The sequence below is a fragment of the Kitasatospora sp. NPDC086009 genome, from assembly GCF_044540385.1.
Taxonomy (GTDB): Bacteria; Actinomycetota; Actinomycetes; order Streptomycetales; family Streptomycetaceae; genus Kitasatospora.
In genome coordinates, this window is sequence record NZ_JBITSA010000012.1 from 57,049 (window position 1) to 114,719 (window position 57,671).

Genomic DNA, 57,671 nt, shown 5'->3' on the forward strand with positions numbered 1-57,671 from the left:
GAAGACATTACACGGCCGACGGCCCGGAAGGGAAATCGGCTCCGACCACCCGATCGAGGACATCCGACCCCCTCGCCGACCCCCCGCCCGAGGGCGCCGCGACGGCGCCGTACAGCCGGTCAGGCGTCGGTGTGAGCCCCGTCGAACACCTCGCGCGCGGCGAGCATCTCCGCGGTCCGCTCCTCCGTCCAGCGACCGACCGGCGCCAGCAGCGCGGACAGCTCCCGGCCGAGCGACAGCAGGTCGTAGACCACCCGCGGCGGCGTCTCGGGGTACACCGTGCGCCGCACCAGGCCGTTGCGCTCCAGGGTGCGCAACGACTGGGTGAGCATCTTGCGGCTGACCCCGTCCACCGCGCGCTGCAGCTCGGAGAACCGCTGCGGACCGAACTCGCCGAGGCTCATCAGGATCAGCATCGTCCACTTGTCCGCCAGGTCCGCGAGCATGGCGCGGCTCGGACAGAGCTGGGCGAAGACATCGAGGTCCTGGGCCTGCTCCGGCCCGGCCGGGGACCACTCCTGCGTCGTCATGCCCTCCAGGGTAGCCCTTCGGTCTCCAATCCATTCTTGGTAACTTCTGGAGACCTGGTCTACATTAGAGACCATTGGACGGGGCGGCGCCGAGCCGCCGTCCCCGGCCTCCCCTGCCGTCCCCTTTCACGCGTCCCACCGAGGAGCACCCAGCCATGACCGCCATCCGCCCCACCGTCGCCATCGCCTACCACTCCGGCTACGGCCACACCGCCGTCATCGCCGAGGCCGTGGCCCGCGGCGCCGCCGCGAGCGGTGCCGAGGTCGTCACCGTCGCCGTCGACACCATCACCGAGGAGCAGTGGGCCCGGCTGGACGCCGCGGACGCGATCGTCTTCGGCTCGCCCACCTACATGGGCACCGCCTCCGGCGCCTTCCACGTCTTCGCCGAGGCCAGCAGCAAGCGCTGGTTCGGCGACGCCTGGCTGGACAAGGTCGCCGCCGGCTTCACCAACTCCGCCTCCAAGAGCGGCGACAAGTCCGGCACCCTCGGCTTCTTCCAGACCCTCGCCGCCCAGCACGGCATGAACTGGGTCAACCTGGGCCTCAAGCCGGGCTGGAACTCCTCGACCGGCACCGAGCACGACCTCAACCGCCTCGGCTTCTTCGCCGGCGCCGCCGCCTCCACCCCGTCCGACGGCGGCACCGACGCCGTCCACCTGGCCGACATCGCCACCGCCGAGCACCTCGGTGACCGCGTCGCCAAGCACACCGCGATCCTGCTGGCCGGCCGGGCCGCCCTGACCCCCGTCGCCGCCTGACAGTGAGCCACCCGGGGTGCCGAGCCGGGCACCAGGCGCGGCACCACCACCGCGCGCTACGCCGCCGGGTCCGCCCCCAGGACGGGCGCCCGGCGGCGTCCGCCGTCGGCCCCGGCCGGCGCGAGGTCCGTCCCGCTGGTCTCCGGCAGCAGCCGCAGGCAGCAGAGCGACACCAGCCCCAGCGCCGCCAGGTACCAGCCGACCGGCTCCGCCGTCCCGTAGGCGTCGGTCAGCCTGGTCGCGATCAGCGGCGTCGTCGCACCGCCCACCACCCCGCCCAGGTTGTACGTCAGCGCGGCGCCGGTGTACCGCACCCGGGTCGGGAACAGCTCCGGCAGGTACGCCGCCAGCGGCCCGAGCAGGCACCCCAGCACCACCATCGACCCGGCCAGGGCCAGGAACATCAGCGGCCGGCTCACCGTCTCCAGCAGCGGGAACAGCAGCAGCGACCAGAACACCGCGAGCCCCGTCGCCCCCTGCAGCATCCGCCGGCGCCCCCACCGGTCACTGCGCCGGGCACTCACCCAGACCGTCACGGCCTGACCCGCGACGCCCGTCAGCAGTATCGACAGCACCACCGTGCCGGGCACCCCGAGCCCGGTCGTCGCGTACGCCAGGGCGTACGTGGTGGTCAGGTAGAACAGCGCGTACCCGACGGTGATCGCCCCGCAGCCGATCAGCACCGTCCGCCAGTGCCCGCGCAGGACCTCCAGCACCGGCGGCCGCGTCCGCACCTCACCGACCCGGAACAGCGGCGTCTCCTCGATCCGCAGCCGCACGAACATCCCCATCGCCACCAGCGCCAGCGACGCCAGGAACGGCACCCGCCAGCCCCAGCCGTGGAACGACCGCTCGCTCAGCGTCAGTTGGAGCACCAGGAAGATGCCGTTGGCGAGCGCGAAGCCGATGGTCGGCCCCAGTTGCAGGAACGCCCCGTACCGCCCGCGCCGCCCGGCCGGCGCGTTCTCCGCGATCAGCAACGCGGCCCCGCCCCACTCCCCGCCGAGCCCGACGCCCTGGCAGACCCGCAGCAGCACCAGCGCGGCCGGCGCCCACCACCCCCACGCCCCGTACCCCGGCAGCACACCGACCACCGCCGTCGACAGGCCCATCAGCAGCAGCGACACCACCAGGGTGGCCCGTCGCCCCAGCCGGTCCCCGAAGTGCCCGAACACCACCGCCCCCAGCGGCCGGGCCAGGAACGCCACCGCGTACACCGAGAACGCCGCCAGCAGCGCTCCCACCGTGCCCAGGCCCGGGAAGAACACCCCGCCGAAGACCAGCGCGGCCGCCGTCCCGTAGATGAAGAAGTCGTAGAACTCGATCGCCGTACCGATCAGCGCCGCCGCCGCGGCCCTGCGCAACTGCGCCGACCGGCGGGCTTCCTGCGTATCCATACCGCCACCCTGGCGACCCCCGCACCCCCGCGACAGCGCCCACCCGGGTGACGACGGCGCACAACCGGCACCTCACGCCCGCCCCGCACCACGGCCACCACCGACGACGACTGCCCGGCCACCGGGGCTCACCCCAGCGGCCGGGCAGTCGGACCGTCTCCCCTAGCGGGCGTACGGATTGTCGCTCGGCGGAGCCGGCGGCCCGTACGACGGCGGCCCCGGCGGCACCCCGGGCCCGGCCTGCGGCGGAGCCTGCGGGTACCCCACCGGAGCGGGCGGCGCCTCGACGGCCGGCGCGGCGGTGGCCGCCCCGCGCCGGCGCAGCACCAGGAACACCACGCCCGCCACGAGCACCAGCCCGACCACCACGGCGACGACGATCGGCAGCGCACTGCCGGAGTCGGACGCCTCGGCGGCGGGCGGCTGCGCGGCCGGCGGGGCCGCCACGGGGGCACTGTTCGCGGTCTGCGGCGCGCTCGCCGCCGCCGAAGCACCGGTGGACGCGCTCGCCGAGGGCGACGGGGCGGCCGACGGCGAAGCCGGGGGGGCCTCGACGGCCTTCTCGGGGATCGGGGACACGTCCGCCGGCCCCGGGTCCCCCGGCGTGGTCAGCGCGATCCGGGGCCGGACCGCGCCGTAGCCGACGTTGTCGGCCCGGGCGGCGCCGTCACTCGGCTTCCCCGCGGTGTTGATGAGCACCCGCAGCACCTGGTTGGCGGTCCAGTCGGGGTGCACCGCCCAGACCAGCGCAGCCGACGCGGAGACCAGCGCGGTCGCGTCGGAGGTGCCGTGGCTCTTGCAGTACCCGGTCTGGCCCGTGCAGGCGTCGACCATATCCATACCGGGCGCGACAAGATCGACCTGCGGCCCCTGCTCCGACTCCGACGTCACCACACCGTTCCGGTCGACCGCACCCACCCCCACGACACCGGGCAGACCGCCGGGGTACTCGACCAGGTTCCCGCTCTGAGCGGAGTTCCCGACGCTGGCGACCACCAGCGAGCCCTTCGCGTTCGCACCGGCGATCACCCGGTTCAGTTTGGCCACGTCGTCCGGAGAGGTACTGGGGGCGGCCATGCCCTGCGAGATGTTGATGACCTTGGCGCCCTGCTCGACGGCGAAGGTGATGGCCTGACCGATCTGGTCGAGGAAGTCCGCCGAGGTGACGGCACCCTCGTTGCCGTTCCGGATCTTCAGCGGAAGGATCTTGGCCCCGGGCGCCAGACCGTAGGCCCCGTTGCCCCCCATGCCCTTCCCGGATCCCGCGATGAGACTGGCCATCTGCGTGCCGTGGCCGGTGGCCGAGGCACCCACTCCGCCCGGAAGGCCGCTGAAGTCCTTACCCGGTAGCAACTGCCCCACCAGGTCCGGGTGATCCAGCTTGAACCCGCCCTCGATCACCGCGACCGTGACGCCCTGCCCCTTCGAGGTCTGCCACATCTCCGGCGCACGCATGGCATCCAGGTGCCACTGGTCGTTCCGGATCGAACCCTCCGCAGCGGCCGGAACCACGGCTGGGCCCACTACAACGCCTGAGGCCAGCAGCGCCACGGCGAACATTCGCCCACCGACCCGTACATCCGTTCGCCGCATCACGACTCCTCGTTGTCTCCCCGTCACCGAGGACCATGCCCCGGACAGGTCTGCCCGGCCACCGGGGGAGCCCAGTGGCCGGGCAGTCGTCACAGTCCTACTCAATCACGCCCGGATTGCTCTGCGGCGTACCGCTCGTCCAGGTCTCCTCGTCCTCGTGCAGGTAGTCCGCACGCTTGCGGCGGTCGCGCTCGCTCTTGCCCGCGTGACCCGACATGCCGGGACCGCCCGCCATGCCGTTCTGGCCCGAGCGCGGCCCGTTCTCCCCGCCCGCACCGCCCGTGGCACCCGCCCGGCTCCGCAGGCCCGTGCCACCGGGAGTGAACGCACCCCCCGCGGCCGGACCCTTGGTCCCGCCGACCGTGCCACCAGTGGTCGAGGTCAGGCCCCGACCGCGCGAGCTGCCACCGGAGGCTCCGCCACCGTGACCGCCGCCCATGCCCGGGTGCATACCACCGCCCGAACCGCCCATGCCGTTGCCGGCCGCGGACCGACCGCTGCCGCCCTGGGCCTCACGCGATCCGAAGGGCTGTCCGCCGCCGGGCAGCCCGGACGGGGTTCCCTTCGGGGGGACCGATCCGCCACCGCCACCGAACGGGTTCGTCCGGCCCGAGGTCGGAATGGTCGGGCTGCTCCCCTTCGGGGGGAGCGAACCGCCACCGGGGCCGAAGGGGTTGAACGGCAGGGGCCCGCCGGGCTGACCGCCGGGGCCGACCGGAAGCCCGTGCGTACCTCCCGGGCCGTTCGGCGGGAAACCGCCGGGCCCGGTCGGCGCCACCGGACCGGTGGGAGAGGTGGGCAGGGTGGGCACGCTGTCGATGCCGGTCCCCGGTCGGTGGATCACCGGAGACGACGGGTCGGGCGTCGGCCCCGGGATGCCCGGGTCACCCGGCAGCGGCACCGGCGTCGGGCCGGGGCGCGGCGGGACCGGGTCGATGTGCCCGGGCCCGGTCGGGACCGGCGCGGGCGGACGGGGGGTCACCGAGCCGCCGCCTCCGCCCCCGGGCGGCGGGCTGTAGCTCCCACCACCGCCGCCGCCCCCGTTGGGGTTGGGGGCGTAGTGGCTGGAGCCCGTCCCGCCGCCACCACCACCGGGCACATAGTCCGACGAACTGTCGCGGTCACCCCCCTGGCCCGGAGTCCCCGGCAGGGGCGGCAGCTCCAGCGAGTTCAGCTTCGTGGTCGCCGCCTCGTAGGCCTGCCCCAGCTTCACCATCTGGTTGATGGCTTCCTGGTGCTCCTGGTCGACCTTCTTCTTCGCCGCCGCGGCCTCGGTCGCGGTGACCCAGTTGGAGTCGACCTTCTTCATGATCTGGTCGGCGGAACTGCCCACACCGCCGTACTTGATCTCCAGCAGCGGGGTGATGGTGGGGCACGGCTGGCTGTTGTGCTTGTTGACCGTCTCGACCTCGGCCTTGGGGACGTCGGGCACCGCGGTCTTGGCCGTGCTGAGCGCCTCGCCCGCCTGGTGCATGGCATCGCCCGCGCCGGTGGAGTAGTCCCCGATCAGCGCCGCCGACTTGTGGAAGTTCCCGGCCCAGGTCTTGAAGCTCTCGGCGGCCGGCCCCTCCCAGGAGATCTGGTCGACATGCGCCTTGAGTGCCTGGCTGAGCTCCTTCAGGACCTTGCCGGCCGCCTGCAGCTGGGTACCCCGGCTGAGGACCTTGCCGGGGTCGGTGCCGGCGACCATGGCCTTGAGCTCTTCGTGCTTCTTGCCTTCGAAGTCTGTTCCGCCTGCCATTACTTACTCCCCGTCCTACCGAAACTCCTGCCCCTGACCGGCATCAGAAGGCCACCTTCGGGCCCGGCCCGTTCGGCCCCGCCGCCGGGTTGACCACACCGGCGTTCTTCGCGACCGCCTGCTGGGCGGCCGTGGTGTTCTCCTCGTTGCCGGCGTAGTTGCCCGCCGTCTGCGCGACCGCCGTCTTCATCGCCTCGATCTGGGAGACGAAGTCCTTGTGCAGCTTGACCAGGGCGTCGTGGGTCTTCCCGTACGCGGCCGTCAGGTCGGTGGACTGCGTGAAGCCCTTGCCGAAGTTGTCCGCGTGCAGCCGCTGTTCCTGGAGCTTGTAGGGCGCGGCCTCCGAGCCCTCCATCGCCTGGAGCAGCGCCTCGATCTTCTTCGCGAAGGCGGTCAGCGTGTCCAGCTCGATCTTGACGTTCTTGCTTCCGAAGGCGGACACCAGCGCCGAGGCGCTGACGTTCGTCTCCACGGCCCGGACGACGTTGTCGACCACGCCGAACATGCCGCCGAACCAGCCGCCGCCATGGGTCCCGAGCGTGAACGGCTTGTCGTCCGGAGGCGCCGTCACGCCGTTCGTCCCGGCTTCTCCGCCTACAGGTGCGTCAGCCACCGCAAATCCACCTCTCCCCCGCGTGCGGGGCGGCCCGTGGGCCGCCGCACCGCAACACACCGTCAACTTCTCGGTCTTACAGTCGTACTCGGCGTACCGCCCGCCGTCCGGACAGCAGTCGCCTGAGCCATCGTAGCCACCTGCTCCGTCAGGTCGGCAGGGCCGGTGCCCCAGGGGCGTGCGATCGGTACGAACTTGACACGTACAGGCCCCGGCGGCCCCGCCCGGCCGACCGCTAGACTGGCCGGGTCCGGTTCGGCCGGGTACGACCTCATCTGCCGCGCAATGTCGCACAGCAGCGACCCTCCGCCCCGCCCACCCGCGTGCGAGGCGGCCCGCAGCGGAATGGATGTGATCACGTGCCGTCCCGGTCGTCCGGTCCCGTTCGGCGGAGCACCCCCTGGTGGGCGCGGGCCGCCCGTCCGGCCCGGCCCCCGCTGCCGCTCGCGCCGACGGTGCGCGCGGCGGTCGGCATGGCGGTGCCGCTCGCGCTCGGGCTGCTCTCCCACCACCTGGACCTCGGCGTCTTCGCGGGTCTCGGCGCGATGCACGCCACCATGAACGACCGCGTCGAGCCCACCCGGCTGCGCGCTCCGCGGATCGCCTCGGCGGTGTCCGCCTCCGCGCTCGGCATGCTGATCGGCACCGCCCTGCAGGAGTTCCACCCCCGGGGGCTCCTGTCGACCGCCCTGGCCATCGGTGCGGCGCTCACCGCCACGGCGTTCGTGTCCGGGGCGCTGAGCGCCACCGGGCCGCGCGGGTCCGCGGCGGGGATGCTGCTGCTGGTCTCCGCCGCGCTGGGGAGCGGGATGCCGCTCGCCCGGCCGTGGTGGGCGGCCGCGCCGATGATGCTGGCCGGGGCCGCCTTCGTGGTCCTGCTCGGCCTGCCGGGCCGCAGCCACCGCCGCCCGCGCGCCGACCCGCGGACCCGGGCGCTCGCCGCCGCGTACGACGCGCTCGGCGCCACCCTGGCCGACCTGGGCACCCCGCGGGGCGCCGCGTCGCGCCAGGTCCTGACGGCCCGTCTGAACCAGCTCCAGGACCTCTTCCCGCCGCCTCGCCCCGGGGTGCCCGAGGCCCCCCGCACCGTCCGGCTCCGCCGGATGTACGAGGCGGCGCTCGCGGCCACCGAGGCGGCGAGCGGACTGCTCTGGGCCTGGCGGCCCGTCCCGCCGGAGGCCGCCGCCGTCCCCGGGCTCCTCGCCCGGGCCGTGGAGCGCGGCGGCGGCGAGGTGGCGGTGCCCGACTGGCAGCCCGACACGCCGTCCCGGCAGGCGCTGGACGCGGCCCTGCGGGCGGCCGCCGAGACCGTCGCCGGGCGCGAGGCCGCCCTGGGGACGGCGCCACCGCCGCCCCCGGACCCGTGGCGGCTGCGCGTGCGGCTGCTCTCCCGGGAGTCGGTCCGGTACGGCCTGCGGGTGGCGCTCTGCATCGCGGTCGGCTCGGCCGCCACCGCCTCGTTGCCGCTCAGCAAGAGCTACTGGGTGCCGATGACGATCGCCTTCGTGCTCAAGCCGGACCTCGGCTCGGTGTTCCTGCGCGCGGTCAGCCGCTCGGTCGGCACCGTACTGGGGGTGGCGGTGACGGCGGGGGTGCTCCTGCTCACCACCGACGCGTGGGCGCTGACCGTGATCGCCGCGCTCTGCGTGGCCCTGCTGCCGTACGCGACGGCGGCGCACTACGGCCTGAACACCGTCGCCATCACCCCGATGGCGCTGATCCTGCTCCAGCTCGGCGGGCAGAGCGGCGCGGCCGAGTTCTGGCCCCGGGTCCTGGACACCGCGCTCGCGAGTGCGATCGTGCTGCTGTTCGGCTACCTGCTCTGGCCGGAACGCCCGCGCCACCGGATCGAGCCCCGTCTGGTCGACGCGACGGCCGCGCTCCACGCCTACCTCGCCTCGGTCACCGGAGAGACCCGGCCGATCCAGGCCGCCGCCACCCAGACCCCCGCCACCACGCACGCCCCCGCCACCGCACAAGCCCCCGCCACCCCGGTCGCCGAGGTCTGGCTCCGCCGCACCGCCTACCGCGCCCTCGCCGACGCCCGCCGGGAGGTGCAGCAGGGTCTCACCGAGCCGCCGCCCACCGGCCGGCTCGCCGAACGGTGGCTGCCCGCGACCGCCGCGCTGGAGCGCCTCAGCGGCGCCGTGGCGGCGTACGCGGCACAGATCCGGTACGGCGGCCGGGTCCCCGACCCGGGCGAGGTGGAGCGGGTCCGACGGGCCCTGGACGACCTCACCGCGGCCGCCCGCGCGCACCGGCCGCCGACCCGGCCGGCGGCCCGTCCGACCCGGCCGCACGACCCGGCGCGCAGCGCGCTGGGCCGTGCGGCGGACGAACTCGAAGCGCTCCTCGGCGACCGAGGCCGACCAACCTGACCGGGCCGACCGGCCACCCGCCCTCGACCGGCTGGGCCGGCCCGACCCGCCGGCCCGCCCGACCGGCCCGCCAGGCCCTCAGACCTGCTCGGCCAGCTCCATCCAGCTCATCTCCAGCTCCTCCTTCTCCTCCCGAACACCGCGCAGCTCGGTGTCCAGCTCCGCGACCTTGGAGAAATCGGCGGCGTGCTCGGCCAGTTGGGCGTGCAGCTTGGCCTCCTTCTGGTCCAGCTTGGCGATCTGCCGCTCCAGCTTCTGCATCTCCTTCTTCGCCGCCCGCACGTCCCCGGCGGACGGGCCGGCCGACGCCGCCGCCACGACGCCGGCCGCGGCCGCCGGCACCGCGGCGGCCGCCATCCGGGCGCGCCGCTCCAGGTACTCGTCGACGCCGTTGGGCAGCATCCGCAGCTTCTTGTCACCGAGCAGCGCGTGCACCACGTCCGTGGTGCGCTCGATGAAGAACCGGTCGTGGCTGATCACGACCATCGAGCCGGGCCAGCCGTCGAGCAGGTCCTCCAGCTGGTTCAGCGTCTCGATGTCGAGGTCGTTGGTGGGCTCGTCGAGGAACAGCACGTTGGGCTCGTCCATCAGCAGCCGGAGCAGCTGCAGCCGCCGCCGCTCGCCGCCGGAGAGGTCGCCGACCGGCGTCCACTGCTTGTCCTTGCCGAAGCCGAACTGCTCGCAGAGCTGACCGGCGCTCATCTCCCGGCCCTTGCCGAGGTCCACCCGGGAGCGCACCTGCTCGACCGCCTGCAGCACCCGGGTCTCCGGCTCCAGCTCGGCGACCTCCTGCGAGAGGTAGGCCAGCCGGACCGTCTTGCCGACCTTGATCACACCGGAGGCGGGCTGCACGTCGCCCTCCGAGGCGTACGCGTCGCGCATCGCCCGCAGCAGCGAGGTCTTGCCGGCGCCGTTGACGCCGAGCAGGCCGATCCGGTCGCCGGGGCCGAGCTGCCAGGTCAGGTTCTCCAGGAGCAGCTTCGGGCCGGCCGTGACGGTCACGCCCTCCAGCTCGAAGACGGTGCGGCCGAGCCGCGCGTTGGCGAACTTCATCAGCTCGCTCTTGTCCCGCGGGTCCGGCACGTCGGCGATCAGGGCGTTGGCGGCCTCGATCCGGTAGCGCGGCTTGGAGGTCCGGGCGGGGGCGCCGCGGCGCAGCCAGGCCAGCTCCTTGCGGGCGAGGTTCTGGCGCTTCTGCTCCTCGGTGGCCTCGATCCGGGTGCGCTCGGCGCGGGCGAAGACGTAGTCGGAGTAGCCGCCCTCGTACTCGTGCACCGCGCCGTGCTGGACGTCCCACATCCGGGTGCAGACCTGGTCCAGGAACCAGCGGTCGTGGGTGACGCAGACGAGCGCGGAACGGCGGTTCTGGAGGTGCTTGGCGAGCCAGGCGATGCCCTCGACGTCGAGGTGGTTGGTGGGCTCGTCCAGGACGATCAGGTCCGGCGAGCCGAGCAGCAGCCTGGCGAGGGCGATCCGGCGGCGCTCGCCACCGGAGAGCGGGCCGATCACGGTGTCCAGGCCCTCGGCGAAGCCGGGCAGGTCGAGGCCGCCGAAGAGGCCCTCGATGATGTCGCGGATCCGCGCGTCGCCGAGCCACTCGTGGTCGGCCCGGCCGGCGATCACCTCGTGCCGGATGGTGGCCTTCGGGTCGAGCGAGTCGTGCTGGGTGAGGACGGCCATCTCCACCCCGCCGGCGTGGGTGATCCGCCCGCCGTCCGGCTCCTCCAGCTTGGCGAGCATCCGGATCAGGGTGGTCTTGCCGTCCCCGTTGCGGCCGACGACGCCGATCCGGTCCCCTTCACTGACGCCGAGGCTGACCCCGTCCAGAAGGGCCCGGGTGCCGTAGACCTTCGTGACGGACTCGATGGTGGCGAGGTTGACGGCCACGTGTGCTGCGCTCCTGGATTCGGCGGTCGGGGCCGCGCCGATCTCCCGGTACGCACCCCATTCGGGGTCGCCCCGATCTCCCCAGCCTAACGGGGATGCCGGCGGGGCCCGCTACGGCAGTACGCCAGCCCCCGGGACCGGGCCGTACGTCGCGTGCGCGGTGCGGCAGGTGCCGGACTCGCGCAGGGCCTCGGCGACGGCGGCCGCCGCCTCGGCGTCCTTGGCCAGGAAGGCGCAGGTGGGGCCGGAGCCGGAGACCAGGGCGCCGAGGGCGCCGGCCTCGGTGCCGGCCCGCAGGGTCGCGGCGAGCGACGGGCGCAGCGAGAGGGCGGCCGACTGGAGGTCGTTGGCGAGCGCACCGGCCAGCGCGACGGGGTCACCGTCGGCGAGGGCGGCGAGCAGGGCGGGGTCGGCGTCGGGGGTGGGCACCTCGGTGTCGCCGGAGCCGGTGCCGGCCTCCTCCCGGAGGCGGTCGCACTCGCGGAAGACGGCGGGGGTGGAGAGTCCGCCGTCGGCGACGGCGAAGACCCAGTGGAAGGTCCCGGTGACGGGCAGCGGGTCCAGGATCTCGCCGCGTCCCCGGCCCAGGGCGACGCCGCCGAGGAGGGCGAACGGCACGTCGGAGCCGAGTTCGGCGGCCAGTTCCAGCAGCGTCCCGGCGGGGGTGCCGAGCTCCCACAGCGCGTCGCAGGCCACCAGGGCGGCGGCGCCGTCGGCGCTGCCGCCGGCCATCCCGCCGGCCACCGGGATGGCCTTGGCGATGTGCAGCCGCACGTCCGGCTCGCCGAGGCCGTGCCGGGCAGCGAGCAGCCGGGCCGCGCGGGCGGCGAGGTTGCTGCCGTCGAGCGGGACGGCGGCCGCGTCGGGGCCGGAGCAGGTGAGGGTGACGCCCTCGCCCGGCCCGGCGGCGCTCGCCGTCACCTCGTCGCCGAGGGCGACCGCGAAGAAGACGTTGGCCAGGTCGTGGAAGCCGTCGGCGCGCAGCCCGCCGACTCCCAGCTGGACGTTGACCTTGGCGGGCACGCGTACCGTGATCACTCGGACTCCGGCTTCACGGGCTTGTGCTCGGCGATGGCGGCGAACTGCTCCACCGTCAGCATCTCGCCGCGCAGCTTGTGGTCGATGCCGGCGCCGGCGAGCGCCTGCTCGGCCGCGGCCGGGGAGCCGGCCCAGCCGGCGAGGGCGGCGCGCAGGGTCTTGCGGCGCTGGGCGAACGCGGCGTCGACGACGGCGAACACCTCGGTGCGGCTCGCGGTGGTCCGCGGCGGATCGCGGCGGATCAGCGAGACGAGCCCGGAGTCGACGTTCGGCGCGGGCCAGAACACGTTGCGCCCGATGGCGCCGGCCCGCTTCACCTCGGCGTACCAGTTGGCCTTGACCGAGGGGACGCCGTACACCTTGTTGCCGGGCTTGGCGGCGAGCCGGTCGGCGACCTCGCTCTGCACCATCACCAGGGTGCGCTCGATGCTGGGGAAGGTCGCCAGCATGTGCAGCAGCACGGGGACGGCCACGTTGTAGGGCAGGTTGGCGACCAGCGCGGTGGGCGGCGGGCCGGGCAGCTCGGTGACCTCCATGGCGTCGCTGAGTACCAGGTCGAAGGCGTCCGCCTTGCCGGGGAGCCGGGCGGCGACGGTGTCCGGCAGGTGCCGCGCCAGCACCGGGTCGATCTCGACCGCGGTGACGTGCCGCGCGACCTCCAGCAGCGCCAGCGTCAGCGACCCGAGCCCGGGCCCGACCTCCACCACGGAGTCCTCGGCCGTCACCCCGCCCGCCCGGACGATCCGCCGGACGGTGTTGCCGTCGATGACGAAGTTCTGCCCGCGCTGCTTGGTCGGCTTCACACCGAACGCGGCGGCCAGCTCCCGCACGTCGGCGGCGCCCAGCAGGTGGATGTCAGAGGTGGGATCGGTGGTGCTCACGCGCCAAGGATACGGGCGCGGGGAGCCCCCGGGGTTCGGCCACCGCGGCGGGGGCGCTCACCACCGGGTGCGGCGGCGCGCATGGTCCGGCGGAACGCCCGGTCCGGTCGGCTCAGTACCCGAAGGCCCTGGCCGTGTTCGCCGCGATGGCGGTGGCCAGCTCGTCCTCGTGCAGCCCCAGCGTCGCGGCCATCGAGCGGACGGTGACCGGGATCAGGTACGGCGCGTTGGGGCGGCCCCGGTACGGGTGCGGGGTGAGGAAGGGCGCGTCGGTCTCGACCAGCACGCGGTCCGGCGGGGTGGCGGCGAGGGCGTCCCGCAGCGGCTGGTTGGCCTTGAAGGTGACCGGTCCGGCGAAGGACAGGTACCAGCCGTGCTCGGCGCAGGTCCTGGCCATCGCGGCGTCGCCGGAGTAGCAGTGGAAGACGGTCCGCTCGGGGGCGCCCTCCGCCAGCAGCACCGCGATGACGTCCTCGTGGGCGTCCCGGTCGTGGATCACCAGGGCCTTGTCGTGCCGCTTGGCCATCTCGATGTGCCGGCGGAACGACTCCTTCTGGATCTCCACGCCCTCGGGCCCGGTCCGGAAGTAGTCCAGGCCGGTCTCGCCCACGGCGCGGACCTGCGGCAGCGCGGCGAGCGCGTCGATCTCGGCGAGGGCGGCGTCGAGCGCGGCGGCGCCGCCGGCCGGGCGCTGCTGCCCGGACCAGCCGTCCGGGTCGCCGAGGAAGATCCGCGGCGCCTCGTTGGGGTGCAGGGCGACGGCCGCGTGCACCTGCTCGAACTCGGCCGCCAGATCGGCGGCCCAGCGCGAGCCGGGCACGTCGCAGCCCACCTGGACGACGGTGGTGACGCCGACGGAGGCGGCGCGCGCCAGGCCCTCGGCGGGGGTGCCGGACTGCATGTCCAGGTGGGTGTGCGAGTCGGCGACCGCCACCGCCAGTGGGGCGGGCAGCGGCGGTGGCGTCGACCGGTCGTCGTCCTTCTTCGCCATCAGGCGGCGGGCTTCTCTTCGAGGCGCGGGAACAGGATCTCGCCCTTGGTGACGGTGGCGCCGGCGGGCAACCGGCCCCAGTCCGCCGCGGTGGCGACGGTCTGCGCGGACAGCGCGCCGAGACCGGCGGCCTCGGCCCCGAGCGAGACCCAGAGCTTCTCGGCGGTGGCCGGCATCACCGGGTTGAGCAGCACGGCGGTGGCCCGCAGCGCCTCGGCGGCGGTGTAGAGGATGGTCGCGAGGCGCGCCCGGCCCTCCTCGGACTCGTCCTTGGCGACCTTCCAGGGCGCCTGCTCGGTGAGGTAGCCGTTGACCTGCTTGACGAACTCGAAGACCGCCGCGAGGCCGCCGGCGAAGTCCAGCTCCTCGCCGATCTTCCGGTCGGCGGTCGCGACCGCCGCCGTCAGGCCGTCCGCGACGGCCTGCTCGGCCGGGCCGTGGGCCGGCGAGGCCGGCAGCGCCCCGTCGAAGTACTTGCCGACCATGGCCGCCACCCGGGAGGCCAGGTTGCCGAAGTCGTTGGCCAGCTCGGAGGTGTACCGGGCGGTGAAGTCCTCCCAGGAGAACGAGCCGTCGGTGCCGAACGGGATGGCCCGCAGGAAGTAGTAGCGGTAGGCGTCCACGCCGAAGTGCGAGGTGAGGTCCTGCGGGGCGATGCCGGTCAGGTTGGACTTGGACATCTTCTCGCCGCCGACCATCAGCCAGCCGTTGGCGACGACCCGCTTGGGCAGCGGCAGTCCGGCGGCCATCAGCATGGCCGGCCAGATCACCGCGTGGAACCGCAGGATGTCCTTGCCGACCAGGTGCACGGAGGCCGGCCAGAGCTCGGCGAAGCGCTCCGGGTCGGTGCCGTAGCCGGCCGCGGTGATGTAGTTCTGCAGCGCGTCGACCCAGACGTAGAGGACGTGCTTCTCGTCCCAGGGCAGCGGCACGCCCCAGTTGAAGGTCGAGCGGGAGATCGAGAGGTCCTTGAGGTCCTGCTCGACGAAGCGCAGCACCTCGTTGCGGGCCGTGGCGGGCTGGATGAAGTCCGGGTTCGCGGCGTAGAACTCCAGCAGCTTCGGGCCGTAGGCGGAGAGCCGGAAGAAGTAGTTCTCCTCCTCCAGCCACTCGACCGGCCGCTTGTGCACGGCGCAGAGCTTCTCGCCCTCGGTGGCGCCGTCCAGCAGCTCGGCGGGGAGCTTGTACTCCTCGCAGCCGACGCAGTACGGGCCGGAGTAGCCGCCCTTGTAGATCTCGCCCTTGTCGTAGAGGTCCTGGACGAACTCCTGCACCCGGTCGGTGTGCCGCTCCTGGGTGGTGCGGATGAAGTCGTCGTTGGCGATCTCCAGGTGCTGCCAGAGCGGCTTCCACGCCTCCTCGACCAGCTTGTCGCACCACTCCTGCGGGGTGACGCCGTTGGCCTCGGCGGTGCGCAGGATCTTCTGACCGTGCTCGTCGGTGCCGGTCAGGTACCAGACCTTCTCGCCGCGCTGGCGGTGCCAGCGGGTCAGCACGTCGCCCGCCACGGTGGTGTAGGCGTGGCCCAGGTGCGGGCGATCGTTGACGTAGTAGATCGGGGTGGTGACGTAGTACGCCGGGGTCGCGTCCCCGGTGGTGCTGTGTTCTGCAGTGGCCGCCATAGTCGGCAAGCTTAATCGGGTACGGGGGCGGCCCTCGACCCGTGCCCACCGGGGGCCGGCGCCGCCCGCCCGTCGGCGCCTCGCGCCGGTCCCCGGTCGGCTCCCGCTCCACCGGGTCGTCCGGCCGTCGGTCCGCCGACCGGCCGCCGAACCGTCCTCCCGGGCTCAGCCCGTCACGCGCGCCCAGAGCCGGGCCAGGCGTCCGCGCGGCGCGGCGGGCGCGGCCACCCGCTGGGCACCGGCCGGCTCGGCGTGCGCCGAGTAGCCCGGGGCGTGCTGCCAGGACTTGTCCGCGCTGGCCACCCGGCCCTCGCGCATGATCCGGACGGTGTGACCGCCGCAGCCCGGGCAGGTCGGCTTGAGCAGCGGCGACGGCACCCGGACACCGTTGGCGTGGTACTCGAACACGACGTGCCCGTCCCGGGCCATGTGGTGCTCGATGTCATACGCCTGCTCCCAGCCGTATCCGCAGCTCAGGCAGGCGAAGGAGTAGGCCTCCCGGACGGTCTCGACAGGGGTCTGCGGCCGGCCGGTCAGGCTGGGGTCGCTCAGCGCATTGCCACCGCGGGGGCTACCGATCGTCTCGCTCATAGCAGTCTCCCAGCGCCCGCCGGGCGCTCGCCCGGCTGGGTCTTTCCATCCCAGGAAATGCCCGGATCGCCCCGGCCGATGCCCCTCTTGTGAAGACTTGGACGCGGATTGGGAATCCCTATACGAAAGGGTGGATCCTGACCGAAAACCACGGCCAAAGCTTCAGCTCGGCGGGCGTTTACCGGGGCCTTCACTCCAAGGTACGCGCCCCCGTCACCCCCGGCACCTGCGGCTTTCAGGCCGGGCCGGCCGGCGTGTTCTTGGCCGCCACCACCGCGTCGAACACCTCCCGCTTGGGCAGCGCCAGCTCCGCCGCGACCGCCGCGATGGCCTCCTTGCGGCGCTCCCCGGCCTCCTCCCGGACAGCCACCCGGCGGGCCAGCTCGGCCGGGGTCAGCTCGGCCGGGGCGGCCGGCGGGGCGCCCGCGACCACCACGGTGATCTCGCCCCGGACCCCGTCGGCGGCCCACTGCGCCAGCTCGCCGAGCGGGCCCCGCTTGATCTCCTCGTAGGTCTTGGTCAGCTCGCGGCAGACCGCGGCGGGGCGGTCGGCGCCGAACGCGAGGGCCATCGCGGCCAGCGTCTCGGCGATCCGGTGCGGAGCCTCGAAGAAGACCATGGTGCGCGGCTCGGCGGCGACCGTGGCCAGCTGGCGCGCCCGGTCCCCGGTCTTGCGCGGCAGGAAGCCCTCGAAGGTGAAGCGGTCCACCGGCAGGCCGGACAGCGCCAGCGCGGTGAGCACCGCGGACGGGCCGGGCACCGCGGTGACCTTGACGTCGGCGGCCACCGCGGCGGCCACCAGCCGGTAGCCGGGGTCGGAGACGGACGGCATCCCGGCGTCGGTCACCAGCAGCACCCGGGCGCCGCCCAGCAGCGCCTCGACCAGCTCGGGGGTGCGGCCGACCTCGTTGCCCTCGAAGTAGGAGAGCACCCGCCCGGCCGGGGTCACCCCGAGCGCCTGGGTGAGCCGGCGCAGCCGCCGGGTGTCCTCGGCCGCGATCACGTCCGCCGTGGCCAGCTCGGTGAGCAGCCGGGGTGGGGCGTCCGAGACGTCGCCGATGGGGGTGCCTGCGAGAACGAGTACTCCTGTCACGGGCCCCATCCTTGCAGTAACCGGGCCCCGGGTGTTTTTGGTGACGATTCGGGCAGCTTCGGAGGGAGCCGTCCTCCCCGAAGGAAGCGCCCCTACGATGTGGCGGATGAACGGCGACACGGCGGCGCAGACGCCCACTGGTACAGACCACACCGCGCAGGGTGGCGTCGGCGTGCCGGTCCTGACGGACCAGGCGTCCCCCGCCGTCCCCGCCCCGCGCGCGTCCGGGGAGGAGGAGCGCCCGGATCCGTCCTGGCTGCGGCGCCTGGCCCGGCACGGCTACACGCCGCCGCCGAAGGCCACGCTCGCCGAGCGGCTGGTGCCGCCGATGCCGGACGGCCCGGGCGTGACGCCGGCCCGGGTCGCCCCCTCGCCGGTCCTGCTGCGGCTCGGCGCAGCCGTGCCGGCGCCGCTCTGGTCCTGGCTCTGCCGCTGGGCCGGCTGGCTCGGCCCGCTCCTGGTGGCCCTGTTCGGCGGACTGCTCCGGTTCAGCGGCCTCGGCGAGCCGAACGCGATCATCTTCGACGAGACGTACTACGCCAAGGACGCGTACGCGCTCTGGCACGGCGGCTACGAGATCAGCTGGCCGGACGGCGCCAACGAGCAGATCATGGCGGGGTCGGCGGTGCCGTACCGGCCGGACCCGAGCTACGTGGTCCATCCGCCGGTCGGCAAGTGGATCATCGGCGCGGGCGAGCAGCTGTTCGGGATGAACCCCTTCGGCTGGCGGTTCGCGGTGGCGCTGCTCGGCACGCTGTCGATCCTGATGGTGGCCCGGATCGCCCGCCGGCTGTTCCGCTCGACCCTGCTGGGCTGCGTCGCCGGTCTGCTGCTCGCCGTGGACGGCCTGCACTTCGTGCTCAGCCGGGCGGCGCTGCTGGACCTGGTGGTGATGTTCTGGATCCTCGCCGCGTTCGGCTTCCTGCTGCTGGACCGCGACCGCACCCGGGCGAGGATCGTCGCGCGCCTGGGCGGTGTGGCGGACTCCGCCCTGGCCCAGCGGCTGAACCTCGGCTGGCGCCCGTACCGGATCGCGGCCGGCGTCTGCGTCGGCCTGACCTGCGCGACCAAGTGGAGCGGCCTGTACGTGGCCGCCGCCTTCGGTGTGCTGACCGTGCTCTGGGACGCCGGTTCGCGCCGGCTGGCGGGCGCCGGCCGCCCGTACCTGTGGACGCTGGTCCGGGACGTGGTGCCGGCCTTCGTCTCGGTCGTGGTGGTCTCCGCGGTGGTCTACGTGACCTCCTGGTGGGGCTGGTTCGCCAGCAGCACCGTGCCCGGCCGGGGCGGCTACGGCCGGGACTGGGCGGTCGGCCGGGACACCGCGTTCCCGTGGATCCCGGAGGGCCTGCGGGCGCTCTGGCACTACCACTCCACGGTGTACGACTTCCACACCCACCTGAGCGATCCGCACACCTACCAGTCCAACCCGTGGAGCTGGCTGGTGCTCGGCCGACCGGTCTCCTTCTTCTACGAGTCCCCGAAGCAGGGCCAGGCCGGCTGCACCGCGAGCGACTGCGCCCGCGAGGTGCTGGGCATCGGGACCCCGCTGCTCTGGTGGGCCGGCGTGGTGGCGCTGGTGTACTGCCTGTGGCGCTGGGCCGCCCGGCGCGACTGGCGGGCCGGCGCGGTGCTCTGCGGCCTGGCCGCCGGCTACCTGCCCTGGTTCGCCTACCAGCAGCGGACCATCTTCCTGTTCTACGCGGTGGCCTTCGTGCCGTTCCTGGTGCTCGCCGTGACCATGCTGGTCGGCGCCCTGATCGGGCCGGCCGGGGCGTCCCGCGACCGGCGGATCATCGGTTCCGCGGCGGCCGGGCTGCTGGTGCTGCTGATCGTCTGGAACTTCCTCTTCTTCTACCCGCTGTACACCGGGCAGACGATCCCGATGGACGACTGGCGCAAGCGGATGTGGTTCAACACCTGGATCTGACGGCCCCGGGGCGGGAACCGTGCCGACGTGGTGCGCGACACGTACCAGATCCGTCACAAGACCCGGGCGTTTCGTCGGCGCACCGAGTTCGGCTGCCTAGGCTGGTCACCGAACGCGTATCCGGCCACCTCCGGCTGCGGCCAGTCGCCAGACCCTTGGGGGAACAGCACCATGCGCAGAGGCGCCAAGATCGGCATCATCACCGGCGTTTCCGTCGCCGTGCTCGCGGGCGGCGGGTACGGGGCCTACAGCCTCGTCGGGTCGGGCGGCTCCGACACCGCCGAGGCCAAGAAGGCCCGCACGGTGGTCGCCGAGCCTCCCAGCGCCGAGCAGGCCGCGGCCGGGGCCAAGGACTTCCTGGAGGCCTGGGCCGCCGGTGACATCGCCAAGGCGGCCGGGCTGACCGACGACCCGGCGGCCGCGACCGCCGCGCTGACCGCGTTCAAGGACCAGGTCAAGCCCAGCGCGCTGACCCTCGCGCCGTCCGGCCCGGCCACCCCCGCCGCCTTCGCCTCCGCGACCGGCACGCCCTCGCCGGGCGCCAAGCCCGCGGCCGCCACCGGCTCCGCGGCGCCGACCGCGGCGGGCACCGAGTCGCCGTCGGCCTCCGCCTCCGCCGCCCCCTCCGGGGTGCTGATGGGCTTCAAGGCCCGTGCCGAGTTCGAGGGCACCAACCGGGTCTGGGACTACAACGGCTTCCTGGGCGTCGTGAAGATGAGCGACAACACCCCGGCCGTGCACTGGGCCCCGTCGGTGATCCACCCGCACCTGACCGCGGGCGAGGTGATCGCCACCCAGCCGGTCTTCGCCCCCGCGGGCAACGTGGTCGACCGCAACGGCAAGGCGCTGCAGGGCGCCTCGATCACCCCGGCGCTGATCTCTACCCTCCAGGACAACGCCCGCAAGCTCCTCCAGGCCGACCCGACCAAGGACCAGAGCGACGCCGGGAGCGGCGTGGTGATCACCGACGCGGCCGGCAAGGGCGTCACCGACAAGCTGTTCACCATCGTCGAGCCGAAGCCGGCCAAGCCGTTCAAGGTCACCATCGACAACGCCGTGCAGGCCGCCGCCGAGAAGGCGATGGCGGACCTCGGCGGCAAGCAGGGCTCGATCGTGGCCATCGAGCCGAGCACCGGCCAGGTGCTGGCCTTCGCCAACGCGCCGGCCACCGGCCAGAACCGGGCCTTCGTCGGCCTGCTGGCCCCGGGCTCGACGATGAAGATCGTCACCTCGGCGGCCCTGCTGGAGGCCGGCGTCAACCCGGACACCCCGGTCGCCTGTCCGGTGAAGAGCAGCAACCCGAAGGCGATCCCGAACTCGTTCCCGGACGCCTACCCGAACAACACGCTCCAGCAGGACTTCATGATCTCCTGCAACACCGCCTTCATCGACCAGGGCCTGGCCAGCCTCAAGCCGGCCACCCTCGGTGCCACCGCGAAGGACGTCTTCGGCATCGGCCTGGAGTGGAAGACCGGCCTGCCCAACGTCGACGGCCGGGTGCCGGACCCGGGCGCCAACAAGGACGAGCAGGCCATGCAGTCGATCGGCCAGGGCAAGGTCCAGATGAACCCGCTGGCCATCGCCTCGATCACCGCCACGGTGCAGAGCGGTGAGTTCAAGCAGCCGATCCTGGTCGCCGACCTGCCGCAGCAGAAGGCCGCCCGCAACCTCTCCGCGGACGCCGACGCCAAGCTGAAGGCGATGATGGCCGCCACCGCCAAGGACGGCACGGCCAAGGCCGCGATGGCCGGCATCTCGGACAACGCCGGTGCCAAGACCGGCTCGGCCGAGGTCGCCGGGATGGACACCACCAACAGCTGGTTCACCGCCTACCGGGGCAACATCGCCGTCGCCGCCGAGGTCCAGGCCGGTGGCCACGGCGCCGACGCGGCCGGCCCGGCCGTCGCCGCCGTCATCAAGGCGGCCGGCAACCGCTGACGCCCGGCCGGCGCCGCCCCGCGGTCAGCCCCGGGGCAGCGCCGGCTCCGGCCGGGTCAGCAGGCAGCCGGCCGGCACCGGCGGGCTCCCGCTCCACCGCCGGGCGGCCAGCCGGGGCCAGATCACCAGGACGGCCGGCAGCGCCAGGTAGCCGAAGCGCCCGGCCGGCGCCAGCATGAACGCGATCGCCAGCCCCGCCGCCAGCAGGTCGGCGGCGGCGATCGCGGAGACCGGCGGCCGGGCCAGCAGCCAGATCGCCACCCCCAGCCCGCCCACCGTCATCAGCGCCAGCGACACGGTGTGCCCGGTCGGGCCGAACCCGGCCAGCACCTTGCCGGGCAGCGGGCTGCCGGCCGGCGTCTGGATCGCGGTCAGCCCCAGGGGGAACCGCACCACCTGTTCGCGCAGCTCGTCGGCCCGGACCAGCACCGAGGGCAGGATCACCAGCAGGCCGGTGCCGAGCGCGGTCAGTCCGGCCCGGGCCGCCGGGCGCCGCCCGTAGAGCCGCCACAGCAGCAGGACGGCCACCGGCAGCGCCGGCCAGGCCGTCCACTTCAGGGTGCAGGCCAGCGCGAGCACCAGCCCGGCGCCGATGGTGCGGTCCCGTTCGGCGAGGGCCATGGCCAGGCAGCAGACCCCGATCAGCGGCAGGTCCACCCCGCCGACCGCCAGGGCCAGCGCGATCAGCGGCGAGGCGGTGAGCACCGCGAGCGGCAGCAGCGGGGCCCGGTCCCGGGACGGCCGCAGCAGCCGCCAGCTGGCCAGCAGGCAGGCCAGGAAGGTCAGCGCGAACCAGATCCGGGCGTCCCCCACCACCCGCGCCACCGGATTGCCGCTGCCCACCAGGGCGCGCGGCATCCCGAACAGCGTCATCGCCGGCAGGTAGGGGTTGTAGTCGGTGACCACCACCGGGTGCGGCAGGTACGGGCTGCCGGTGGTGAGCAGCAGGTGCGCCGAGCGCTCGACCACCATCACCTCGGACTGGTGGCGGCCCTGCAGTGCCAGCAGCGCCAACGGCACCAGGACGGCGCCCAGGAGGGCGACCCCGGCGGCCGCACGGGCCGCCCACCGGCGCGGCAGGGTCAGGCAGAACAGCCCGGCGAGGGCGTACGCGGGGGCCGCGACGGTCCCCCAGAGCCGCTGGTTGGGCAGGTCCGACACGAGCGGGAAGGCCGCCGCCCAGCCGGCCGCCACCAGGCAGCCGAACAGTTGGACGCGCCGCAGCGCGGCGAGCCGGGTCGGGTTCAGCCGATCGGGCGGGGTGCCGGTGGACCGGTCACCACGCTGACGGGGGAACGGCCGGGGCGCCGCCGTACCGCGCGGACGGTCTCGTCGGGTCGGCGGCCCGGCCTCTGCGGGCGGGGCCGGCGCGGCCCCACGGCCGGTGAAGCGGCCGCGCGGGCGGGAGTAGCCGGGCGTGCGGGTGCTCACCATGGTGGAAGGTTATGGGCGGGGGCCACGCCGTGTCGCCATCTCCGGGCCGGGAGTCTGCGGTGGCACGGACGGGGCCGCCGAGTGGCATTCGCCCTTCGACGGCCCCGTCCGCGGGTGCTCGGTACGCGAATCTCAGCCGGCCGGGTTGTCGGCCGTGGCGTCGGTCGCCCGCGCCGCCTTCTCCAGCTTGGAGTGCTTCATGCTGTAGCCGAAGTAGACGACCACGGCGAGCGTCAGGGCGATCGCTCCGGCCCGGAACGTGTCGGCGTGCAGGCCGGTGATCAGGTAGATGCAGAAGCCGACGCTGACCAGCGGGACGACCGGGTAGCCGGGCACCTTGAAGCCGCGCGGCAGGTCGGGCTGGGTGCGGCGCAGGATGATCACGCCGACCGAGACCACCGAGAAGGCGATCAGGGTGCCCAGGCTGGTGATGTCGGCCAGGACGTTCAGCGGGATGAAGGCGGCCAGCGCGCCGACGCCGAGGCCCACCACGATGGTGTTCCAGACCGGGGTGCCGGTGCGCGGCGAGAGCTCGGCGAAGCGCTTGGGCAGCATGCCGTCGCGGCCCATCGAGTACAGGATGCGGGTCTGGCCGTAGATCACCACGAGGGTGATGCTGAAGATCGAGATGATCGCGCCGATCGCGAAGACGATGGCGGGCCAGCTCTGGCCGGTGATGTCCTGGAGGATCTGGGCGAGGCCCGCCTCCTGGCCGTCGAACTTCTCCCAGGGCTGTGCGCCGATGCCGGCCAGCGCCACCAGGATGTACAGCAGGGTGACCACGACCAGCGAGATGATGATCGCCATCGGCAGGGTGCGGCGCGGGTTCTTGACCTCCTCACCGGCGGTGGACACGGCGTCCAGGCCGATGAACGAGAAGAAGATGCTGGAGGCCGCCACCTGGACGCCGCCGATGCCCAGCGGCATGAACGGGGTCAGGTTGCCGGAGTGGAAGCCGGTCAGGCCGACCCCGATGAAGAGCAGCAGGATGAGGATCTTGATGCCCACCATGGCCGCGTTGACCTTCACCGACTCGCTGACGCCGCGGATCAGCAGGGTGCAGACCATCGCGACCAGCAGCAGGGCCGGCAGGTTGAACCAGTGGGTGCTGTCGGGCGCCCCGGAGACCGCCTCGGGGATCTTGAACCCGAAGGCCAGGTCGAAGAACTTGTTGAGGTACTCGGCCCAGCTCACCGCGATCGCGGAGGCCGAGACGCCGTACTCCATCAGCAGGCAGATGCCGACCGCGAACGCGACGCCCTCGCCGAGGGTGGCGTAGGCGTACGAGTACGAGGAGCCCGAGACCGGGATCGCGGAGGCCATCTCGGCGTAGCAGAGCGCGGTGAGGCCGGCGGTGACCGCGGCGATCACGAAGGACAGGATCACGGCCGGACCGGCCGACGGCACGGCGGTGCTGAGCACGAAGAAGATGCCGGTGCCGATGGTGGCGCCGATCCCGATCGAGGACAGCTGCCAGAGGCCGATGGTGCGGCGCAGGTGGATACCGGAGCGTCCGCCCTCCTCGGGCGCACCGGCGGGAAGGCCGTCGCGGCCCTCGCTCTCGGCGATCAGGGTCGAGACGGGCTTGCGCCGCAACAGGCGCGCGCCGAGGGCGTTGCTGGCCAAAACGAGGATCCTTGCTGGGCGAGGGAGGGTGTCCTAGCGGCCGGTCACTCGACGCGCCGTGGGGTGCCATCGGGGACCAACCGAACAAAGATGGGACAGTACCCCGCGAATGCACCAGTGTCGCAAACGAACAGTCGCGCGGTGCGCATTGTACGAATCGTCGCACTGGCATGCACAAACCGGACACTTCGCAAACGGCGGATCTTGAAAAGAGCCGCTAAGCCGCAGGTCAGCGGCCCGATCCGGCGCACAGGCCGTTCCGCCCGTCAGCGCCCGAGAACGGCCTGCATCACCGACCGGGCGATCGGTGCCGCCAGCGCGCCGCCGGCGACATCGGTCGCGTCGCTGTCCGCGACCACGACCGCGACCGCCACCGGCGCCACCGCGCCGGAGCCGGCCGGCTTGGCCCAGGCGATGAACCAGGCGTAGGGCGTCCCGGAGTTGTCCACCCCGTGCTGGGCGGTGCCGGTCTTCCCCCCGACCACCGCCCCGCCGATCCGCGCGTTGCGCCCGGTGCCGTTCTCCACCACGTCGGTCATCAGCCGCTGCACCTGCCCGGCCACCGCCGGGCTCATCGCCTGCCGGTACGCGGCCGGGCGCATCAGCTGCACGGTGGTGCCGTCCTGCTTGGTCAGCTTGTCCACAAGCTGTGGACGCATCACGGCGCCGTTGTTGGCGACCCCGGCCGCGACCATCGCCATCACCAGCGGGGTGGCCGCCGTGTCGAACTGGCCGATCGAGGAGAGCGCCAGCTGGGACTCGTTCATCCGGGTGTCGAAGTTGGAGCGGGCCGGCCGGACCGGGACGTCCAGCCTCGGGTCGTTGAAGCCGAAGTCCGCGGCCGTCTCCACCATCCGGTCCAGCCCGACCTGCACCCCGAGGTAGCCCAGCACGCTGTTGCAGCTGTGGACCATCGCGGTGTCCAGCGACTGCCCCGGCTCGTCGCACGCCGGGGTGTCGTTGACCAGCGGCGTGGTGGTCCCCGGCAGGACGTACGGGTAGGGCGCGCCGGTCGGCGCGTCCGGGTCCGTGACGACGCCGTGCTGCAGCGCGGCCGCCGCGGTGACCACCTTGAAGGTCGAGCCGGGCGGGTAGGTCTGGCGCAGCGCCCGGTTGAGCATCGGCTGGTCGGCGTCGGCCTGCAGCCGGTTCCAGGCCTCCTGGTCGGCCGTGGAGGAGCCCGCGAAGCTGCCCGGGTCGTACGAGGGGGTGCTGGCCAGTGCCAGGATCCGGCCGGTGGCGGGCTCGATCGCGGCGACCGCGCCCTGCTGCCCGCCGAGTCCGCGCATCGCGGCCTGCTGGGCGGCCCGGTCGATGGTCGTGTAGACGTCCCCGCCGGGGTTCTGCTTGCGGGCGACGGCGTCCCAGACCGCCCAGCTCGCCAGCCGGCTGTCCGTCCCGGAGAGCAGGTCGTCCTCCGTCCCCTCCAGCTGGGTGTTCCCGTAGGCCTGCGAGGAGTACCCGGTGACGGCGGCGTACAGCGGGCCGTCGGTGTAGGTGCGCTTGTAGTCGTACCGTCCGCCGGTGGGTTCGGAGCCGGTGACGCTGTCGGCGCCGACCAGCAGGTTGCCGCGCGGCTGGGAGTACCGCTCGATGGTGAGCCGCTGGTTGGCCGGGTTGTGGTCCAGTTCGTCGGCCCGGAACACCTGGACCCGGGTGGCCTGGACGCACAGCGCCACGGTCAGCAGCAGGCAGAAGGTGCCCGCCCGGCGGCCGGTGACGGAGATCCCCGGCCGGCCCTGCGGCCCGCCGCCCCGGGAGCGGCCGAGCGCCATCAGACCTCCCCGGCGGACGGGCGGCGGGCGATGTCGCTCATCCGCACCAGCAGCGCGACGATGATCCAGTTGGTGACCACCGAGGAGCCTCCCTGGGCGACGAACGGGAGCGTCATCCCGGTCAGCGGGATGAGGTCGAGCACCCCGCCGGCCACCACGAACACCTGGAGGCCGACGATCGACGCCAGCCCGATCGCGAGCAGCCGGCCGAACGGGTCCCGCAGCGCGATGCCGGTGCGAAAGCCCCGGGCGACCAGCAGCGCGTACAGCAGGAACAGCGCGATCAGCCCGGTCAGCCCCAGCTCCTCGCCGATGGTCGCGAGGATGAAGTCGGACTTGGCCGCGAACCCGATCAGCACGGAGTGCCCGTTGCCGAGGCCGCTGCCCAGCTCCCCGCCCCAGGCGAAGGCGAACAGCGACTGGGCGATCTGGTTGGCGCCCCGGCCCTCGGCGATCGAGCCGAGCGGGTCCAGCCAGTCGTTGACCCGGCTGTGCACGTGCGGCGAGAGCCAGCCGACCCCGACCGCGGCCACCGCGGCCAGGAACAGCCCGATGGCGATCCACCCGCTGCGCGCGGTCGCCACGTAGAGCATGACCACGAAGAGGCCGAAGAAGAGCAGCGAGGTGCCGAGATCGGTCTCCAGGACGAGGACGCCCACGAAGGCCGCCCAGATCAGCAGGACCGGCCCGAGCACCCGCCCGCGCGGCAGCTGGAACCCGAGCACCCGGCGGCCGGTCAGCGCCAGCGCGTCCCGGTGGACCGCCAGGTAGGCGGCGAAGAAGACCGCCAGCAGGATCTTGGCGAACTCGCCCGGCTGGAACGAGAGCGGTCCGACGGTGATCCAGATCCGCGAGCCGTACACCGGCGGGAAGAAGATCGGCAGCACCAGCAGCACCAGCGCCACCAGGGCGCCGATGTACGCGTAGCGCCGCAGCCGCTTGTGGTCGCGCAGCAGCACCACCACCGCGATGAACAGCGCCACCCCGAGCGTGGACCAGAGCAGCTGGGTGGGGGCCGCGCCGCCGCCCGGAGTGGCCCGGTCCAGCCGGTAGATGACGACCAGTCCGATCCCGTTGAGCAGCACGCCGATCGGCAGCGGCAGCGGATCGGCGTACCGCGCCCGCCAGCGCACCACGGCGTGCGCCAGCAGCGCGAGCACGCCGAGCGCGGCGCCGTACTCGGCCGCGTCGGCGGGGACCGTGCCGTCGATGTTGACCCCGACCTCGGCGTAGCCGAGGACGGCGATCAGCACGGCGGCCAGGACCAGCGCGAGCTCGGTGTTGCGCCGGGTCCGCACCGTCCGGCGGGGCCGGCCGGCGGTTCTCGTCACGGCGGAGGGTGTCGCCACGGACCGTCCTGGGTGTCCTGCTGCGCGGGTGTGCTGCTGACGGAACGACGGCCGGGGCGGCCGGCCGGCCGGGCCCGTCCGCCCCGGCCCGGCCGGCCGGTCCGGCGGGTGGGGCTCAGGCGGAGGCCGGGGCGGGCTGCACCCGGGACGCCTCGACGGTGGCCCTGAGTTCGGCCTCGGCCCCGGCGGAGAGCGAGGTCTGGATGATCCGGCCGCCGTAGCGGGCCAGCGCCGGCACGACCTTGTCGGCCGTGGCCCGGCGGACCAGCAGGAACACCGCGGCGGTGCCCGGCTGGAGGTGCTCGGCGACCTCGCGCATGAAGTCGTCGTCCACCCCGATGTCGGTGGAGGCGCCGACCGCCGCGCCGGCGGCGCCGCCCACCGCCGCGCCGAGCAGCGGCATGAAGAACAGCAGACCGATGACTCCACCCCAGAGCGCTCCCGAGGCGGCGCCCGCACCCGTGGTGCTGACCTGCTGGTGCAGCTTGATCCTGCCGTCCTCGCGGCGTTCCACGACGACCGCGTCCTCCAGGTCGATCAGCTTCTGGGTCTGCAGTCCGACCGCCTCGTTGCGCACCGCTTGGGCGGTGGCCAGATCCGGGTAGGCGATCGCGAAGAGATTGCTCATGTGCTGGTCCTTCCAATCCGTCGGACGTACCGGCCGGGCGCGGGCGCCGGTGCCCCGGTTCGTCACCCTAACGAGCGCTATCCGCAGATATGGGCTCTTGCGGCCGGTGTGTCCCGCCTCGTCGAACCGGCCCGCCGCCACCCGCACCGCCGCCACCCGCACCGCCGCCCGGCCCCGCCACCGCACCCGCTGCCGGCCGTCCGACCGGCGCCCGCCCCGACCCGGGCGGCGCACGCCTGGGCATCCGGCGGCCGATGTCCCACCGGCGCCCGGGAGTTCGCGCCGGAGTCCGGTGGCCCGTGCACCGGACCGCGTTGGCCATGGCGAACTGATGATCCCTAGGATCGGGCGGGTGACTACCGGACGACGCCCGAAGGCCAGGCTCGGCAGCCTGCTGGCCGCCCTGGCGATAACAGGCGGCGCGCTGCTCAGCGGCCTGCCCGCCCATGCCGACGAACCATCAGCCGGCAACGCCGGCAAGGAAGCCCCCCGGGTCGACCTCGTCCTGGACGTCAGCGGCTCGATGCGAGCCACCGACATCCAGGGCAAGAGCCGCATCGCGGTGGCCCAGCAATCCCTGAACGAGGTGATCGACGCCCTGCCCCCGGAGACCGACTTCGGCATCCGCACGCTGGGCGCCAACGTCCCCGGCGAGGCCGACAAGGCCCAGGGCTGCCTGGACACCAAGCAGCTCTTCCCGGTCGGCAAGACCAACAAGGTCGAGGCCAAGACCGCGGTCGCCACCCTGCGCCCGACCGGCTGGACCCCGATCGGCCTGGCCCTGCGCGGTGCCGCGCAGGACCTCGGCAAGGGCGAGACCACCCGCCGGGTGGTGCTGATCACCGACGGCGAGGACTCCTGCGCCCCGCCGGACCCGTGCGACGTGGCCCGTGAACTCGCCGCCCAGGGCATCCACCTGGTGATCGACACCCTCGGCCTGGCGCACGACGACAAGACCCGCCAGCAGCTGCTCTGCATCGCCAACGCGACCGGCGGCACCTACACCGACGTCCGCACCCAGGAGCAGCTCACCGACAAGGTGAAGCAGCTGGTGGACCGCTCCAACGACACCTACACGGTGGCACCGGTCAAGACGGCGGGCACCGACAAGTGCGAGAGCGCGCCCGTCCTCACCCCCGGTGTCTACAGCGACCGGGAGAAGTTCTCCGAGCACCGGGTCTACCGCGTCCCGGTCAAGGCCGGGCAGGAGCTGCGCGCCTCGGTCAGCGTCGCCCTGGACCGCGGTGTCGCCCGTGACTACGGCGTCCTGCTCCAGGCCACCAGCGCCACCGGCCAGGAGCTGGTCCGCGGCACCGACGCCGGCAGCGGCCGGACCGACGTGATCTCCACCGGTCTGCGCTGGTCCACCGACGACTCCAAGGGCTACGCCTCCGCGACGCCGTCCGCCTCGCCGAGCGGCAAGCCGGAGACCACCGTCTGCCTGGTCGTCAGCAACTCGCTGGCCGCCCTGCCCGGCGTCCAGGCCGACCCCGGCCTGCCGCTGGAGCTGACGGTCGACCTGTCCGCCGCCTCGCCCGCCCCGGACGGCCCGGCGATGGGTCTCGGCCGCGGCTGGATCCTGCTGCTGGTGCTCACCCTGGCCGGCCTGCTGACCGGCCTGCTGTTCGGCTGGATCGCACGCTGGCGGATCGCTGTCTGGCGGGAGAACTGACCATGCGTACCTCGACGACCCGCGCCGCGCTCGCCGCGCTCGCCCTGCTCCCCACCCTGGTGCTGGCGGCCCCCGCGGCCTCCGCCGCCTCGCCGTCCCCCTCCGCCGGCGCGAGCGGGACGCCCGCCCCGGCCACCAAGGCCGGAACGTCCTTCCTGACCGCCATCAACCTGGCCCCCGGCCAGGACGCCAACGTCGCCGCCTCCACCGGCGACTACCTGTACTGGGCGTTCGGCGCCTCCGAGGGCCAGACCGCGACGGTCGGCCTGACCGTCGGCCTGGCCCCCTCCGCCGACCGGCACGGCCCGCAGACCTGGAGCGTCGAGGTGTTCGACGGGCTGCGCCGCCGCCAGTCCTGCACCGCCGGCACCCAGAACGCCACCGCCGACCCGGCCGCCGCCTCGCTCGCGCTCAGCTGCACGCTGCGCGAGGTCCGCTCCTGGGCCGAGCCCTGGTCCGGGGACCCGCTGCCCGGCACCTACTACGTACGGCTCTCGCTCGCCGACGCCCCGCAGCCGGACCTCGGCCTCGCCGCCTCCGTCCAGCTGCACGTCAGCGCCAAGGGCGACGCCGACAACGCCCAGCCGGAGGGCGGGGAGCTGAAGGCCCCGCTGGTCCCGCCGGTCGGCGGCGGCGCCGCGACCGCCAAGGCGGCCGCCCCCGAGGAGGCCGAGGAGCACTGGTACACCGGCTGGTTCTCCGGCTGGAACAGCCGGTGGTTCTGGACCCTGGCCGGCGGCGTGCTGGCGGCCCTCGCCGGGGTCGCCGGCTACACCCTCACCCGCCACCCGCACGGCCGCCGGCCGGCCCGCTACGGCTCCGTGCCGCCGCAGGCCGGTGCCCCGCAGCCTGGCCCGTACGCGGGCTCGGGCCAGCCCTGACGGCACCCGACACCCTCCCGAGGGCCGGCCGGAGTCTCTCCGGCCGGCCCTCGGCCGTCTCGCCGGTCCGGCGGCACCGCTCTACGCTCGAAAGATGACCCGGCAGCCGGACGGCAGGATCGTGGTCGGTGTGGACGGCTCCCCGCTCTCCCTCGCCGCCGTCCGCTGGGCCGCCCGGCTCGCCGCCGTCACCGGCGGCCCGCTGGAGGCGGTGACCGTCTGGGAGTTCCCCTGCCTGCTGGGCGAGCACGGCCTCGTTCCGCCCGCCCTGGACGGCTTCGGCCCCGAAAGGCACGCCGCGCGGATCCTCGACGAGACCCTGGCCGCCGCACTGTCCTGCGCCGGACCCTCGGCCGGGCCCTCCGCCGTCCGGCGCCACCTCAAGGCCGGCGCGCCCGGTCCGGCACTGACCGGCGCTGCCGAGGGCGCCGCCGTGCTCGTCCTCGGCAGCCGTGGCCGCGCCGCGCCGCCCGGCGCCGCCCTCGGCACCGTCACCCAGTACTGCGTGCACCACGCCCCGTGCACCGTCGTGGTGGTCAGGTGATCATCGTCACAGGCCCAACTCCCGGCCCGTGACGACCCGCTGACCGCCCGTCCGCCGCACCTTCCGGCACAACGCAGAAGTCCCGCCCGATCTCTCGATCGGGCGGGACTTCCTGTTGGGTGGAGCTGAGGGGATTCGAACCCCTGACCCCCTCGATGCGAACGAGGTGCGCTACCGGACTGCGCCACAGCCCCAACGAGAAGAAACTTTAGCACCTTTCGGAGGGGGCTCGTGACCACCCCCGGAGGACCGGACGGCCGGGGGTGCCGGAGCACCCCCGGGCGGTCACTCGTTGGCGGCGCGCCGGCGGGGTTCGGTGGCGGCGGGCTCGGCGTACTGGTCGAAGAGCGGGGTGTTGCGCGCCTCGGTCGCCCGGACCTCCCCGGTACGGACCTCTCCGGTACGGGCCTCCGCCGGACGGCCGGCCGTCCAGGTGCCGGGGGCCGACAGGTCGAGGCCCCGGCTGACCCGGGGCGCCACCGGAGCCGTGACGTAGGTCGGCAGCGGGACGGGCACGGGCTCCCAGGAGTCCGGACCGGCCGCGCCGCGCTCGCGCATGCCGTCGACCCACTCCTCGTGCTCGGTCGCCTCCGCCAGTGCCGAGGCGGACGCCGGACCCGCCGGCTCCGGGGCCCGGTCGCGGTCGGTGGCGAGCCGCAGGTGCGAGCGGCCGCGACCGGCCGGCTCCGCGGCCTCGGGGGCCCGCTCCGGCGCCTCCTCGGCCGGACCGGCCTCGGCACGCTGCTGTTCGCGCTTGCGCAGCCGCTCGGCGGCCTGGGCGGCCCGGACCCGGTCGATCTTCACCTCGTACCGCAGCCGCTCCAGCTTGCGCAGGTGGCCGATGTAGAGGGTCAGCAGGGTCGCCGGCACGGCCGGGACCCAGAGGAAGGCGAGGCCGGACACCGCCGCGACGACCGCGCCGAGGGCGAAGGCCAGGAAGAGGACGGTGACCATCCGGCGGCGCCGGGCCAGCAGCCGAGCCCGGGGCTCGATCCCGCCGCGCGCACCGGTTGGGCGCTCGGGGGCGCGGAGCACGGGCCGCTGCGGCTCCGCCTCCGGCAGCCGCTCCGGCTCCGGCGCGGTCCCGCCGGCGCGGTCGGCATCCGGATCACCGTCGCGGTCGGCACCGGGATCGCCGTCGGGACCGGCGCCGGGGTCGCCCGGGGCGGCCTCGTCCCGTACGGGAGGGCCGTCGTCGCTCTGCTCGTCGTCACGCGGTTCGTCGCCCAGGGCCCGGGCCGCCCGCCGCTCCAGCGCCGAACGCCCGGCCAGCAGGCGGATGGCGGTGCTGAAGCGTTCCGTCGGGCGCGCCTCGTTGAGCTCGTCCTGCCTGCGGAGCCACATCGGCACCAGATAGGCGGCCCAGGCCCCTACGATGACGGCGTAGATAAGGCCGCTACTGCTCACGTTTCACACCGTACGGGCGGCGGGGAAGGCACGGCAGCAATTTGGCACGGCGTGTCGTGTGATCAAGCTGATTCTCCGACTATTTTGCCGGTATTTGTGCCCGTCCGTCGCCACGCCGATGCCATATCGATATTTGGTTCGAACATATATTCAATTACGCGGGCGCCGCGCCGAACTGAGCGTCCGCCAGCGTTCCAGCATCCCCTCGGGAACCTCCTCGGCGGTCAGCGCGTACACCAGGTGGTCGCGCCAGTCGCCGTCGATGTGCAGATAGCGCGGCCGCATTCCCTCCGAGCGGAACCCGAGCTTTTCCACCACCCGACGGCTCGGTCCGTTCTCCGGCCGGATGCAGACCTCGATCCGGTGCAGGCCCAGGGTGGTGAAACAGTGGTCCACCGAAAGCGCCACGGCCGCCGGCATGATGCCCCGGCCGGCCACCGCCTCGTCGATCCAGTAGCCGACGTTGGCCGAGCACATCGAGCCCCAGGTGATCCCGCCGACGGTCAGCTGGCCGACCAGCCGGCCCTGGTGGAGCACCACGAAGGGCAGCATCCGCCCGGCCGAGGCCTCACCGCGCAGGAACCGGACCATCTGCCGGTAGGTCGGGCGCGGGCCGGTGCCCCGGCCGGCCGGGCCGGGCGGCACGGTGGCCTCCCAGCGCCGCAGCCAGTCCCGGTTGCGGCGGCTGACCTCCTGCCACTCCCGCTGGTCCCGGCCCCGGATCGGGCGCAGCGCGACGTCCCCCTCGTGGAGTTCTACCGGCCAGCCGGCGTTCAGTGCGCTCTCCCGGAAGCAGGTGCGTCGGGCCGGGGGTGGTCCCCGCCGCCGAGCTGGTCGACGGCGTGCGCGAGCAGCGGCTCCAGGACGGCCAGGCCGTCCCTGACGCCACCGGTCGAACCCGGCAGGTTGACGATCAGGGTACGTCCGGCGAGGCCCGCGAGCCCGCGGGAGAGCGCGGAGGTCGGGACCTTCTCGCGGCCGTACGCCCTGATGGCCTCGGGGATGCCGGGGATCTGCCGGTCGATCACCCGCGCGGTCATCTCGGGGGTGAGGTCCATCGGGGAGATGCCGGTGCCGCCGGTGGTGAGCACCACGTCGTACCCGGCCGCGACGGCCTCCCGCAGGGCCGCCTCGACCGGCTCGCCGTCCGGCACCACCCGGGGGCCGTCGGCGGCGAAGCCCATCGCGGCCAGGCCGGCCACCAGCAGCGGGCCGCCGCGGTCCGCGTAGACGCCGGCCGAGGCGCGGTTGGAGACGGTGACGGCCAGCGCCCTCATCGCCGGCGCCCCCGTGAGCGGCGCCCCCGCGTCCGGCGCGGTCATTCCGGGCTCCCCGCGGCGAACCAGTCGCCGCTCTTGCCGCCGGTCTTGCTGAGCACCCGGACGGACTCGATGGCGGCGCCCTTGTCGACGGCCTTGACCATGTCGATCACGGTGAGCCCGGCCACCGCGACGGCGGTGAGCGCCTCCATCTCGACGCCGGTCCGGTCGGCGGTCTTCACGGTGGCCGTGATCTCGACCGCGTCGTCGGTGACGGAGAGCTCGACCTTCACCCCGGAGACCGCGATCGGGTGGCAGAGCGGGATCAGCTCCGGTGTCTTCTTGGCGCCCATGATCCCGGCGATCCGGGCGACCGCGAGGGCGTCGCCCTTGGGCACGCCCTCGCCGCGCAACAGCTCGACCACGCGGGGGGCGACCCTGACCCGGCCGGCCGCGACCGCGGTGCGCGCGGTGGTGGCCTTCTCGGAGACGTCGACCATCCGGGCCGCGCCCTGGTCGTCGACATGGGTGAGGCGGTCGCCGGGGGGTGAGGCGGTCACGGGTGGCTCCAGGGGGCGCGCAGATCGAATACCGCGCTACCGTACTCCTCGCTCCGGCCGGGGCGTGGGACGGGCCGTGCCGGCGGACGGGACGGCCCGGTCGCCGGGACCGCTCAGCCGCCGAGCAGGACGACGTCCACCTCGCTGCCGGCGGCGAGCTCGGTGACCTCCTCGGGCACCGTGATCAGGCAGTCCGCCCTGGCCAGCGCGCCGACCAGGTGCGAGCCCGCGCCGCCGACCGGCTCCACCACGCCGTCGCCCGCCGCGTACCGGCCGCGCAGGAACTGCCGCCGCCCGGCGGGCGAGCGCAGCGCGACCGGGCAGACCGCCCGGACCACCGGGCGGTGGACGTCGGCGGCGCCGAGCATGGTGCGGATCACCGGGCGGACGAAGAGCTCGAAGGAGATGTAGGCGCTGACCGGGTTGCCGGGCAGGGCCAGCAGCGGGACGCCGGCGCCGGCGCCGATCCGGCCGAAGCCCTGCGGCTTGCCGGGCTGCATCCGCAGCCGGCGGAAGTCGACCCCGCCGTAGGACTCGAAGACCTCCTTGACCACGTCGTACGCGCCGACGCTGACGCCGCCGCTGGTGACGATCAGGTCGGCCCGGCCGAGCTGGTCCTCCAGGACGGCGCGCAGCCGGTCCGCGTCGTCCGGCACCCCGCCGACGCGGTAGGCGATGGCGCCGGCGTCCAGGGCGGCGGCGGTGAGGGTGAAGCTGTTGGAGTCGGCGATCTGCCCGGGGCCGACCGGCTCGCCGGGCTGGACCAGCTCGCTGCCGGTGGAGAGCACCACCACGCGCGGGCGGGGGCGGACCCGGACGGTGCCCCGGCCGATCGCGGCGAGCAGGCCGATCTGGGTGGGGCCGAGCCGGGTACCGGCTTCCAGGACCCGGTCGCCGGCGGTGACGTCGCTGCCGCGGCGGCGGATGTGGGCGCCCTCGGAGACCGGGCGCAGCACCCGGACCTCCTCGTCCTCGACCGGGGCGCCCATCGCGTCGGCGGCCCGGCCGGTGCCGCTGCCGCCGTCGGTCCACTCGACCGGGGCGACCGCCTGGGCACCGGGCGGGACGGGGGCGCCGGTCATGATCCGGGCGGCCTGGCCGGGGCCGACCCTGGGCAGTTCGGCGGCGCCGGCGGCGATGTCGCCGACCACCGAGAGCACCGAGGGGTACTCGGCGGTGGCTCCGGCGGTGTCGGCGGTGCGCAGGGCGTAGCCGTCCATCGAGCTGTTGTCGAAGGGCGGCAGGTCACCGCCGGCGAGCACGTCCTCGTCGAGCCGGCAGCCCTGGGCGTCGAGCAGCTGGAGCTCGATCGCGGGCAGCGGGCCGACCGCGGCCAGCACGTCGGCGAGGTGCTCGTCGACGGTCCAGAGCCGGGCCGGCCGGGCGGCCGGTGCCGGGTCCGCGGATCCGTCGCAGCAGGCTGCGGCGGGGGTGGGACTGTTCTCCGTGGACCCGGTCATCGGCGCTCTCGCTCTCTGTCGGCGTGTCAGTCCTGCAGCTCGGAGGCGACGAACTCACGGAGCCAGGAGCGGAACTCCGGGCCCAGGTCCTCGCGCTCGGAGGCCAGACGGACGATAGCGCGCAGGTAGTCCGCGCGGTCACCGGTGTCGTAGCGGCGGCCCTTGAAGAGGACGCCGTGCACCTGGCCGCCGCTCTCGGCGTCGCGGGTGGTCAGCTCGCGCAAGGCGTCGGTGAGCTGGATCTCGCCGCCGCGGCCGGGCGGGGTCTCGCGCAGCACGTCGAAGACCGAGGGGTCGAGCACGTAGCGGCCGATGACGGCGTAGTTCGACGGCGCGTCGGCGGTCTCGGGCTTCTCGACCAGGTCGGTCACCTGGAAGACGTCCTCGCCGAAGCCGTTGGCCTTGACGGCCGCGCAGCCGTACAGGTGGATCTGCGAGGGGTCGACCTCCATGAGGGCGACGACCGAGCCGCCGAGCTCCTGCTGGACCTCGATCATGCGGGCGAGCAGCGGGTCGCGCGGGTCGATCAGGTCGTCGCCGAGCAGAACGGCGAAGGGCTGGCCGGCGACGTGCTGCTCGGCGACCGAGACGGCGTGGCCGAGACCCTTCGGGTCGCCCTGGCGGACGTAGTGCATGTTGGCCAGGTCGACGGACTCGCGCACCCGGCGCAGCCGGTCCTGGTCGCCCTTGCGGGCGAGCAGCTCCTCCAGCTCGTAGGCGCGGTCGAAGTGGTCCTCCAGCGCCCGCTTGTTACGGCCGGTGACCATCAGTATGTCGGACAGCCCGGCGGAGGCCGCCTCCTCGACGACGTACTGGATCGCCGGCTTGTCGACGACAGGCAGCATCTCCTTCGGAGTGGCCTTGGTGGCCGGGAGGAAGCGCGTGCCCAGTCCGGCCGCGGGGACCACGGCCTTGGTTACCGGAATTCGGGAGCTGATCGTCGTCATGCGTTTACCTTACTAAGGCATGTTTACGCCCGGCCGAGCGCGGTTGACCGGCTATGACAGCACGTCGCTGGGCCCGGCCAAGGTGGCAGGCAAAGGGGAAGCGCCGGGTGAGGTGAGGGGGTCCTCTCCGGCACAGGGCGACAGACTACCCGGGTTTTCCGAACGGTCACGCTCGGCAGCGGAGCCGCTGAGTGGCCGGGAGGAGGCGGCTTCGCGCCAGCAGTCCCCGCCGGCGTCGCGGGCCTCGGCCAGGGCCCGGTCGGCGGCCCGGAGCAGGACGGCGGCATGCGTACCGTCCTCGGGCAGCACGGCCACGCCGACCGCGGCGGTGAGCCCGTTGCCCTGCTGGCGGCGACCCTCGCGCGGGCCGGAGGACCAGTCCAGCAGCAGGTGGCGGCGGACCGACCAGACCAGCCGTTCGGCGACGTGTGCCGCGCCCGCGGCGCCGGTGTCCGGCAGCACGATCAGGAAGACCTCGCCGCTGTAGCGGCCGAGGGTGTCGGAGCGGCGGATCTCCATGCCGAGCCGCTGGGCGAGGTCGCGCAGTATCGCGTCGGCCCGGGCCCGGCCGTGTTCGGCGATCACCCGGTCGAAGCCCGCGATGTCCAGCAGCAGGACGGCCAGCGGGTGCGGGCCGTCCTGCTGGTCGGCCTGCTCGGCCCGGCGGGCGCGCTCGATCTCCCGGTCCAGGGTGAGCTGCAGGTGGCGGTAGTTCCAGACCCCGGTGAGCGGGTCGCAGGAGGCGGTGCGCTCCAGCTCGGCGCAGCGGGCCTCCAGCTCGGCGACCCGCTCGCGCAGCCGGGCCTCGCGGTCGGCGGCGGCGCCGTCGGCCCGGCGCAGCCGCAGGCCGAACACGGCGGCGCCGGCCAGCGCCGGGGCGCTCAGCGCGGCCAGGGCCTGGAGCAGCAGCGGGGTCGACATCGGGGCGCCTTCCGCGTGTCAGGCTCTGGACGTCACGGGCACAGAGCTGTGGAGGATCCCATGCACAACGAGAAGAGCGCGCTGAGGACACGGCTGCTGGCCGAACGGCGGGCGCTGGTGGCGGTGGAGCGGGAGCGGGCGGCGCTCGCCCTGGCCGGGCACGCCGGCGCGCTGGCCGAGCCGGGCGCCACGGTGGCCGCGTACGTGTCGGTCGGCAGCGAGCCGGGCACCCGGCCGCTGCTGGACGCGCTGCTGGCGCGCGGGGTCCGGGTGCTGCTGCCGGTGCTGCTGGCCGACAACGACCTGGACTGGGCCGAGTACGAGGGGCCGCAGGCGCTGGCGTCGGCCGGGCGCGGGCTGCTGGAGCCGGTCGGCGGCCGGCTCGGGCCGGAGGCCGTGACCACGGCGTCGCTGGTGCTGCTGCCCGGCCTGGCGGTGGACCGGCGGGGGCTGCGGCTGGGCCGCGGCGGCGGCTCGTACGACCGGGTGCTGGCCCGGCTCGGGCGGGCCGGGGCGCGACCGCTGCTGGCGGTGCTGCTCTACGAGCACGAGCTGCTGGCGAGCGTGCCGGCCGAGCCGCACGACCTGCCGGTGGACCTCGCTCTCACCCCGTCCGGGCCGCACCGGCTGGGGTGACGCCCTCGGTGACGACGGCGGTGACGACGGCGGCCCCGCGCCTCGGGGTCCGAGGGGCGGGGCCGCCGTGTCGTGCGGGCCGGCTCAGCCGGTGGTCAGCACCAGCTTGTGCTTGGCCGACTTCTCGACCGCGTCGGGCGAATAGGCCCAGGTCAGCAGCTTGCCCTTGAGCCAGAGGTCGGTCTGGTCGTTGTAGTTGTCGTGGAAGGCGTGCCCGGAGGCGCCGCCCACGTTCACCCAGCGCGAGGCGTCGAAGTCGCTCAGGTCGACGACCATTCGCATCGACGGGATCCAGTCCACCTGGTAGCCCGCCGCCGCGTTCCAGCCCGCCGCGTCGACCGCGCCGGAGCCGCCGGAGAGACGGTACGGGCCGCGGTTGAGCAGTCGCCGGACGAAGCCGGAGGCGATCGAGGAGTCGTCGCTGCCCAGGGTCTGTTCGCGCAGCGTCAGGGTGTGCAGACGGCCCCAGCTCCAGGTGGAGACGTCCTTGCTGAGCAGCGCCGTGAGGTCCTGACGGGCATTCTTCATCGCCTCGGCGAGCAGGTTGTCGAGGCCCTTCTGCTCGTGGTGGTCCGAGTCGATGTACGTCCACCAGCTGCTGTCGGGCTTCGCCAGCTGCTGGCGCACCACCTCGGTCCAGCGGTCGCCGCCGTCCGGCTGGGCCTTGCCCGGGTCACGGGTGCCGCACTCGGTGACGATCTGGGTGCGGCTGTCGGGCTTGGTCGGGTCGGTCTGCCGGCGGACCAGCAGGCAGTTGTCCTCGGCGCGCAGGTCGGCCGGGAACTTCTGGCCGAAGGAGAGGCTGAGCAGCTGGCGCCAGACGCCGTTGTAGTAGGCGGCGGCGGCCGAGTCGGCGTCCTGGTGGAAGTTCCAGTCCTTCAGCAGGTCCTGCGCCTCGCGCACGTACGGGTCGTCGATCTGCACCTTCAGCAGCATCGGGACCAGCGTCTTGGCCAGGATGCTGGTGTTGTCGAGCTGCATCTCCTGCATGTCGTCCGGCGAGATCTTGCCGTTGTTCCTGAGCTTGGCCTCGATCTGGTCGGTGATCTCCTTGGCCCGGGTGCCGTACTCCCAGTCCTTGGTCAGCAGGTACTTGTACGAGGGGTCGACCACGGCCTGGTTGGCGGTGACGATGTAGCCGGCGGCCGGGTTGCGGCTGTAGGGCAGGGCGGTGAAGGGGACGGCGCCCTTCCACTGGTACGAGGAGTCCCAGCCCGGCGCCGGGTAGCCGCCGTCACCCTTGCCGCGGACCGGGATGTTGCCCGGGGCCTGGTAGCCGATGTTCTCGGCGTCGGCGTAGATCAGGTTCTGCGCGGGGACGGCGAAGTCCTTCGCGGCGGCCCGGAAGTCGTCCCAGCCCTTGGCGCGGTCCAGCGCGAAGACGGCGTCCATGGTCTTGCCCGGCTCCAGCGCCGTCCACTGCAGGGCCACGCCGTAGCCGCTGGTCGAGCGGTCCGGGGCGGAGGCGCCGTTCGGCGCGTACTTGCCGACGTTCTGCTGCTCGGTGCTCTGGTCGGAGATCAGCGGGGCGCCGGTCTGGGTGGTGCGGACGGTGATGGTGCGGTCCTCGCCGCCGGCCACCTTGATGGTCTCCTTGCGCAGCGTGAACTTCACCTCCTTGCCGTCCACCAGGTAGGTCTCCGGGCCGGTGACCTTTTCCAGGAAGAGGTCGGTGACGTCGGCGCCGAGGTTGGTGAAGCCCCAGGCGATGTCCTTGTTGTGGCCGATCACCACGCCCGGCATACCGGCGAAGGTGAAGCCGGAGACGTCGTACTGGCAGGCGGGTGAGGCGGTGCGACAGTGCAGGCCCATCTGGTACCAGACCGACGGCAGGCCGGGGCCGAGGTGCGGGTCGTTGGCCAGCAGCGGCTTGCCGGTGGTGGTGTGCGAGCCGGCGACCACCCAGGAGTTGGACCCGATGCCCTGGCCCTGCCGGCCGAGCAGCTGCGGCATCGCGTCGATCCGGTCGGTGACGTCCTTGAACATCGCCTTGGTCGCGGCCGCGCCCTGCGCGGTGCCCGTGGTGGGGCCGGACTGGGCGGCCCCGTCCGCCGGGCGGTACGCGTCGCCCGAGACGGTGCCGGTCTTCACGATGGTGCCGTTGCGCGCGTACGGGTACTCCGGGTACAGCTCGGCGATCTTCTCCGGGCTGAAGTCCTGGGCGAGCAGCGAGCGGTCGATCTCCTCCTGGAGGTTCCCCGAGAGGTTCCAGGCCATCGCCTTCAGCCAGGAGACCGAGTCGACCGGGGCCCACTGCTCCGGCTTGTAGTCGCCGTTCACCACGCCGAGCAGGCTGTACTCCAGCGAGGCGCTCGCGCCGCCGGGGTGCTCGCCGAGCCAGGCGTTGACGCCGTCCGCGTACGCCTGGAGGTTCTTCCTGGTCTCGGGCGACAGCTGGGAGTCGATCTCCTTCTGCGCCACGTCGCGCCAGCCCATGGTGCGGATGAAGGAGTCGGTCTCGACCTGGCTGTCGCCGAACATCTCGGAGAGCCGGCCCGCGGTGATGTGCCGTCGGACGTCCATCTCCCAGAACCGGTCCTGCGCCTGCACGTAGCCCTGGGCGCGGAAGAGGTCCTCCGGGGTGTCGGCGTAGAGCTGGGGGATGCCGTTGGCATCCCGCTTCACGTCGACCGGCGCGCTCAGGCCCGCCACCTTGACACTGCCGTCGACCTCCGGGAAGGACGCGCGTACCGCGGCCACCCCCCGGTAGCCGCCGTAGCCGGCGCCGGCCACCAGCAGCACGACCAGCACGATCACGATCAGACGGGCGCGCCGGAACTTCTTCGAGCGGGGCATCTGGGTCCTTGCGGTCCTCGACTGGGGGACGGGCGGGCATGTCCAGGGCACACGGCCATGACAGGGGACCACATTAGGCCGAGTCCACTGGCGGGCGTGCACGGGGGACGCTCACGGTGGGATCGGACGAGGTCAGCGGAGGGCGGGAAGGGACCCGTGTGAACGGTGAAGCTAAAGATATGGCAAAATGTTAGACTGAGTAACGATCCGCTAGCGGAGCAATCGCCCCCGGCCGGTCGGCTCCCCCCGGCCTCACCGCCACCAGACACCCCGCCCGCCCCCAGCCTGCCCGAGGTGCCCCTGCGTGAATGTCGACCACCTGAACCAGCTGCTCCTCGAATTCTCCGTGATCCTGCTGGTCGCGGTGGTCGCCGTGCGCATCTCGACCCGGTCGGGGCTGCCCAGCCTGCTGATCTACCTCGGCATCGGCGTCGCCCTCGGCCAGAACGGCCTGGGCTTCGCCTTCAACAACGCCGCGCTGACCCAGGTGATCGGCTACGCCGCACTGGTCGTCATCCTGGCCGAGGGCGGTCTCAAGACGAGCTGGCGCGAGGTCAGACCCGTGATGCCGGCCGCCACCGTGCTCGCCACGGTCGGCGTCGGGATCAGCGTCTTCGTGACCGCGGCCGGCGCGCACTGGCTGGTCGGCCTGGACTGGCGGACGTCCATGCTGCTCGGCGCGATCGTCTCCTCGACCGACGCGGCCGCTGTCTTCTCCGTGCTGCGGATGGTCCCGCTGCCGCACCGGCTGACCGGGCTCCTGGAGGCCGAGTCGGGCTTCAACGACGCCCCCGTGGTGATCCTCGTCGTCGCCTTCGCCACCACCGGTGAACTCGACTCCTGGTACGTCCTGATCGGCACGATCGTCGCCGAGCTGGCCATCGGGGCCGCGGTCGGCCTCACGGTCGGCAAGCTGGGCGCGTTCGGGATCAAGCACGTCGCCCTGCCGTCCTCCGGCCTCTACCCGATCGCCGTCCTGGCGCTCACCGTGCTCGCCTACGCCGGCGGCGCGCTGCTGCACGGCTCCGGCTTCCTCGCCGTCTACATCAGCGCGGTCATCCTGGGGAACGCCAAACTGCCGCACGGGCCCGCCGTCCGCGGCTTCGCCGACGGACTGGCCTGGATCGGGCAGATCGGCATGTTCGTGCTGCTCGGCCTGCTCTGCACCCCCGAGACCATGGGCTCGGCCGTGGTGCCCGCGCTGGTGATCGGCGCCGTGCTGGTCTTCCTGGCCAGGCCGCTGTCGGTGGTGATCACGCTGACGCCCTTCAAGCTGCCCGGCCGCGAGCAGGCGCTGCTCAGCTGGGCCGGGCTGCGCGGGGCGGTGCCCATCGTGCTGGCGACCATCCCGATGGTGGCCGGCACGCCGATGGCCCACGACGTCTTCAACATCGTCTTCATCCTGGTCGTGGTCTTCACCCTGCTCCAGGGCCCGACCCTGCCCTGGGTCGCCAAGTGGCTGAAGATCTCCGAGGGCTCGATGGGCCAGGACCTCGGCATCGAGTCCGCGCCCCTGGAGAAGCTGCACGGACACCTGCTGTCGGTGGCGCTGTCGCCGAGTTCCAGGATGTCCGGCGTGGAGATCGGCGAGCTGCGGCTGCCGGCCGGCGCGGCGGTGACCCTGGTCGTCCGGGAGGGCAGCAGCTTCGTCCCGGACAAGGCCACCGTGCTGCGCGGCGGCGACGAACTGCTGGTCGTGACCACCGACGAGGTCGGCGAGGCCGCCGAGCGGCGGCTGCGGGCCGTGGACAAGGGCGGCAAGCTCGCGGGGTGGCTGTACGGGCGGCGGTGACCGCGATGACCACGGGGGGTCTTCCAGCGTTCACCTCCGATGGACGGGACAGATCTGGATGTCCTCTGTATGGTGGGGGTAGCGCGTCATCTACGCGCGTATATGCAGAACGATCGAAACACCCCAGCATCTGCCTGAAGCAGAGTTGGCGCGACCGCTCGGCGGCCGCGGCCCGGATCCCGGCAACCACGCCGGGCGGGCCCGGTAACTACCCCGGTCGACGCGCGAGAGGACGACTCTCGGCGCCGTCGGGGCCACCCCATGCCCCTTCCGCGCTACCAGGCAGCAGGAAGGACGACCGTGACGGCCCGCCGAACGGTCGAGAACACCGCGGACACCCGCGCCGCCCTGGCCACCGACACGCTCCCGGACACCCGGCCGGGCACCGGGGCCACCGCCGACCAGGGCGCACCCGCCCGCGTCGGGTACGGCGCACTGCTGCGCACCCCCGGAGCCTGGACGTTCCTGGCCCCCGCCTTCGCCGCGCGGCTCCCGTACGCGATGCTCAGCCTGGGCATCGTCCTGCTGGTGCTGGACACCCACGGCTCCTACGGCACGGCCGGCAGCGTCGCGGCGGTCTCCGCCGTCGCCCAGGCCTTCATCGGCCCGCAGACCGGCCGGCTGGCCGACCGCTACGGCCAGGCCGCCGTGCTCGTCCCGACCGTGATCGTGCACGCGGTCTCGGTCGGCGCGCTGATCGCGCTGGCCCTGGGCCACACCCCGGTCTGGACCCTCTTCCTCGCCGCCGCCCCGGCCGGCGCCAGCGTGCCGCAGGTCGGCGCGATGGTCCGGTCCCGCTGGGTCGCCAAGCTCTCCGCCGAGGGTGCGGCCGGCGGGCGCTCGGCGTCCGCGCTGTCGGCCGCCAAGCTCAACACCGCCTTCGCCTTCGAGTCCGTGACGGACGAGTTCACCTTCGTGATCGGCCCGGTGCTCGCCGGCGCCATCGCCACCTCGGTCACGCCCGCCGCCGGGCTGATCGCCGAGGCCGCGCTGACCGTGGTCGGCGGACTGGCCTTCGCCGCCCAGCGGCGCACCGCGCCGGCCCGGCACCCGCACCAGCCCGGCGTCCGCCGGGTCTCCGCGCTCTCCTCCCCCGGCGTCCGGCTGCTGGCCGGCGCGTTCCTGGGCGTCGGCACCGTCTTCGGTGCCATGCAGGTGTCGGTCACCGCGTTCACCGAGTCGGTCGGCCAGCCCGGCGCCAACGGCACCGTGTACGGGATCTTCGCCGGCGGCTCGATGCTGGCCGGCGTGCTGTACGGCATGGTCGCCTGGCGCCGGGCCGCCCGGCACCGGATGCTGGCGAGCTACGCGCTGCTGGTCGTGGGCTGCTCGACGCTCTGGGCGATGCCCAACCTGGTCGCACTGTCCGTCGCCGGGCTGGTCTGCGGCCTGGCCATCGCACCGACGCTGATCACCGGGTACACCCTGGTCGAGACGCTGGTCGCGGACGGCGCCAAGACCGAGGCCTTCACCTGGCTGACCGGTGCCATCGGGCTGGGCCTGGCGGCCGGGTCCACGGTCGCCGGACGGCTGATCGACGGACACGGGCCGTCGGCCGGGTTCCTGGTGCCGATGGCCGGTGCCGGGCTCGGCCTGGTCGCGCTGGTCGCGCTGCGGCACCTGCTGATCGCGCCGGGCGCGGCGAGCACGGTGGTCGCGGGCGCGAACGAGCGGGGCTCGGCTCCGCAGCTGGTCGGGGCGGCGAAGGGCTGAGCGGCGGGGCTCGGGGCGCCGGGTCGGGCGGCGTCGGGCGGCGTCGGGTCGGGTCGGACGCGTCCGGCCGGTCGGGCGGCGGGTCCGGGCCGGGGCGGCGGCCCTCGGCGGCCGGCTTCCGGCGGGCGCGGGAACGGGTGCTTCGGCGCGCCCCCGGCTCATCTCACATTCGAGTCGCTGGACTGATCCAGCGGAATGCCGCATCATTGACCATCGTTAGCACTCATCAGGCGAGAGTGCCAGGAGGAAGACAAGTGCCCACGTACCAGTACCAGTGCACCGAGTGCGGCAACGGCCTGGAGGCGGTGCAGAAGTTCACCGACGAGGCGCTGACCACGTGCCCCGACTGCCAGGGACGGCTCCGCAAGGTCTTCTCGGCCGTGGGTGTGGTCTTCAAGGGCTCCGGCTTCTACCGGACCGACAGCCGCTCCTCGTCCACCAGCTCGGTGGGCACCGGCTCGTCGTCGAACTCGACCTCGTCGGGTTCGTCCTCGTCCGGCTCGTCGTCGGCTGCTTCGACCTCGTCCTCGTCGTCCTCGGGCGGCTCGACCGCTGCCGCGAGCTCGGCTCCGGCGGCGAAGCCGGCCGGCTGAGACCAGACTTCGCAAGGCCCGTGGGCCCGCGCCCATCGCGCGGCCCGCGGGCCTTTCGCGTGCCCGGGCGGAGGCAGGCCGCTCGCGGTCAACCGCCGATGGGCCCACTACCCCGTTCGGGTGTACAGAGTTGTCCACAGGGCCGAGTTGTCCACAGGCCTGGGGACAGGGCTTCCACCCGACCCCTGGGCCGCCCAGAGTGTGCGTCGGAAGAGCCGGCCCGCACCCCGGGCCGGCGCCCCGCGACCACCGGTGGTGCCCATGTCGACCACGAGCCTCCCCCCGCGATTCCCGCCGCTCCCCGCCCCAGCCGTTCCGCCCCGGCGGGAGGTGCCGCCCTTCGCGCCGATCCGGCGTGGCGGTGGCCGCCTCCACCGGCTCCGCCGGGCCGCCCGGCACCGGCTCGGGGTGCCCGCCCTGCTGCTGGTCGCCCTGTCGGCCGCGCTGGCCGTCGGGCCCGCGCGGGCGGGTCTCTCCCCTCCGGGCGCCGCGTCGGTCGGCCGATCGGGTTGTCAATCGGAACACCTCGAAGCTCACCCGTGACCGGACCACGACTTCGTCGTTCACGCGGCATGAAAGGCTTCAAGGAATTCCTGCTGCGCGGAAATGTCGTCGAACTCGCCGTCGCCGTCGTCATCGGCGCGGCGTTCACCAACATCATCAACGCCTTCGTCAAGGGCGTGATCAACCCGATCGTCGGCGCCTTCGGTGCCAAGGACCTGGGTGCCTACAGTTCCTGCCTCAAGGGCCCCTGCGAGCTGAGCGCGACCGGCGAGGTCACGTCCGGGGTCCTCATCCTGTGGGGCTCGGTGCTGAGCGCCCTCCTGCAGTTCGTCATCACCGCGGCCGTCGTCTACTTCTGCCTGATCCTGCCGATGACCAGGCTCGCCGCCCGGCGCAGAGGCGTCACCGAGGTCCAGGCGGAGGCCGAGCAGGTCCTGCTGCTGACCGAGATCCGCGACGCGCTGGTCGCGCGGCAGCGCTGAGCACTCCCCGTCAGTCGCCGTGGTGCGGCGGGCGCTGGCTCAGGTACCAGTCCAGCCCCCGTCCACCGCTGTCCGCCGTTCCCGGGCGCCCGCCCCAGCCGGCGTCGGTGTCGTCACTGGACTGCTGGTCCAGCGGGTCCCGGAAGACCAGCCGGCCCTTCGTCGCGGCCTTGGGGTCGTCGGACGCCTTCACGGCCTCCGCGGCGTCCGTCCTGTCCCCGCCGTCCTGCCTGGGCTCCCGCTCGGTCACCGGCCCGCCTCCGTCTCGCACATCGTCCACTCCTCCAGCCTAGAAGCTCCCCGCGCCCGCGCCGACCGCCGCCGGGGACGCGTGAGAGCCCCGGTGCGGAGCGATTCCGCACCCGGGGCCCCGGTACGCCGGCGAGGTGGCGGCGGGGAGGCCGTCAGGCGGCTTCGAAGCCCGCGTGGTCGGCGATCCGCTTCAGCTCGGCCAGCGCGTGCTTCTCGATCTGGCGGATCCGCTCCCGCGTCAGCCCGTGCTGCTTGCCCACCTCGGTGAGCGTCCGCTCACGGCCGTCCTCCATCCCGTAGCGCGACCGGATGATCGAGGCCGTCCGGTCGTCCAGGCGCCCGATCAGACCGTCCAGCTCCTCGCGGCGGAGCATGACCATCACGGCGTCCTCCGGGGACGTCGCCCCGGTGTCCTCGACCAGGTCGCCGAACTGGGTCTCGCCCTCGTCGTCAACGGACATGTTGAGGCTCACCGGGTCACGCGCCCAGTCCAGGACGTCCTTGATCCGCGCCTCGGTGGTGTCCAGCTCGGCCGCGATCTCGGCCGGCTCCGGCTCGCGGCCCAGCTCCTTGGACTTCTCCCGCTGGACGCGTCGGATCCGGCCCAGCTCCTCGACCAGGTGGACGGGCAGCCGGATGGTGCGCGACTGGTCGGCGATGGACCGGGTGATCGCCTGCCGGATCCACCAGGTGGCATAGGTGGAGAACTTGAAACCCTTGGCGTAGTCGAACTTCTCCACCGCCCGCACCAGGCCGGCGTTGCCCTCCTGGATGAGGTCGAGCAACGGAAGGCCGCTGCGCGGGTAACGCCGCGCGACGGCGACGACCAGCCGGAGGTTGGAGCGGATGAAGACGTCCTTGGCGCGCTCGGCGTCCTCGGCTATCGCCTCCAGCTCCTCACGCTTCACACCCTTGGGGAGCTCCGCCTCCTCCAGCAGGTGCTGGGCGTACACACCGGCCTCGATCCGCAGCGAGAGCTCGACCTCCTCGGCGGCATCGAGCAGGGGCGTCCTGGCGATCTCGTCGAGATACATACCGACCAGGTCACGGTCGGCCTCAAGGTTGGTCGGGCGGGCCGCGCGAGTCCGGTCGGCCCTGTCGCGAACGACGGCACGGGTGGCCATGCTTGCTCCCTTTGCTGGAATTGCCGAGGTCTGCCTGCCTGCCCCCAAGAGGGCAAGAATGCGGGCCCCGCGGGGCTCACACGTAACGATCCAACGAACAGATTCCGGACAACATTCCCAAGTCGCTCAGATTCTTCCGCCGATGCAGTATGCTGCCGGGTTTCATCGCGCCCCTGGACGGAGCGTGACCGGACCGGCACCGCAGGTGCCGGCCGGGCGGTCCACACGGCGCGGTCCACCGAAAGCGGTCGGCGGGACCGCGGGTGCGGCCCCCCGGCGCCTTGCCGCTGCGCGGCCGCCCATGCCGGGGCCGTCGACGCACTCCTTTGCGGGCCCTTCACTCCGGAGAACCCGCGGGCAGCCGCGCGCGTTCCCGCCCGGCCCCGCCGGAGCCGCCGCTGCCACCGGTTCCGCACCCCGGAGCCGCCCCGCGCCCGCACCCCGGCGCACGCAGATCCTCCGCACAAAAGATGCCAAATCGCTATCGCGCAGGCGTCCGATCAGCACAACGCACTGGGAAGGTGTCAGCCATGCACCTGACCAACAGCTCGCTTCTCCTCACCCCGCGTAATCGCCACCTGCTCCGGCACGTGGCGCTCGCGGCGGGCTGTACCGCGCTGTTCGCGGTCCTGGCCACCCTGGTGCAGACCGGCTGGTCCCCGCTCGCCCGCCTGGACCAGGGCTGGGTGGACGACATGCACCGCTATGCCCAGGGCCGAAGAGTCTGGGTCGCCTCGGTGCAGATGCTCACCGACATCGGCGGCACGATCACCATGCGTACGCTGCTCGGCGCCGCCACGCTCTGGCTCTGGCTGATCGGGGCCCGGGTGCTGGCCTGCTGGGCCGCGGCCCAGGCGCTGGTCGGCTGGGGCTTCCTGTGGGTCCTGAAGCTCTGCCTCGACCGCCTGCGGCCGCACTTCCCCGACCCGGTCGCCCACGCCGGCGGCCCGGCCCTCCCGTCCGGGCATGCGATGGCCTCCGCGATCACCTGCGCCGTCCTGGTCGGGCTGGTCTGGCACCGGTCCTCGCGCGGCGGGCGGATCACCGCCTGTTCGATCGCCGCGCTGACCGTGCTGACGATCGGCTGGACGAGGGTCGCCCTCGCCGTCCACTGGCCGAGCGACGTGCTGGGCGGCTGGCTGGCCGCCGGGATCGTCCTGGGCGCGGTCACCGTGGCCGTCGAGCTCTGCCGGCCCGGCGCGCTGGCCCGGGACGTCCGGCGGGTCAACTGGCGGACCAGGCCGAGGGTCCAGCGCGTCCTCGTTTCCCAGACCGCCCCCGCGCCCTACGACCCGGCCTTCGACCCGGCTTTTGATCCGGCCTTCGAGGAGGCCGGCGAGCGGGCCGGCGACCGACCGGACGGCGCGGTCAAGCCCTAGCGCGGGTCCCCGGCCTCGGGCCGGTCCGCCGGGCCCGCCTAGCCTGGCCTTCATGCCGCTTCCCTCGACGCCCGACCGACCCGCTCCCGCCCCCGACTTCCCCGACCGGCCGCTACGGATCGCCGCCGCGCAGGCCCAGGCGGTGGCGGGCGACCTCCCCGCCAACGTCGCGACCGTCGCCGACCTGATCCGCAAGGCCGCCTCGGACGGCGTGCGCCTGGTGCTCTTCGCCGAGAAGTTCCTGTCCGGCTACGAGCCCGAGCTGATCCGGACCGACCCCCTCAAGCACAGCGTCCAGCCCGGCGATCCCCGGCTCGCGCCGATCGCCGACGCCTGCCGGGAGACCGGCACGGCCGCCGTGGTCGGCGCGGCCGTCCGGGACGCCGACGGCGAACTGCGCATCTCCGCCCTGGTCTTCGGCCCCGACGGTGCGCTCACCACCCGGTACGACAAGCAGTACCTCTTCAAGACCGAACGGGACACCTACCGCCCCGGGACGACGGGCTGCACCCTCCAACTCGACGGCTGGCGGCTCGGCCTGGGCATCTGCTACGACTCCGGCTTCCCCGAGCACGCCCGCGCCGCCGCCCTCGACGGCTGCCACGCCTACCTGGTCGGCGCGCTGTTCAGCGTGGGCCACGGCCACCACGAGTCCCGGACCTGGTTCCCGGCCCGCGCGCTCGACAACACCCTCTACACGGTGCTGGCCAACCACATCGGCACCACCGGCGGCTGGAACACCTGCGGCGCCAGCGCCGTCTGGTCCCCCGACGGCCGCCTCCTCGCCGAGGCCGGCCCGGACCGCCGCGAGCTGGTCGTCGCCGACCTCGACCCGGAGGTCCTGCGCACCACCCGGGAGGCCGAGAGCCTCCTCGCCGACCTCGCCTCCCAGCCCCGCACCACCCCGCGCGACCGGCACACCCTCGGCCTCGGCTGAGCCCGCCCCCGACGGCCCGTCACACGCCGGCGGCCCCGAACGCGCCCGCCCGACTCCGCCACCCCGGCGCGCCGGTCCTCGTGCCCCCCGTGGGCCCGCCGGGCACGCGGCCCCACGGCCTTGAACGCGGCACGGACGCGCGGCACGGACGCGGCACAAGCAGGACACGGGCGGGACGGCGGTCGGGAACGACGAAGGCCCAGGTCCGGGGAATCCCCGGACCTGGGCCTTCACTGGGTAGCGCGCTGTGCCCCAGGCAGGATTCGAACCTGCGACACCGGCTTTAGGAGAGCCGTGCTCTATCCCCTGAGCTACTGAGGCGGGGTCGTTCGCGGTCGGGCGCGCGTGTGGCGCGACGACCGCTGACAGCCTAGCGGATCGGGGGGTGGCCACGCCGGGTCGGGCCGTCGGCCGGGCGGAGGTGGCGGGGTGTGCGGTGAGGGGAGTCCGCGTGCGAATCGTGTGCGGGAAGATGGAATCATGGGGAGGGTGCCGATGATGCCCGGCGACGGGGCGTCACATCCTGCTCCAGTAGCCTGGAGCGAACCGGTGTTCCGGTGCGGGGCGTCGGTGCCCCCGCCGGCCCTGGCACGCCTGCAGCAACGCATCACCGCAAGGACGAGGCGCTTCACCATGACATCAGCCGGCAGACGGCACCCGGCCCTCCGCGTACTGGGCCAGGTGTGGCTCTGGCCGGCACTGGCGATGCTCTGCGTCGGCGCCTACCGGCTCGGAACGCCCGAGCTGTGGCGGGACGAGGTGGCGACCTGGACGGTGGCGACCCGCTCGCTCGGTGATCTGCTCGGACTGCTCCAGCACATCGACGCCAGCAACGGCGCGTACTACCTGCTGATGCACGGCTGGACGTCGGTGTTCGGCGACTCCGCGATCGCGCTGCGGCTGCCCTCCGTGCTGGCGATGGCCGGCGCCGCCGCGTTCGTGGCGCTGACCGCCCAGCGGTTGTTCGGCGGCCGGGTGGCGGCGATCGGCGGCGGGCTGCTGTTCTCCGTGGTGCCGCTGATCTCGCGGTACGCGCAGGAGGCCCGCTCGTACGCCCTGGTGACCTGTGCGGTCGCCGCTGCCACCTGGTTCCTGCTGCGCGCGCTGGAGCGCCCGTCGCTGCGGCGGTGGGCGCCGTACTGCGTGGCGATGGCGGCGGCCGGCGCCGGGCACCTGATCTCCTTCGCGACGCTGGCCGGCCAGCTGGCCGTGGTGGCGCTGCACCTGTGGCGGACCCGCCCGGCCACCGAGCGGCGGGTGCTCTGGCAGTACCCACTCGCCGTGCTGGTCGCGGCCCTGCCGGTGCTGCCGGTGGTGCTGCTGGGCAGCCGGCAGTCCGGGCGCCAGCTGGGCTGGATCGGCAAGCCGACCTTCTACCAGCTGCGGCACTTCGGTGAGCCGCTGTTCGGCTCGCCCGGGGTGTTCCACGTCTTCGCCCTGCTGGCCCTGCTGGCCCTGGTCCTGCCCGGGCGCCGCCTGCCCGCGCTCCAGCTGCTGCTGCTCGCGGTGCTGCCGGTGCTCGGCGTCTGGCTGGTGTCGCGCGGCAGCACCTCGTACTTCGTCGACCGCTACCTGCTCTTCACGGTGCCGGCCTGGGCGGCGCTGGCCGGCGGCGGGGTGCAGGCGGTCTACACGACGGTGGCGGCGGCCGCGCGACGCAGCCGGACGCCGGGGCAGGTCCGGGCCGCGGGCGCGTTGCTGGCCGTCGGGCTGATCGCGGTCCCCGCCCTGGTGGCGCTGCCCAAGCAGTCCTCGGTGCGCTCCGCGGGCTCGCACTCCTTCTCCCGTGAGCCGTACCGGGCGGCCGCCGAGCTGATCGGGGCCGGGTACCGGCCCGGCGACGGGCTGGCGGCTCCGCTCGGCGACCAGGGCTGGGCGATGGTCGGGCCGGGTGTCTCCTACTACCTGCCGAGCGACGTCCGGCCGTTCCCGGTCTTCGTCGAACGCAGCGCCCTCCAGGCCGAGGACCTCTTCCCGACCACCTGCCCCCAGGTGGACGCGTGCCTGGGGCAGGGGCAGCGGACCTGGCTGCTCGTCCTCGGGGACACCGCCGAGCCGCTGACCGCGATGCCCGCGGAGCAGGCGCGGGCCCTCCGGGCCAGGTACGGCCCGCCCGACCGGGTGACGCCGCTCGGCGGGGTGACGCTCGCACTGCTGGACTCCACCACCGGCTGAGCCCGGCTGCCGGGTCCGCCCGGTCCGGCGCCCGCGTGACGGCGGTCCGCCCGGATGCGGCCGTCCGGCGACCGGGTGACCATGGAGCACGGTGACCGGGGCGCCTCCGGCCTCCGGCCGCCCGCCCCTCGACGGTCGGGACTGCCCGGGAGGACACCTGTGAGCGAGCACCCGGCCGGGCGGGTGACCCGGCTGAAGAAGCGGTCGGCGAAGCTGGCCCGGCGCGCTCGCGAGCTGCCCGAGCAGGTGCCGCTGGTGGGCCGGGCGCTCGGCCACCTGCTGCGGGTGAACCTCCTCGACTGCGCGACCCGGCTGGCCGCCCAGGCCTTCCTGAGCGCCCTGCCCGCGCTCTTCGTGGTGGCCGTGTTCACCCCGGCCGCAGTCCGCGAGAACGTGATGCGCTCGCTCCGCAAGGAGCTGGGCCTGGAGGGCGCGGCGCAGCAGTCGGTGCAGCAGATGCTGCAGAGCAGCCATGACCAGGAGACCACGATCGGCGTGTTCGGCGCCCTGGTGACCCTGGCGTCGGCGACGGCGCTGAGCCGGGCGATGCAACGCGTCTGCGAGCGCTGCTGGGAGCTGCCGAGGGCGGGTTCGCGGGTGGTGGCCTGGCGCTGGCTGGTCTGGCTGCTGGTGTGGCTGGTCTGCCTGATGTTCCAGACGCCGCTGCGGGACGGCTTCGGCCTGGGTGCCTGGCTGGGGATTCCGCTGACCTTCGTCGGCGGGACGGCGATCTGGTGGTGGACCCAGCACCTGCTGCTGGTCGGCCGGGTGCGCTGGCTGCCGCTGCTGCCGGGGGCGCTGCTCTGCGGGGCGGTGGTGGTGGGCCTGGGGATCGCCTCCCGGATCTACCTGCCGCGCGCGATGGCGCACAGCGTGACGCAGTTCGGGCCGTACGGGGTGGTCTTCACCGGCCTCTCCTGGCTGATCGTGATGTTCGCCGGACTGACGCTGGCGATCGCGCTGGGCCGGGTGGCGTCGGAGGAGGAGGCGGTCGCGCACTGGCTGGGCACCCGGACCGAGCCCGGCGTCTGGGGCGGCGCCCCGCTCACCGCGGAGGAGGCGGGCGAGGCGGCGGGGGACGCGGGCGGACCGGACCCCGACGGCGCGGACGGACCGCGGGGCGGCTGACGCGCCTCGGCGGGGGAACCGGTGGCCGGTTCCCCCGCCGAGGGGTGTTCGAGGCCCGCGGGCGGGCCGGACGGCCGAGGTCAGAGCAGGCGGGTCAGCCGGGACAGGATGGACGGCGGGGCCAGGTCCGTCTGGAGCACGACCGGGACCTCCACCTTGCCGTCGCCCGCCCCCACGCTCAGCACGCCGACCTGGGCACCGGCCTTGGCCGTGTGGCCGAGCTTGGCCGGGTCCAGGGTGAGGGTGCCGCTGATGCCGGGGAAGCCGGCGGCGGTGAGGTCCTTGGCGGCGACGACCGGGACCGTGCCGCCGAGCCCGTCGTCGACCCGGCCGACGACGTCGCCCTGCTTGGCGAGGGTCTGGCCGGTCAGCCCGTTCTGGGCCGCCTGGATCTGCAGGGCGCTGACGTTCTGGACGATCTTGAGGATGCTCGGCTCGGCGGTGGTCGCCGGCTGGCCCAGGGTGACCCCGAGGATGAGCCGCTGGACCCCGCCGACCTCCTTGTAGGCGGCCCACATCAGGCAGCCGCCGGCCGGGGTGCTGGAGCCGGTCTTGACGCCGATGATGCCGTTCTTCGGGGAGATCAGGGTGTTGGTGTTGGAGATCTTCTGATTGTTGAAGTTGGTCTCCGGCGTCGAGACGATCTGCCGGAAGATCGCGTCCTGCATCACCTGCTCGGCCAGCTTCAGCTGGTCCTTGGCGGTGCTCTTGGTGTCCGGGCTGAAGCCCGCCGGGTCGGTGTAGGTGGTGGCGGCCATGCCGAACCTGGCGGCGGTGTCGTTCATCTTCTTGACGAACGCCTCCTCCGAGCCGGCGTCCCAGCGGGCCAGCAGCCGGGCCACGTTGTTGGCCGACGGCAGCATCAGCAGCTCCAGTGCCTGGTACTGGGTGAGCTGCTGGCCCTCGGTGAGGGTGACCCTGGACTCGTCGACGTTGCCGGACTCCTGGGCGGCCTGCTTGTCGACGGTGATCTTCGGGCCGCTCTCCCCCTTCTTGAGCGGGTGCGACTGGAGGATCAGGTAGGCGTTCATGACCTTGGTGACACTGGCGATCGAGGCCGGCGTCTCCGGGCCGGAGCTGCCGAGACTGCCGACGCCGACGACCTGGGCGGCCGACTGGCCCTTGGCCGGCCAGGCCAGGTCGAGCGGGTCGCCGCCGAAGCTGTAGCTGCCTGCGGCGGTCTGCTTCACCTTGGCGTCCGGCAACGGTCGGAGCAGCTGCGCGACCGCCACCGCACCGAGCAGGACGGCCAGGAAGACCGTCCAGATGGTGATCCGCTTGAGTGCGCGGCGAAACGGCGAGACGGGGCGCGCGTTCAGCGTCGCCAGCACCTGCATCGCCTCGGCCGTCGTCTCCGGGGCCGGCGCAGGCGCGGGCTCGGGGGCGGGCAGCGGCGCGGGCTTCGGCAGCGGCGGCGGGGGCGGCAGCGGCCGGGGGTCGGGGGTGGGGAGCGGCTCGGGGGCCGGGGTGGGCGCCGGCTTCGGGGCCGGAACGGGCTCCGGCTCGGGTGCCGGCTCCGGCTCCGGCTCGGGGACGGGCCTGGGGGCCGGGTGCGGCTCGGGGACCGGCTCGGGCACGGTGCCCGCACCGGGTGCCCGCGGGGCCCGGGGCTTCTCTAGCTTCTCGGCCTGCCCGGCCCGGTCGGCGGGCGGCGCGGGCCGCGCGGGGGTCTCCGGCCCGGCGGCGCCCTTCGGCTCGTCGGCACCCTTCGGCTCGTCGGCACCCTTCGGCTCGTCGCCGGGCTCGGCGGGTACGGCGGGCTCGGCGGGCTCGGCCGGGGGCTTCGCGGGCTCCGCCGGAGGCTTTCCGGGGGCCGCCGAGTCCGTCCGCATGGCGAGACGCGGGTCCGGCCCGGTCGGGCGCCCCGGCTTCCCGGCGGGGGCGCCGGCCGGCGGAGCGCCCCGGCCGGCGCCCCCGTCGGCCGGGGAACGGAGCTCCTCGGGCAGCCGCAACGCGGTGGTCGCGTTGTCCACGGGCACTCGCAACGAGGTCGTCGCGCTGTCCGCGGGGAGGCGGAGCGCGGTGGTCGCGTTGTCCACGGGAAGGCGGAGCATGGTGGTCCTGGAGTCCGTATCCCGGACACGGAGCTGGACGGTCGACCCCGTCCTGGGCGCGCCCGCGCCATCGGCGGCGGGCTCCCCGGTGGCGGCGGAGGCGGCCTCCGACCCCGCGTCCGAGGCATCGTCGGCGCCGGCCTCCGAAGCCGCCGCGGGGCTCCCGGGCTCGTCCGAAGCGGCCTCGGCACCGGCCCCGGCGCCCGCCCGCGCACCCGCCCCGGCGTCCGCCCCGGCAGCGTCGGCGTCCTCGCGCCCGGCCGGTTCCACGGCCGCCGCCGTCGCGTCGGCACCGGCGCCGGAACCGCTCCGCGCCTCGTCCCGCTCCCGCCTCCGCTCGCCGTCCCGCAGCACCCTGTCGGGGGACTCGCCCACGTAACCCAGCCTCCTCAACGCCCGGCGGGGCACCGGCAGACCCGATTTCGGGAAGCCGACGCCCCGCCCCGTGTACCTGTACAGTCTCCGCCACCGGCGACCGTTCCGGCCGCCCACACCCCGCCCGACCGGCGCGTATTGCCGCCGCACGGCCGCACCGCGGTCCCTCCACCGGTCAGACGCCGGGCCCGCCTCCACCGGTTCCCCGCCGCGACCGCAAGGTCACGATTCGGAGGCGTACTCGACAAGCCCGTGTGAGAGGCGTCACGCTGTCATTCATCCACGCGGGGAGGCTTGGATGGGCAAGAGCCGCAGAACTGTTCCCGAGGAACTCTTGCTGCTCGCTTTGGACCCGACCACGGGTACCACTGCGCAGCCGCAGACCCTCGACCTCGGACTCGCCGGGGCCCAGCTCGTCGAGCTGTCCCTGGCCGGACGGATCGTCCCGGAGGGCGATCGGATCGCCGTGGTACTGCCACGGCCGACAGGCGACCCGACCCTGGACCACGCACTGGAACTGCTGCGCCGACGCGGCAGCCCGGTTCGCGCGGCCCACTGGATCGGCGGGCCCAGACTGGGGCTCAGGCAGACCTATCTGGCGCACCTGGAGCGGTGCGGCATGGTCACGGCCGTGCCGGGCCAGATGTGCGGCGTGCTGCCGACGACGCGCTACCAGGCGTCCGACGACTGCACCAATGCCGCGATCAAGCAGCGGCTGGACACCGCGATCCGCACCGGCGTGCCGCCGGACCCGCGGACGGCCGCGCTGGCCGCGCTGGCCCACTCGGTGGGCCTGGGCAAGCACCTGTACCCGGGCAACGAGGGCCGGTCCTCACGGTCACGGCTGCGCGACCTGATCCGTTACGACCCACTGGGCGGGATGGTCGCGCACGCGGTGATGGACGTGCAGAACGGTCTGCCGTCGCAGCAGAACCGTTCATCCCAAGGTGGTGGCGGCGCTCCGGTCGGCGCGGACCGACCGGGACCGCGTGCGGCGGCGAGCCGCGGCGGGACCGGTGGCCGGGTCGCACCGCCCCGCGTCGGCGTCCGCTGACCCGGACCCACCACGCGCGGCGCACGCCGCACAGCTCACGCCGCCACCCGGCGGTGAACAGCCGGCAGGAAGCAGGGGCGGTCGCCCGCGACGGAAGTCGCCGGGCGGCCGCCCCTCCGCCGTACCCCGCGGGCGGGGCCGGGCACCCGTGCGGCGCCCCGTCCCGCCTGCCCGAGCACGTGCCACCGGCACGTGTCCGGGCGCCTGCCGCGCCCGTACGACCCATCGCACCGCCACCGCAGCACTACCGGATCGAGCCGCACCGTCGCCTTACCACGCGGGGAGGCCCGCCGTCTCGCCAAAGCGCTTTTCCGATGATGTGTTCTACTGCGCTCCTGCGATTCCCCGGCGCCGACCTGATCCAAGGTGTCATGCTGCTCCAAGTCAGGGGGGTTGGTCCCAATTTCCACTGTGTTCCGAGGACTGCCGTTCCAACGATCACCAGAGGTCCGGCCGGAGGTCGACGTGTCCGCGAACATCAACCCCACCGTGCGCCGCAGGCGCCTGGGCTCCGAACTCCGCAAGCTGCGGGAGGGCCTGGCCATGACGGCGGAGGAGGTGGCCGGCCGGCTGATGGTCTCCCAGTCGAAGATCAGCCGCCTGGAGAACGGGCGCCGCAGCATCAGCCAGCGCGACGTGCGCGACCTCTGCGACGTCTACAACGTGACCGACGAGGCCATGCGGGCCAGTCTGATGGAGATGGCGCGGGAGTCCCGCCAGCGCGGCTGGTGGCACGACTTCAACGACATGCCGACCCCGTACAGCGTGTACATCGGCCTGGAGGCCGAGGCCTCGTCGATCCGCGCCTACGAGTCCTCGTTCGTCCCGGGGCTGCTGCAGACCGAGCAGTACGCCCAGGCCGTCGTGGAGGGCACCCAGCCGGACACCGACGCGCTCTCCGTCCAGCGGCGGGTGCAGGTCCGGATGAAGCGCCAGGACCGCGTCCACGGCGAGAACCCGCTGGGCAGCCTCTGGACCGTCATAGACGAGGCGGTGCTGCGCCGCGAAGTGGGCAACCGGGCGGTGATGGCCGATCAGCTGAAGCACATGCTGGAGCTGAGCCAGCGCCCGAACATCACGATCCAGGTGATCCCGTTCTCGCACGGCGCCCACCCCGGCATGACCGGGACATTCTCCCTGCTGGAGTTCCCCGAGTCAGCCGATTCCACGGTTGTCTACTTCGAAGGGGTGACGAGCGATCTCTACCTGGAGAAGGAAGCCGACGTGCGCCGC

At 73.7% G+C, this 57,671-nt stretch carries 46 protein-coding genes and 2 tRNA genes (1 of these 48 running past the window's edge); 18 read left to right on the forward strand and 30 right to left on the reverse strand.

Annotation, left to right across the window (positions count from 1 at the left end; all coding sequences use genetic code 11):
* Positions 1-119 precede the first annotated feature (119 nt).
* Positions 120-530, reverse strand: coding sequence for a winged helix-turn-helix transcriptional regulator (locus tag ACIF6L_RS25290; protein ID WP_396488718.1), 411 nt, complete (start codon positions 528-530; stop codon positions 120-122).
* A gap of 155 nt (positions 531-685) precedes the next feature.
* Between ACIF6L_RS25290 and ACIF6L_RS25295 the strand changes: the two genes are divergently transcribed.
* Positions 686-1,291 carry a flavodoxin family protein gene (locus ACIF6L_RS25295; RefSeq protein ID WP_329489306.1) on the forward strand — a complete coding sequence of 202 codons (606 nt, stop codon included), beginning with the start codon at positions 686-688 and terminating at the stop codon, positions 1,289-1,291.
* A 56-nt stretch (positions 1,292-1,347) separates the two neighbouring features.
* Here the strand turns inward: ACIF6L_RS25295 and ACIF6L_RS25300 are convergent, their stop codons facing one another.
* The 4 genes from ACIF6L_RS25300 to ACIF6L_RS25315 all read right to left on the reverse strand — a co-directional run bounded on the left by ACIF6L_RS25300 (position 1,348) and on the right by ACIF6L_RS25315 (position 6,593).
* On the reverse strand, positions 1,348-2,688 hold the full coding sequence (locus tag ACIF6L_RS25300; protein ID WP_396488720.1) for an MFS transporter: 1,341 nt from the start codon (positions 2,686-2,688) through the stop codon (positions 1,348-1,350).
* Positions 2,689-2,850: 162 nt separating this feature from the next.
* Positions 2,851-4,143, reverse strand: coding sequence for a S8 family serine peptidase (locus ACIF6L_RS25305; protein WP_359803693.1), 1,293 nt, complete (start codon positions 4,141-4,143; stop codon positions 2,851-2,853).
* Between the two features lie 235 nt (positions 4,144-4,378).
* A complete protein-coding gene (locus ACIF6L_RS25310) occupies positions 4,379-6,022 on the reverse strand; it encodes a WXG100 family type VII secretion target (protein WP_396488722.1) in 1,644 nt (547 codons plus the stop codon).
* 43 nt (positions 6,023-6,065) lie between these two features.
* Complete coding sequence (locus ACIF6L_RS25315) at positions 6,066-6,593, reverse strand: hypothetical protein (protein WP_329489302.1); 528 nt, start codon at positions 6,591-6,593, stop codon at positions 6,066-6,068.
* Positions 6,594-7,108: 515 nt separating this feature from the next.
* Here ACIF6L_RS25315 and ACIF6L_RS25320 point away from each other — a divergent pair.
* Positions 7,109-9,013 (forward strand): FUSC family protein, encoded by a 1,905-nt coding sequence (locus tag ACIF6L_RS25320; protein ID WP_396488724.1) that lies wholly within the window; start codon positions 7,109-7,111, stop codon positions 9,011-9,013.
* 78 nt (positions 9,014-9,091) lie between these two features.
* On the opposite strand, the gene ACIF6L_RS25325 is transcribed toward ACIF6L_RS25320, so the two are convergent.
* The 7 genes from ACIF6L_RS25325 to rsmI form a co-directional block, all read right to left on the reverse strand.
* Entirely contained in the window at positions 9,092-10,900 is a 1,809-nt protein-coding gene (locus tag ACIF6L_RS25325; RefSeq protein ID WP_359803698.1) for an ABC-F family ATP-binding cassette domain-containing protein, read from the reverse strand.
* Between the two features lie 111 nt (positions 10,901-11,011).
* Positions 11,012-11,938 carry a 4-(cytidine 5'-diphospho)-2-C-methyl-D-erythritol kinase gene (locus tag ACIF6L_RS25330; RefSeq protein WP_396488727.1) on the reverse strand — a complete coding sequence of 309 codons (927 nt, stop codon included), beginning with the start codon at positions 11,936-11,938 and terminating at the stop codon, positions 11,012-11,014.
* Complete coding sequence (rsmA, locus tag ACIF6L_RS25335; protein ID WP_329489298.1) at positions 11,935-12,819, reverse strand: 16S rRNA (adenine(1518)-N(6)/adenine(1519)-N(6))-dimethyltransferase RsmA; 885 nt, start codon at positions 12,817-12,819, stop codon at positions 11,935-11,937. Before rsmA ends, ACIF6L_RS25330 begins: the two co-directional genes overlap by 4 nt.
* A 112-nt stretch (positions 12,820-12,931) precedes the next feature.
* Positions 12,932-13,810, reverse strand: coding sequence for a TatD family hydrolase (locus ACIF6L_RS25340; RefSeq protein ID WP_329489297.1), 879 nt, complete (start codon positions 13,808-13,810; stop codon positions 12,932-12,934).
* Positions 13,810-15,432, reverse strand: coding sequence for a methionine--tRNA ligase (gene metG, locus ACIF6L_RS25345; RefSeq protein WP_359803704.1), 1,623 nt, complete (start codon positions 15,430-15,432; stop codon positions 13,810-13,812). Before metG ends, ACIF6L_RS25340 begins: the two co-directional genes overlap by 1 nt.
* 165 nt (positions 15,433-15,597) lie before the next feature.
* Positions 15,598-16,023, reverse strand: a complete 426-nt coding sequence (locus ACIF6L_RS25350) for a hypothetical protein (RefSeq protein WP_396488730.1) — start codon at positions 16,021-16,023, stop codon at positions 15,598-15,600.
* Between the two features lie 235 nt (positions 16,024-16,258).
* Positions 16,259-17,116, reverse strand: a complete 858-nt coding sequence (gene rsmI / locus ACIF6L_RS25355; RefSeq protein ID WP_396488731.1) for a 16S rRNA (cytidine(1402)-2'-O)-methyltransferase — start codon at positions 17,114-17,116, stop codon at positions 16,259-16,261.
* A 106-nt stretch (positions 17,117-17,222) separates the two neighbouring features.
* On the opposite strand from rsmI, the gene ACIF6L_RS25360 reads away from it, so the two are divergent.
* Together ACIF6L_RS25360 and ACIF6L_RS25365 are read left to right on the forward strand one after the other, a co-directional pair.
* Positions 17,223-19,043, forward strand: a complete 1,821-nt coding sequence (locus ACIF6L_RS25360) for a phospholipid carrier-dependent glycosyltransferase (protein ID WP_359803709.1) — start codon at positions 17,223-17,225, stop codon at positions 19,041-19,043.
* A 171-nt stretch (positions 19,044-19,214) separates the two neighbouring features.
* Positions 19,215-20,981, forward strand: a complete 1,767-nt coding sequence (locus ACIF6L_RS25365) for a penicillin-binding transpeptidase domain-containing protein (protein WP_329489292.1) — start codon at positions 19,215-19,217, stop codon at positions 20,979-20,981.
* A gap of 24 nt (positions 20,982-21,005) precedes the next feature.
* Here ACIF6L_RS25365 and ACIF6L_RS25370 read toward each other — a convergent pair whose 3' ends face one another.
* From ACIF6L_RS25370 to ACIF6L_RS25390, 5 genes are all read right to left on the reverse strand, one after another.
* A complete protein-coding gene (locus tag ACIF6L_RS25370) occupies positions 21,006-22,415 on the reverse strand; it encodes a glycosyltransferase 87 family protein (protein ID WP_396488733.1) in 1,410 nt (469 codons plus the stop codon).
* Positions 22,416-22,547: 132 nt separating this feature from the next.
* A complete protein-coding gene (locus ACIF6L_RS25375; protein ID WP_396488735.1) occupies positions 22,548-24,041 on the reverse strand; it encodes an amino acid permease in 1,494 nt (497 codons plus the stop codon).
* Between the two features lie 266 nt (positions 24,042-24,307).
* Positions 24,308-25,816 carry a penicillin-binding transpeptidase domain-containing protein gene (locus ACIF6L_RS25380; RefSeq protein ID WP_396488737.1) on the reverse strand — a complete coding sequence of 503 codons (1,509 nt, stop codon included), beginning with the start codon at positions 25,814-25,816 and terminating at the stop codon, positions 24,308-24,310.
* The gene (locus tag ACIF6L_RS25385) at positions 25,816-27,147 is read right to left on the reverse strand and encodes an FtsW/RodA/SpoVE family cell cycle protein (RefSeq protein ID WP_329489288.1); all 1,332 of its coding nucleotides are present in this window, start codon (positions 27,145-27,147) and stop codon (positions 25,816-25,818) included. Before ACIF6L_RS25385 ends, ACIF6L_RS25380 begins: the two co-directional genes overlap by 1 nt.
* Before the next feature lie 133 nt (positions 27,148-27,280).
* Positions 27,281-27,793 carry a DUF1269 domain-containing protein gene (locus ACIF6L_RS25390; protein WP_396488738.1) on the reverse strand — a complete coding sequence of 171 codons (513 nt, stop codon included), beginning with the start codon at positions 27,791-27,793 and terminating at the stop codon, positions 27,281-27,283.
* A gap of 352 nt (positions 27,794-28,145) precedes the next feature.
* On the opposite strand from ACIF6L_RS25390, the gene ACIF6L_RS25395 reads away from it, so the two are divergent.
* From ACIF6L_RS25395 to ACIF6L_RS25405, 3 genes are all read left to right on the forward strand, one after another.
* On the forward strand, positions 28,146-29,465 hold the full coding sequence (locus ACIF6L_RS25395) for a VWA domain-containing protein (protein WP_329489286.1): 1,320 nt from the start codon (positions 28,146-28,148) through the stop codon (positions 29,463-29,465).
* 2 nt (positions 29,466-29,467) lie between these two features.
* Positions 29,468-30,346: a peptidase gene (locus ACIF6L_RS25400; RefSeq protein ID WP_396488739.1), complete on the forward strand. Its 879-nt coding sequence runs from the start codon at positions 29,468-29,470 to the stop codon at positions 30,344-30,346.
* Between the two features lie 94 nt (positions 30,347-30,440).
* Entirely contained in the window at positions 30,441-30,890 is a 450-nt protein-coding gene (locus ACIF6L_RS25405; protein WP_396488741.1) for a universal stress protein, read from the forward strand.
* Between the two features lie 120 nt (positions 30,891-31,010).
* Here ACIF6L_RS25405 and ACIF6L_RS25410 read toward each other — a convergent pair.
* From ACIF6L_RS25410 to ACIF6L_RS25445, 8 genes are all read right to left on the reverse strand, one after another.
* Positions 31,011-31,084, reverse strand: a tRNA-Ala gene (locus ACIF6L_RS25410).
* Positions 31,085-31,175: 91 nt separating this feature from the next.
* Entirely contained in the window at positions 31,176-32,297 is a 1,122-nt protein-coding gene (gene glpR, locus ACIF6L_RS25415) for a gephyrin-like molybdotransferase receptor GlpR (RefSeq protein WP_396488742.1), read from the reverse strand.
* Positions 32,298-32,447: 150 nt separating this feature from the next.
* Positions 32,448-33,074 (reverse strand): GNAT family protein, encoded by a 627-nt coding sequence (locus ACIF6L_RS25420; RefSeq protein WP_329492222.1) that lies wholly within the window; start codon positions 33,072-33,074, stop codon positions 32,448-32,450.
* Positions 33,071-33,619, reverse strand: a complete 549-nt coding sequence (locus ACIF6L_RS25425) for a molybdenum cofactor biosynthesis protein B (RefSeq protein ID WP_396488744.1) — start codon at positions 33,617-33,619, stop codon at positions 33,071-33,073. Before ACIF6L_RS25425 ends, ACIF6L_RS25420 begins: the two co-directional genes overlap by 4 nt.
* Entirely contained in the window at positions 33,616-34,056 is a 441-nt protein-coding gene (moaC, locus tag ACIF6L_RS25430; RefSeq protein ID WP_380382281.1) for a cyclic pyranopterin monophosphate synthase MoaC, read from the reverse strand. The genes ACIF6L_RS25425 and moaC overlap by 4 nt, the downstream gene beginning before the upstream one ends.
* A gap of 173 nt (positions 34,057-34,229) precedes the next feature.
* The gene (glp, locus tag ACIF6L_RS25435; RefSeq protein WP_396488745.1) at positions 34,230-35,576 is read right to left on the reverse strand and encodes a gephyrin-like molybdotransferase Glp; all 1,347 of its coding nucleotides are present in this window, start codon (positions 35,574-35,576) and stop codon (positions 34,230-34,232) included.
* A gap of 26 nt (positions 35,577-35,602) precedes the next feature.
* Positions 35,603-36,523, reverse strand: a complete 921-nt coding sequence (gene galU, locus ACIF6L_RS25440) for a UTP--glucose-1-phosphate uridylyltransferase GalU (RefSeq protein WP_329489280.1) — start codon at positions 36,521-36,523, stop codon at positions 35,603-35,605.
* Positions 36,524-36,574: 51 nt separating this feature from the next.
* Positions 36,575-37,444 (reverse strand): GGDEF domain-containing protein, encoded by an 870-nt coding sequence (locus ACIF6L_RS25445; protein ID WP_396488747.1) that lies wholly within the window; start codon positions 37,442-37,444, stop codon positions 36,575-36,577.
* A 60-nt stretch (positions 37,445-37,504) separates the two neighbouring features.
* On the opposite strand from ACIF6L_RS25445, the gene ACIF6L_RS25450 reads away from it, so the two are divergent.
* A complete protein-coding gene (locus ACIF6L_RS25450) occupies positions 37,505-38,080 on the forward strand; it encodes a 5-formyltetrahydrofolate cyclo-ligase (RefSeq protein WP_396488748.1) in 576 nt (191 codons plus the stop codon).
* 84 nt (positions 38,081-38,164) lie between these two features.
* On the opposite strand, the gene ACIF6L_RS25455 is transcribed toward ACIF6L_RS25450, so the two are convergent.
* Positions 38,165-40,876, reverse strand: a complete 2,712-nt coding sequence (locus tag ACIF6L_RS25455; protein WP_329489277.1) for a penicillin acylase family protein — start codon at positions 40,874-40,876, stop codon at positions 38,165-38,167.
* Positions 40,877-41,180: 304 nt separating this feature from the next.
* Between ACIF6L_RS25455 and ACIF6L_RS25460 the strand changes: the two genes are divergently transcribed.
* The 4 genes from ACIF6L_RS25460 (at position 41,181) to mscL (ending at position 45,960) form a co-directional block, all read left to right on the forward strand.
* Positions 41,181-42,668 (forward strand): potassium/proton antiporter, encoded by a 1,488-nt coding sequence (locus ACIF6L_RS25460; RefSeq protein WP_396488750.1) that lies wholly within the window; start codon positions 41,181-41,183, stop codon positions 42,666-42,668.
* Positions 42,669-43,103: 435 nt separating this feature from the next.
* Positions 43,104-44,381, forward strand: a complete 1,278-nt coding sequence (locus tag ACIF6L_RS25465; protein WP_396488937.1) for an MFS transporter — start codon at positions 43,104-43,106, stop codon at positions 44,379-44,381.
* Between the two features lie 254 nt (positions 44,382-44,635).
* The gene (locus tag ACIF6L_RS25470) at positions 44,636-44,974 is read left to right on the forward strand and encodes an FmdB family zinc ribbon protein (RefSeq protein WP_352290629.1); all 339 of its coding nucleotides are present in this window, start codon (positions 44,636-44,638) and stop codon (positions 44,972-44,974) included.
* A gap of 572 nt (positions 44,975-45,546) precedes the next feature.
* Positions 45,547-45,960: a large conductance mechanosensitive channel protein MscL gene (gene mscL / locus ACIF6L_RS25475; protein WP_396488752.1), complete on the forward strand. Its 414-nt coding sequence runs from the start codon at positions 45,547-45,549 to the stop codon at positions 45,958-45,960.
* A 10-nt stretch (positions 45,961-45,970) separates the two neighbouring features.
* Here mscL and ACIF6L_RS25480 read toward each other — a convergent pair whose 3' ends face one another.
* On the reverse strand, positions 45,971-46,240 hold the full coding sequence (locus ACIF6L_RS25480; RefSeq protein ID WP_396488753.1) for a hypothetical protein: 270 nt from the start codon (positions 46,238-46,240) through the stop codon (positions 45,971-45,973).
* Between the two features lie 124 nt (positions 46,241-46,364).
* Positions 46,365-47,336 carry a sigma-70 family RNA polymerase sigma factor gene (locus ACIF6L_RS25485; RefSeq protein ID WP_329489273.1) on the reverse strand — a complete coding sequence of 324 codons (972 nt, stop codon included), beginning with the start codon at positions 47,334-47,336 and terminating at the stop codon, positions 46,365-46,367.
* A gap of 530 nt (positions 47,337-47,866) precedes the next feature.
* On the opposite strand from ACIF6L_RS25485, the gene ACIF6L_RS25490 reads away from it, so the two are divergent.
* Positions 47,867-48,715, forward strand: a complete 849-nt coding sequence (locus tag ACIF6L_RS25490; protein WP_396488755.1) for a phosphatase PAP2 family protein — start codon at positions 47,867-47,869, stop codon at positions 48,713-48,715.
* A 52-nt stretch (positions 48,716-48,767) separates the two neighbouring features.
* The gene (locus tag ACIF6L_RS25495) at positions 48,768-49,652 is read left to right on the forward strand and encodes a carbon-nitrogen hydrolase family protein (protein WP_396488757.1); all 885 of its coding nucleotides are present in this window, start codon (positions 48,768-48,770) and stop codon (positions 49,650-49,652) included.
* A gap of 248 nt (positions 49,653-49,900) precedes the next feature.
* Here the strand turns inward: ACIF6L_RS25495 and ACIF6L_RS25500 are convergent.
* Positions 49,901-49,973, reverse strand: a tRNA-Arg gene (locus ACIF6L_RS25500).
* 312 nt (positions 49,974-50,285) lie between these two features.
* On the opposite strand from ACIF6L_RS25500, the gene ACIF6L_RS25505 reads away from it, so the two are divergent.
* Both ACIF6L_RS25505 and ACIF6L_RS25510 read left to right on the forward strand, forming a co-directional pair.
* A complete protein-coding gene (locus ACIF6L_RS25505; RefSeq protein ID WP_396488759.1) occupies positions 50,286-51,827 on the forward strand; it encodes a glycosyltransferase family 39 protein in 1,542 nt (513 codons plus the stop codon).
* 159 nt (positions 51,828-51,986) lie between these two features.
* A complete protein-coding gene (locus ACIF6L_RS25510; RefSeq protein WP_396488760.1) occupies positions 51,987-52,955 on the forward strand; it encodes a YhjD/YihY/BrkB family envelope integrity protein in 969 nt (322 codons plus the stop codon).
* 80 nt (positions 52,956-53,035) lie between these two features.
* Here the strand turns inward: ACIF6L_RS25510 and ACIF6L_RS25515 are convergent, their stop codons facing one another.
* Positions 53,036-55,384: a D-alanyl-D-alanine carboxypeptidase gene (locus ACIF6L_RS25515; protein WP_396488762.1), complete on the reverse strand. Its 2,349-nt coding sequence runs from the start codon at positions 55,382-55,384 to the stop codon at positions 53,036-53,038.
* Between the two features lie 298 nt (positions 55,385-55,682).
* Here ACIF6L_RS25515 and ACIF6L_RS25520 point away from each other — a divergent pair, with 298 nt between their 5' ends.
* Complete coding sequence (locus tag ACIF6L_RS25520; RefSeq protein ID WP_329489267.1) at positions 55,683-56,438, forward strand: GPP34 family phosphoprotein; 756 nt, start codon at positions 55,683-55,685, stop codon at positions 56,436-56,438.
* Positions 56,439-56,903: 465 nt separating this feature from the next.
* On the forward strand, positions 56,904-57,671 hold the 5' portion of the coding sequence (locus ACIF6L_RS25525) for a helix-turn-helix transcriptional regulator (RefSeq protein ID WP_329489266.1). 96 nt of this gene lie beyond the right edge of the window; 768 of the gene's 864 nt are visible here — the first part of the coding sequence; the start codon lies at positions 56,904-56,906; its stop codon lies off the right edge, out of view.

Coding starts and splice junctions, on each gene's coding strand:
- ACIF6L_RS25320 (WP_396488724.1), top strand. CDS start 7,109: ATGGCGGTGCCGCTCGCGCTCGGGCTGCTCTCCCACCACCTGGACCTC.
- ACIF6L_RS25390 (WP_396488738.1), bottom strand. CDS start 27,793: ATGAGCAATCTCTTCGCGATCGCCTACCCGGATCTGGCCACCGCCCAA.
- ACIF6L_RS25520 (WP_329489267.1), top strand. CDS start 55,683: ATGGGCAAGAGCCGCAGAACTGTTCCCGAGGAACTCTTGCTGCTCGCT.
- ACIF6L_RS25400 (WP_396488739.1), top strand. CDS start 29,468: ATGCGTACCTCGACGACCCGCGCCGCGCTCGCCGCGCTCGCCCTGCTC.
- ACIF6L_RS25405 (WP_396488741.1), top strand. CDS start 30,441: ATGACCCGGCAGCCGGACGGCAGGATCGTGGTCGGTGTGGACGGCTCC.
- ACIF6L_RS25300 (WP_396488720.1), bottom strand. CDS start 2,688: ATGGATACGCAGGAAGCCCGCCGGTCGGCGCAGTTGCGCAGGGCCGCG.
- ACIF6L_RS25340 (WP_329489297.1), bottom strand. CDS start 13,810: ATGGCGAAGAAGGACGACGACCGGTCGACGCCACCGCCGCTGCCCGCC.
- ACIF6L_RS25290 (WP_396488718.1), bottom strand. CDS start 530: ATGACGACGCAGGAGTGGTCCCCGGCCGGGCCGGAGCAGGCCCAGGAC.
- ACIF6L_RS25360 (WP_359803709.1), top strand. CDS start 17,223: ATGAACGGCGACACGGCGGCGCAGACGCCCACTGGTACAGACCACACC.
- ACIF6L_RS25295 (WP_329489306.1), top strand. CDS start 686: ATGACCGCCATCCGCCCCACCGTCGCCATCGCCTACCACTCCGGCTAC.
- ACIF6L_RS25450 (WP_396488748.1), top strand. CDS start 37,505: ATGCACAACGAGAAGAGCGCGCTGAGGACACGGCTGCTGGCCGAACGG.
- galU (WP_329489280.1), bottom strand. CDS start 36,523: ATGACGACGATCAGCTCCCGAATTCCGGTAACCAAGGCCGTGGTCCCC.
- ACIF6L_RS25350 (WP_396488730.1), bottom strand. CDS start 16,023: ATGAGCGAGACGATCGGTAGCCCCCGCGGTGGCAATGCGCTGAGCGAC.
- ACIF6L_RS25310 (WP_396488722.1), bottom strand. CDS start 6,022: ATGGCAGGCGGAACAGACTTCGAAGGCAAGAAGCACGAAGAGCTCAAG.
- ACIF6L_RS25495 (WP_396488757.1), top strand. CDS start 48,768: ATGCCGCTTCCCTCGACGCCCGACCGACCCGCTCCCGCCCCCGACTTC.
- ACIF6L_RS25490 (WP_396488755.1), top strand. CDS start 47,867: ATGCACCTGACCAACAGCTCGCTTCTCCTCACCCCGCGTAATCGCCAC.
- glp (WP_396488745.1), bottom strand. CDS start 35,576: ATGACCGGGTCCACGGAGAACAGTCCCACCCCCGCCGCAGCCTGCTGC.
- ACIF6L_RS25370 (WP_396488733.1), bottom strand. CDS start 22,415: ATGGTGAGCACCCGCACGCCCGGCTACTCCCGCCCGCGCGGCCGCTTC.
- ACIF6L_RS25445 (WP_396488747.1), bottom strand. CDS start 37,444: ATGTCGACCCCGCTGCTGCTCCAGGCCCTGGCCGCGCTGAGCGCCCCG.
- metG (WP_359803704.1), bottom strand. CDS start 15,432: ATGGCGGCCACTGCAGAACACAGCACCACCGGGGACGCGACCCCGGCG.
- moaC (WP_380382281.1), bottom strand. CDS start 34,056: ATGGTCGACGTCTCCGAGAAGGCCACCACCGCGCGCACCGCGGTCGCG.
- mscL (WP_396488752.1), top strand. CDS start 45,547: ATGAAAGGCTTCAAGGAATTCCTGCTGCGCGGAAATGTCGTCGAACTC.
- ACIF6L_RS25455 (WP_329489277.1), bottom strand. CDS start 40,876: ATGCCCCGCTCGAAGAAGTTCCGGCGCGCCCGTCTGATCGTGATCGTG.
- ACIF6L_RS25505 (WP_396488759.1), top strand. CDS start 50,286: ATGACATCAGCCGGCAGACGGCACCCGGCCCTCCGCGTACTGGGCCAG.
- ACIF6L_RS25485 (WP_329489273.1), bottom strand. CDS start 47,336: ATGGCCACCCGTGCCGTCGTTCGCGACAGGGCCGACCGGACTCGCGCG.
- ACIF6L_RS25365 (WP_329489292.1), top strand. CDS start 19,215: ATGCGCAGAGGCGCCAAGATCGGCATCATCACCGGCGTTTCCGTCGCC.
- ACIF6L_RS25380 (WP_396488737.1), bottom strand. CDS start 25,816: ATGGCGCTCGGCCGCTCCCGGGGCGGCGGGCCGCAGGGCCGGCCGGGG.
- ACIF6L_RS25305 (WP_359803693.1), bottom strand. CDS start 4,143: ATGCGTGCGCCGGAGATGTGGCAGACCTCGAAGGGGCAGGGCGTCACG.
- ACIF6L_RS25425 (WP_396488744.1), bottom strand. CDS start 33,619: ATGACCGCGCCGGACGCGGGGGCGCCGCTCACGGGGGCGCCGGCGATG.